Raw genomic sequence first — 57671 nt, forward strand, 5'->3', positions numbered from 1 at the left:
GCGGGACGCGTCGCGTCACCGAACGGGTCGTTGCCACGCCAGCCCACGGTCCAGAGACCGAAGGTGAACCTGTCCGCGGGAGTGGGGGTGAAGCGGTCCGACATTGCACAGCCTCTTGCTCGACGTCAGGCCCGGCGACAGCTCCGCCGACCGGCCAATTTGTTTGCTTGCAGTACTAATACGCCATCCAGCCAGTCGTTTCTAGACCATTTCCGTGACGTGTCGGTTACGTGGCGCCAACATGGCAGATCCGGGGCGCTGTGCCATGGTTCGGTTTCTCGGGCAATACGGGAATTCCCACTGCCTACGGCCCTTCTCGGCCATATTTGTTTTGTGTACGATCAAAATCGAGAGGACCCGCAGCCGCGCTCGCCGCAGGCGCCCTGACGTCCCGCCCAGCACCCCCGGATCGGCGAAGGACCACCCCCATGAAGTTCACCGACGGTTTCTGGCAGATGCGCAGTGGTGTGCACGCCTCGTACGCCACGGAAGTCCGCGATGTCCGCCTCGACGACGACCGTCTCGCCGCCTACGCCGCCGTCAAGCGCGTCGAGCGCCGCGGCGACACTCTGAACGCTCCGCTGATCACCGTGGAGGCCCACGCCCCGGCCGAAGGTGTCATCGCGGTGCGCCTCACCCACCACGCGGGCAAGCGCCGCAAGGGCCCCGACTTCGAACTGCCGGGCGCCGCCCCGCAGTCCGCCGCCACCACCCGTACCGCGGGCGCGAGCGCCGAGCTGACCAGCGGCCCGCTCACCCTGCGGCTGCCCACCGAGGGCACCTTCGGGCTGGAGTTCCTCGACGCGGACGGCCGGGTCCTGACCTCCGCCGGCCGCAAGGGCAGCGCGTTCGCCACCGTCGACGACGGCAGCCACCACATGTTCGCCCAGCTCGCCCTCGGGGTCGGCGAGACCGTCCACGGCCTCGGCGAGCGCTTCACGCCGTACGTGAAGAACGGCCAGACCGTCGACATGTGGCAGGCGGACGGCGGCACCAGCAGCGAGCAGGCGTACAAGAACATCCCGTTCTACCTCTCCTCACGCGGCTACGGCGTCTTCGTCAACCACCCCGGCAAGGTCTCCTTCGAGGTGGGCTCCGAGGCCGTCGGCCAGGTGCAGTTCAGCGTCGAGGACCAGACGCTGGAGTACTTCGTCGTCGCGGGCCCCACCCCGAAGGACGTCCTCTCCCGCTACGCAGCCCTCACCGGCCTCCCCGCCCTGCCTCCCGCGTGGTCGTTCGGCCTCTGGCTGACCACCTCCTTCACCACGTCGTACGACGAGGCCACCGTCACCTCCTTCGTCGACGGCATGGCCGAGCGCGGAATCCCGCTGAGCGTCTTCCACTTCGACTGCTTCTGGATGCGCGAGTACCAGTGGTGCGACTTCGAGTGGGACCCGGCCGTCTTCCCCGACCCGGAGGGCATGATCGCCCGGCTCAAGGACAAGGGCCTGAAGATCTGCGTCTGGATCAACCCGTACATCGGGCAGAAGAGCGCCCTGTACGAGGAAGGCGCGCGCGAGGGCTACTTCGTCCTCACCCCCGACGGTGACGTCTGGCAGTGGGACAAGTGGCAGGCCGGCATGGCGCTGGTCGACTTCACCAACCCCGAGGCCACCGCCTGGTTCCAGAGCAAGCTCAAGGGCCTCCTCGACCAGGGCGTCGACGGTTTCAAGACCGACTTCGGCGAGCGCATCCCCACGGACGTCGTCTGGCACGACGGCTCCGACCAGGAGCGCATGCACAACTACTACACGCACCTCTACAACAAGGCCGTCTTCGAGCTCCTGGAGAAGGAGCGCGGCCAGGGCGAGGCCGTCCTCTTCGCCCGCTCGGCCGCCGCCGGAGGCCAGCAGTACCCGGTCCACTGGGGCGGCGACTGCTGGTCCTCCTTCGAGGCCATGGCGGAGTCCCTGCGCGGCGGTCTCTCCCTGTCGCTGTCGGGCTTCGGCTTCTGGAGCCACGACATCGGCGGCTTCGAGGGCACCCCCGACCCGGCGGTCTTCAAGCGCTGGCTCGCCTTCGGCCTCCTCTCCTCGCACAGCCGGCTGCACGGCTCGTCGTCGTACCGCGTGCCGTGGGAGTTCGGTGACGAAGCGGTGGACGTGGCCCGGCAGTTCACCCGTCTCAAGCACCGCCTCATGCCGTACCTCTACGGCGTGGCCGTCGAGGCCCACCGCACGGGCGTCCCGACGATGCGCCCCCTGCTGCTGGAGTTCCCGGACGACCCGACGGCCCGCACGGCGGACCGCGAGTACCTCCTGGGCCCCGACGTCCTGGTCGCCCCGGTCTTCACCGACGGTGGGGAGGTCGAGTACTACGTGCCCGAGGGCACCTGGACCCACCTGCTGACGGGTGACACGGTCACCGGCCCCGCCTGGCGGCGCGAGACCCATGGCTTCGACAGCCTGCCCCTGCTGGTCCGCCAGGGCGCGGTCCTGGCGCTCGGCGCCGACGAGACCCGCCCGGACGGTGAGTGGCTCGACGGCCTCGAACTCCGCGTCTTCGCCCCCGCCGGGACGGGCGACTTCACCCGCACGGTGACCGTCCCCGACCGCACGGGCGCGGTGGCGGCGACCTACGAGGTGGTCCGCGAGGGCGGCGAGGTCCGCGTCACGACGGACACGGACCGGCCGTACACGGTCACGGTCGTGGGCGAGAAGGCCTGACACCCGCCCGCCGTCGCGTCCTCACGCCCGACCGCCCGCCCCCTGGCAGCAGGGGCGCGGGCGGTCCGCCGTGAGGCGGGTGGGCGCCGCGGCCTGCTCACAGCGCCACGAGGGCGTCCGCGTGGGAGAGGCCGCTCTCCTCGACGACTTCGCGCACACTCTGGGCGTCGCGGACCGTGGCGAGGCGGACCTGCCCGGCGGAATCCGTTCGATATCCGTAGACAGCGGGTCTGGGCAGCGAGTTGTACGAGAAGTGGGACGAGAAGTAGTACGCCCCGGTGTCGTACAGCGCCACCACGTCCCCGGGCTCGATCGCCGGGAGTTCGCGGGCCGTCGCGGTCAGGTCCCCTGCGAAGCAGCACGGTCCCGCGATGTCCACGACCTGGAGCGGCCCCTCCTTGGGGCGGCCCGCGGCGTCGAACACGCCGACGCGCAGGGGCCAGGCGTCCGGCATGAACACCGTGCGGGTGGCCACCTGGGCTCCGGCGTGGGTGACCGCGATCCGCCGGCCGCCGGCCGACTTGGTGTACTCGACGACCGAGCCGATGGTGCCGCTCTTCGCCAGCAGCGAGCGGCCGAACTCGGTGACGAGGACGTAGCGGCCGTCGAAGATTCCCGGGGCCGCGTCGCGCAGTTCGGCGACGTAGTCGGCGTAGGTGGGGCGGTCGTCCTCGCTGTCGAAATTGACGGGCAGGCCGCCGCCGATGTCCAGGCCGGTGATCCGGGCGTGGCCCAGCTGCTTGTTGATCCGCTCCGCGAGCTCGTACGCGGCGCCGACCCCCTGGGCGATGAGCGGGAGGGGGCAGCCCTGGGAACCGACATGCGCGTGCAGGCGGTTGAGCCAGGGGCGCCGGGTGAAGGCGTCCATCACCGCGTCCACGGCCCCCGGGTCGCGCAGCGCGACGCCGAACTTGGACGTCGCGGTCGCGGTGCTCATCGCCCCGATGGCGCCGGCGCCGACCTGGGGGTTCACGCGCAGTCCGACAGGGCCGGCGGGCTCGCGGCCGGCCAGCAGACGGTCGACGCGCTCCAGCTCCTGGAAGTTGTCCAGGTTGATCGCGATGCCGCGCTCCAGCGCGAACTCCAGCTCCTCGACCGTCTTCGCGGGGCTGTCGAAGACCAGCCGGCCGGGGCTGAAGCCGGCCGCCAGCGCCTGTTCCACCTCGCCGGGCGAGGCCACCTCGCACCCCATCCCGGCCTCGGCGAGCAGCCGCAGCACCGGCACCAGCCCGCACGCCTTGGCCGCGAACGTGTGATGGACCGTGGCCGGACCCTCGAACGCCTCGTTCAGCGCCTCCACCGCGGCCAGCACCCCGTCCACGTCGAGCAGGCCGACCAGGGGGGAGCCGGGGCCGAGCAGGCCCTTCTCGACGGCACGGGCGAGCGCCGCCTCGCGGGCTCGCTCGCGCTGGGAGGCCGAAGCGGATGTCACCTGAATCACACTCCTACGTGGTGAGTCGCCCGTGCGCCGCGCTCGTCCGGCCGCGGACCGTTGCGACCAGCTTCGGTGCGCGGGGCCCGGCACGTCTTCGTCAGCCACCACCAGACCTGACGGATACACCTGTCCGGCCCCACAACTGAATGATCACGAGGTCGGTCGTCCTCCCGTCACGGCTCACCCGGTACGCCGGCCCAGACGCAGTCCGACGTCCGCCAGGAGCCGCACGGCCGGGTCGGCCAGGTCCACGCCGAACAGCTCCCGGGCCCGGCGCAGCCGGTACCGCAGAGTGTTGGGGTGCACATTGAGGCGCCGTGCGGCAGCGGCCGTGTCACCGAAGGCGTCGAGGTGTGCGGCGACCGAATCGCCGTACCGCGAGCCGTGCGCCCGGTCGTGCTCCGTCATCGCGTGCACGGGGCCCGGCATCGCCCCCCACAGCGGCTCCACCCGGTCGAGCAGGCGCAGTACCGCCGCATCGGCCGCCACCTCCTCGTACGAGGCCACCGCCGACCCGGCCACCGCAGCCGGCAGACGCGTGGCCCGCTCTCTCAGCACGCGCACCACCAGCTCCGCGGCGTCACGGGAGGCGGGCAGCTCCGACAGGTCCGCCACCACGGGCCCGGCACCCGCGAAGACCACGCCTCGCGGCACCGAACGGACCGTCGCCAGCAGCGTGCGCGCAGGGTCCGTCTCACCGTCCACGGCCGGCACCACGGCGTACAGCCGCCGCCCCGACCGCGCGGTCACACACCCCGGACGGTAGGCGGCGGCCCGCAACGCGAGTACGTCGAGCACCCGTTGCCCGGCGTCCCCCGGTGCGGTCTCCCGGCCGTCGTACGCCTCCGCCACCATCACGGCGTGCGGCCGGTCCCGCGCGATCCCGACGTCGTGCGCCGCCTGCGTGCTGCCCGCCAGAAGCGCGTGCACCGCGCCCTCGCGCGCCCGGGAGGCGGCCCGGCCCCACGTCAGGTGGTGCGACAGATGCGGGACCGCGGCGCGGCCCGCCGTCCGGAGCGCGGCCACCGCGTCCTCCGACAGCGGCCGCCCGTCGGCCGCGGCCCATATGGAGCCCAGCACCTCGGATCCGTGCCGCACCGCGACCGCCAGCCGCTCGGCGTACCGCGCGTCGGCGGGGAGCCGCACCACGTCGTCGGTGTTCCACAGGGCCTGGAAGAAGCCGCTCTCCCGCAGCTCGACGACCCGCCAGCGGGGCACCTCCTGGCCGAGGATCGTGAGCCTGCGCATCGGATCGGGCTCGTGGTCCATGCGCGAGTACGCCAGCACCCGCGACTGCGGGTCCTCGATCGTGATCGCGCCTCCGACGAGGTCCGCCACGGTGTTGGCCAGCCCCGGCAGGTCACCCAGCCGCAGTCCGCCCACCCCGGCCGCACCCGCGGACCGGTCCGGCCCGCTGTGCACCAGCGCCGTCCGCAACCGGCCGAGCACCTCGGTCCAGCCCTGCCCGGGCCGTCGGGTCAGCAACGCCGTACGCCCCCGCTCCGCCGCCTCCAGCAGAGCCGCCCGGGGCCCCCGGGTGCCGCGCCGCATCACCACGGCCGCCGCCCCGGCACGGTCCGCGGCACGCAGCACGTCGACAGCCTCGGGCGAGGCGACGTCGACGCCGACCGCGAGCAGGACCAGCCCGGTGGCCGCCCACGCCTCCTCGTCCCGCTCCTCACCCGGATCGTGCAGGACCACGTCGGACACCGGCACGCCGGTGCCGCACGGTGCCACGACGACGTCGAGCGTCCCGGCGGCGATCAGCGCGAGGAGCTGGGCCAGCGTGGGGCCGGGGCTGTCCGTCTCGGAGATGCGCATCGGGCCATAATCGCCGCTCGCCGTCCCGGACAGCCATGCCCCTGGTCACCACGCCGGGGCGAGCCGCCCCTCGCCGGGCCCGATGGAATGCGATCGTTGGCCCGCAGGTTGGCACCACCGGTACATACGCACGAGTACGGCACAGAGAGCGGAAGCATCCATGGGCGAGTTGATCCTGATCAGGCACGGCGAGACCGAGTGGTCCCGGTCCGGGCAGCACACGAGCTGGACCGACCTGCCCCTCACCGAGCTCGGTGAACGCCAGGCCCGCGCCCTCGTCCCGCTCCTCGCCGAACGCGAGATCGGGCTCACCCTGGTCAGCCCCTACCTCCGCGCCCGCCGCACCGCCGAACTGGCGGGCCTGCCCGCACCCCGCGAGACACCGGACCTGCGGGAGTGGGACTACGGGGCGTACGAGGGCATCACCACGGTCGAGATCCGGCGCACCCGCCCCGACTGGAACCTCTGGACCGACGGCGTCGCGCCCGGCCCCGAGGAGCACCCGGGGGAGAGCCCGCAGGAGGTCGGCGACCGGGCGGACCGGATCCTGGCCGAGGTCCGCGCGGCGGCGTCCCGTCTCGGCGAGGCGGACATCGCGCTGGTCGCCCACTCGCACTTCCTGCGCGTACTCACCGCGCGCTACCTGCGGCTGACCTCCGCGAGCGGGGAGCTCTTCCAGCTCGCCACGGGCGCGGTCTCCCGCCTCGGCACGGAACACGGCAAGCCGGTCGTGAAGGCGCTGAACATGGCGCTGCCGGAGAGGCTGTTCAACGCCATCGGATGACAGGCCTCAGAGCGAGCCGACCCTGAGGGCCTCCACGAACTGCGCCCAGCGGGCGGCCCCGAACGCGAGCACGGGGCCGTCGGGGGCCTTGCTGTCGCGGACGGGGACGAGGCCGGGGAAGCCGTCGGCGATCTCGACGCAGTTCCCCCCGTCCCCGTTGCTGTACGACGACTTGCGCCACGCTACCGAGGACAGGTCACGAGAGGTGAGCATCTGACGCATGGCCTTTCGCAGCCGACTTGATGAGGGACAGTGATGCTTCCGGAGACAGCGCGGAAGCCCTGGCCAGATCGTATGCGGAAGAGATTTGCTCCACCAGCCCTGCTTCCTCGACGAGTTGGCCGCTGTACGCAGTCTCCGTATAGGCGACGGCAGGGGCGTCGGAGAAGTGCATCAAGGTCACGGCTCCGTCCAGCAAGGGGCTTGCCCCTGCCTCGAACGGCAGTACTTGGACGACGACACGGGGGCGTCCGCCGCCTTGGGTGTGAAGGTGATCGAGCTGCTCGGCGATGACGGCGGCCCCACCGATCGGCACGCGGAGTGCCGCCTCGTGGACGATGACCCAGAGGACCGGAGAAGTGGGGGAGTCGAGCAGCAGCCCCCGTTCCATCCGGGTCCGGACATGGCCGTCGATCACGGCGCTCGAAGCGTAGGGATGAGCAGCACGGGTCAGCGCCCGCGCGTACGACTCGGTCTGCAGCAGCCCCGGGACGACCATGGAGGAGTACTCCGCGATGGAGACAGCGCGTTGCTGGAGCTCGGCCGCGTCCGCGAAATACCCCGCCACCTTCGACGTACGCGCCAGCCGGCACAGCCGCTGGAGGTGCTCGCCGCTGCGCAGCACCTCGTCCAGCGCGCGCGAGATCTCCTCCTGCGGGCGCCGCTCGCCCGCCTCGAAGAGCCCGATGTAGGTGCCCGAGCAGAACACCCGCTCACCCAGCTCGTTCTGCGACAGTCCCGCCGCCTCGCGCAGGCGGCGCAGCTCAGCGCCGTAGAAGGCGCGGGGATTGGCGTACGGGTCCAGGTCCTTCGGCAGCGGCATGCTGCGGAAGGTATCGGCTACCCCACCCCGGTATGCCAGGTTTCTGTGGACGTCACCCGGACGGGTGGCCGGCGCTTCCGCCGCGCGGCGATCCCCGACACGAGTGCGGTGGCGAGCAGTAGCAGACCGAGCAGCATCGCCAGCCCCAGCCTCACGGGGCCCGAGCGGTCGTCAAGGGCCCTGGCCACAACGGTCGTCGACGGTACGGTTCCCGACCGGTCGTCCAGGAAGGAGCGGGAATCCCTGGCGTTGGCGCGGAAGTCGCCGAGCACGAAGAGGCGTCCCTCGGGGACCACCACGTCGTAACCGGTCGCCATTCCGGACGGATCGCCGTCCTTGACGTACGGCTCGGTGAGCGTGGTGCCGTTCAAGGTCACGGCTCCGCCGGGCTGTTGTGTGACACGGTCCCCACCGACGCCGATCACCCGTCCGAGCGTGGCCAGGCCCTGATAGCGCTCCGGCATGCGGTACAGGACCACGTCCCCGCGCCGTACCTCATCCGCGTCGATCCGCTGGAGGAGTACGCGCTCGCCGATGGAGTACGTCGGCTCCATGGAACCGCCTGACACCTCCGCCGAGGTGTAGCCCGTCGCGAACAGCGCCAGGGGCCCCACCAGCAGCAGTGCTCCGATGACGCCCGAGGCCCAGGCGGCCCGTCGCAGCCCTCGTCCCGCCCGGCTCATAGTTCCCCCCTTCGCACGCCTGTACGTGCGTGCGGGGAGATTAGCGCAACGGCGGACGGCCGGTACCTCGCCCCCGAGGTACCGGCCGGTTCCGTTCGGCGTGCCCGCTCTCAGGCCGCCTTCTTCTTCAGAGAGGTGAGGTGGGCGAAGACGACGACGTTGGCGGAGTAGCCGTTCTTCTTGTCGAAGCGCCCGCCGCACGTCAGGAGCCTGAGCTCCGGACGGCCGGTGGCGCCGTACACCTTGTCGTCGGGGAACTCGTCCTTCGTGTAGGTCTTCACCTTGTCGACGGTGAAGACCGCGGTCCGCTTGTCCGCCCGGGTGACCTTCACCGTGTCCCCGCGGCGAAGGGCGTTGAGGTTGAGGAAGATCGCCGGTCCCGTCGCGGTGTCCCGGTGACCGACGAGCAGCGAGGTTCCCGCCTCTCCGGGGGACGGGCCCTTGCTGTACCACCCGACCAGCTTGGGCTTGCTCAGCGGCGGGGCGCCGAGCCTGCCCTTCTTGTCGAGGGCGAGGCCGGTGACCGGGGCCTCGATGAAGATCGCGGGGACGGCGACCTTCAAAGGCCGGGAGTGCACCAGCGGGGCATGCGATGCGGGCACCGCCTTCTGCGGCTTGTGCGGTGCCCTCCTGAACGGCGGTGCCCCGCCGCCCGCGGCGTCGCTGCCGCGGGCGGCGGTGACCGACGAGGCGTCCTCGGGCGAGTCGGAACTCGCCCACACGACGCCGGTCACCAGCGAGAAGGTCACGCACAGGGTGATCGTGAGCCGGCATGCACGGCTCGGCCCCCGTCGTCGCCGTCGGCCGCGCGGGTTATGCCTCGTTGCGGGCACGACGGCGCGCGGATCGACGGACCATGATCAGCCCCGCGATACCGGCGGCACCGGCGACCAGCGCGGCCGAGGTGCCGACGTTCGACTCGCCCTCGGAGCTGACGCTCTCCATCTCCGGGACGCCGCCGCCACCTGCCGGCACCGCGCCGGACGGCTTCTCGTAGATCTCGGAGGCGCCCTTCTCACCGCTCTCCTCCGCACCCTTGTCCGCCTGGGCGCCCGTCTCGGACGAGCCCCGGCCGCCCTCGTCCTGGCGGTTGCCGTTCTGGTTGCCACCCTGGGCGGGACGCGAGCAGTCGACCTCGAAGCTCCTCTGCTTCGGGCCCGCCGGGACGGTCCACACCAGCTGGTACGTGCCCTCCGGGAGCAGGTACTGCTGGCTGCGGGCCTGGCCGTTCACGAGCGGAAGGGTGCCCAGGAGCGTGTCGCCCGGGGGGACGGTGGGCGGCTGCTCGGTGATCGTCCAGGGGACGGAGGGGAAGGACTCGAAGTTGCTCGCCTTGAGCACGAACTTGCAGACCTCGACGCCGTCGCGGTCACCACGTGAGTGCCAGCCGACCGAGGTGACCTCGATGTCGCCGCTGTCCCCGGGCAGGGCGTAGGCGGCGGGGGCTCCGGCGAGGGTGGCACCGGCGACGGCGACCGCAGCGGCCATCGTGACGCCCGTACGGGCGCCGCGGGAGCGGACGGAAGTGGAAATGCGCATGCTGGGCTCCTTCAAGCCGAGATGATTGTCGTACTGATCACCTGATCGCCTAAGAGATGACATGGATCGTCAAAAGAGTCTGTCGGGACACCGTAAAAACGCCCAAAAGTACCCTGACTAGCCGATAGCAGTCAGTGGATCCCCGGGCGGAAACCGCCCGAGTGCCCGGAAAAGGGAGGCCGGATCAGGCGGACCGACGCCGACGGCGCAGGTGCGCGGCTGTCAGAGCAAGGGCCACGACAACACCCGCGGTGATCGAGCCCCAGACGACGGGGCGCAGGAAGGCCCGGTAGGCCGGGGCGGGCGAGGCGTCGAGCGGGATGACCGCGGTGTCGTTGCCGGGGGTGCGGTCGTAGGGGTTGTACGCCCGGATCCTGCCCCGGGCACCCGCGACCTGACGGTCGATGCGGACGTGGAACACGATGGACGTCGTGCCGTCGTCCTCCGCCCAGGCGAACGCCTCACCGCCGAGGTCGCAGACGAACGCCCCGCCGGGCTTCTTCGGCTGCTCGCACCCCCACTTCAGGTCGCTGTCCTCGAAGGAGTACGGAACCGAGGTGACCGTGGTGCCCTCCGGCGGGACCACCTCGAAGCGGCCCTTCACCTCGTCGACCTGCAGCTTGCCGGGGCCCAGGTCCCGCACCCCGAGCCGCACCTCCACCGTGTCGCCGACGCGTCCACGGACGGTCCCGGTGACCGGCCGGTAGTCGGCCTGGACCGTGGTCACGACCCGGACGGTGCCGTTGACGCCGTCGAACCGGCCGTCCGCGGCGCGGACCAGGGTGATGGGGGCGCCCGTACCGCGCACGGTGTGGCCGGCGGGCCTCTTAGGGGCCGACGACCAGGTGTAGGAGAGCGTGCCGGCCAGTTCCTTCTCCGCCGCGACGTAGGCGAGCGGGGCGCCGGTGCGGTACGCGGTGCCCGGTGCGGCCTTCGTGGGGAACACGCACCACGCCGAAGTGGGGGAGGCGCCCTCGTAACGGCAGTTGCTGTGACGGGTCTTGAGGGTGAGGCCGTCGGCCGTGGTGATGTGCAGGGCGACACCCCGGTCCGCGGCGAACCGGGTGTTGTTGGCGAACTCCGGTGTCAGCGGGGCGGGCCGGCCCGGCTCGACACCGCTGACCTTCAGCTCCTCGTCGGGCGCGTCCAGTGTGGGGCCGCCGACGACCATGCGCGTGGTGCCGGTGACGGGCGCCGCGTTCTCGGCGCTCGCGGTGTAGGTGACCGTGCCGCTGTCACCCGGCTTCACGCCGTCCAGCCCCAGGATGTCGAAGGGCGCGTTGCTCTCACCGTCGTTTTGGAGTGTGCCGTACTCGCAGGTGTAGACCCAGCCACTGCCGGTGCAGTTCCCGTAACCGCCTTCGACCACGCGGGCGATGCCCTTGAGTCCCGACGCATCCACCACGACCTTGATGCCGCGGGCCGGTTCCTTGTTGCCGGGGACGACGGCCACCGGCACCTGGAAGTCCCCGTTCGTGGCCCCGGCGCCCTCGTCCGCGTTGTAGACGACCATGGTGCGCGGCGCGTCCTCCAGGCTCAGCGCCACAGCCTCCGACGCGGTCGCGGGGGTCGGGGCGAAGGCCGTCGCGAGGAGCGCGGCCAGAGCCGCGCGTCCGGTGATCCGCGCCCATATCCGTGGAGCCATGCGGAGCACTATGCCACCGGGGGCCGGCCACCCGCTCGTGCGGACGGCCGGCCCCCGGCTCCGTAACTACCCTCAGGCGGTCAGGAGATCAGCTCGATCTCCGCCAGCGTCGCAGCGGCCGAGCTCACCAGCCGGTACTTCGCGTACGCCTGCGGCGCCTGCACCGAGAACACCCGGGTCTGCTTGTCCCAGGCGAACGTCTGGCCGGACCTCTTGTCGATGTCCTTCCAGGACGTGCCGTCCGCCGATCCCTGCAGCACCCAGCCCGTCGGGGCCTTCGCCGCCGTGGCCGAGGTCAGCGTGTACTGCACCGCCTTCGTGCCCTCGGCGGCCGGCAGGTCCACCGACTCGACCGAGGCCGAGGTGGCGGAGGTGTTGTCGTACAGCGCGCCGTCGCCCTTGAGCACATCGCCCTTCGGCGTCGGCACCTTGTCGTCCTTGGTGACGGACACCGGGGCCGCGTTCTTGCCCGTGCCCCACGCCGACGGCTCGGAGCCCATGTCGAACTCCAGGACGCCGCCCTTGGCGAGCAGGTCGTGCGGCAGCGAAGTGGAGGTCCACTTCTTGCCGTTGACCTTCAGGCCCTGCACGTAGATGTTCGTCGCGCTGTTCTTCGGAGCCTTGACGACCAGGTCGCGGCCGTTCTCCAGGTGCACGGTCGTCTTCGTGAAGAGCGGCGAGCCGATCGCGTACTCACCGCTGCCCATGACCAGCGGGTAGAAGCCGAGCGAGGAGAAGAGGAACCAGGCCGACTGCTCGCCGTTGTCCTCGTCGCCGTGGTAGCCCTGGCCGATCTCGCTGCCGGTGTACAGACGGCCGAGGACCTCGCGGACCTTCTCCTGCGTCTTCCAGGGCTGCGAGGCCGCGTCGTACATGTACGTGGCGTGGTGCGCGACCTGGTTGCTGTGGCCGTACTGGCCCATCCGCACGTCGCGTGCCTCGGTCATCTCGTGGATCACGCCGCCGTAGGAGCCGGTGAACTCGGGTCCGGCCGTCTCCGGGGTCGAGAAGTACGTGTCCAGCTTCTTCGCCAGACCGTCACGGCCGCCGTAGAGATTGGCCAGGCCCCGGCTGTCCTGCGGGGCGGTGAAGGCGTAACCCCAGCCGTTGGTCTCCGTGTAGTCGTAGCCCCAGACGCGGGGGTCGTACTGGTCGGAGGGGAGGCGCCAGTCGCCGTTCGGCTTCTTGCCCTGGAAGAAGCCGGCCTTGTCGTCGAAGAGCTTGACGTAGTTCTGCGCGCGGTTGAGGAAGTACTCGGACTCCTCCTTGTAGCGCTGCTTCTTCGTCTTCTTGTAGAGGGCCTGGCCCATCTGCGCGATGCCGTAGTCGTTGAGGTAGCCCTCCAGCGACCACGAAAGGCCCTCGTGCGTCTCCGTGTCGGCGTAACCGGTGAAGACCGAGGTCTCCATGCCCTTGCGGCCGACGCCCGAGGACGGCGGGGTGACCGTGGCGTTCTTGACCGCCGCGTCGTACGCCGCCTCGGCGTCGAAGTCGACGCCCTTGACGTACGCGTCGGCGAAGGCCACGTCGGAGCTGGTCCCGGTCATCAGGTCGGAGTAGCCGGGGGAGGACCAGCGGGAGATCCAGCCGCCGTCCTTGTACTGCTGGACGAAGCCGTCGACCATCTTGCCGGCCTGCTTCGGCGTGAGGAAGGAGTACGCCGGCCAGGTCGTCCGGTAGGTGTCCCAGAAGCCGTTGTTGACGTACACCTCACCCTTGACGATCTTCGCGCCGGTGTGGGTGGGGGTGTTGGTTCCGGTCGGCGCCGAGAACGGGCTCGCGTAGGTGCTCCTGCCGTCGACCTGCTCGAAGCCCGAGTTCGGGTAGAGGTAGAGCCGGTAGAGGCTGGAGTAGAGCGTGGTCAGCTGGTCGGCGTTCGCACCCTCGACCTCGACCTTGCCGAGGATCTTGTCCCAGGCCTTCTGCGCGTTCTTCCGGACCTTGGAGAAGGAGTCCTTCGCCGGCAGCTCCATGGCGAGGTTCTTCTTCGCCTGGTCGACGCTGATGAGCGAGGTGGCCAGCCGCAGGCCGACCTTGCGGTCCTTGCCCGCGTCGAAGCGGAAGAAGCCGGTGACGTCGTCACCGCCGCCGCCCTTCAGCTTCCCGCTGTCGGTGACCGGGGCGTCGAAGGAGCCGTATACGAAGAGGCGGGTGGCCCCGGTGGAGCCGCCGCTCTTCACGTCGGAGTAGCCGGTGAAGGAACCGGTCTTCGCGTCGAGGGTGAGGCCGCCGTCGTTGGAGACGTTGTCGAAGACGAGGCTCGCGTCGTCAGCGGGGTAGGTGAACTGCATGCGGGCCGCGTGGTCGGTGGGCGTCATCTCGGCCTTGAGGCCGTTCTCGAACGTCACCCCGTAGTAGTGCGGGGTCGCCGTCTCGTTCTCGTGGCGGAACGGCAGCTCGCGGGCCTCGCGGGAGGCGTCCGGGGTGCCGGAGGCCGCCGAGGGCATCATCTGGAAGGTCTGGCGGTCGCCCATCCAGGGGCTCGGCTCATGACTGGCGCTGAACGCCTGAAGCGTGGGCAGGTTGTCCTCGTTGTTGCCACGCGCGTAGTCGTACAGCCAGCTCGTGGAGCCCGCGTTGGTCACCGGGGTCCAGAAGTTGAAGCCGTGCGGGACCGCGGTCGCCGGGAAGTTGTTGCCGCGCGAGAAGCCGCCGCTGGAGTTGGTGCCGCGCACGGTCGACGCGTAGTCCGAGAGGTGCGCCTTGCGCTTCTCCGGGGCCTTCGGGGCGATCGAGATGTCGTCGACCCAGCCCTGGAACTTCGACGGGCCCTTGGGGGAGTCGTACGCCACCAGGATCCGGTCGACGGTCTTGCCCGCCGCGACCGTGCCGATCCGCGAGGCGACCTTGTTCCACTGGTTCACGTACAGCCGCTTGGCGTCGGCCTGGCCCTGCGGGGTGAGCAGCCCGCCGTGGCTGTCGGTGGCCTTGAGCTCGCTCAGGTAGGTGCCGTCGGTGAAGGCCAGGTCCACCGCGACGTGCGTCGCGGGGTAGTCGAGGTCCGTCTCGGCCATCTGCGGGTAGACCAGGTAGGACAGCTGGGTGTCCTTGGTGACCGCCGTATTGACGTCGAAGACCTTGTTGTACGAGTAGGCGTGTCCGTCAGGCTTGTGCGTGCCCGCGTAGCGCAGCGCCTTCTTTCCTGTGAACCCGGCGCCCTGCTTGGCCGTGGGGGAGCCCGAGGGGCCGCGGTCGGCCTGCGTGCGCATGTCGTCGGGGGCGGGGGTGGAGGTGTCCCCGTCCGAGAACTGCACGTCGGCGAGCTGGAGGGCGTCGGAGGCGCCGTTGTTCTTCGTGACCTCCAGCCGGAAGTGCTGGTAGGCGGTGTCCGCCTTGAAGTCGTACGACTTGGTCTGGAGGCGCTCGGAGAACGTCTGGCCGGTCCGGGTGTCCAGATCCGTCCAGGTCTTGCCGTCCGCGGAGCCCTTCAGGGTCCAGTCCTTGGGGTCCCGCTCGTCGTGGTCGTTGGCCGAGGTGAGGGCGTACGTCACGACCTTGGTGGGCTCGACGAGGTCGAACTCGACCCAGCCCGTGGGCTGGAAGGCCAGCCACTTGGTGCCGGGCTCGACATCGACCAGGTTCTCCTTGACCTCACCGCCGTCGGTGTTCTCGCCACTGGCGCGGAGATCCGTGACCTGATCGGTGATATTGCCCGGTATTCCGGCGGAGAATCCGCCGTCGACACCCGATGCCCTCTTCTTTCCGTCAGCACCTTCTTCGACGGTATTACGCCAGTCCGGCTGCTTTTCGTCCGCCTCGAACGATGAGCTGAACGACGTGTCGCCGGAAGGCTTCTTGGTGGCGCCGGAGGGCTGCGCGAGCGCCGCGGTGGGGGCCGCCAGGGCGAGGACGAGAGAGGCCGCGAGGACCGCGGCGGAGCGGTTGTGTCTGTGGCGAGAGCCGTGCTGAGGACCGCGTAGGGGCTGCATACGGAGCCGTTCCTCCCGGGGGCATGCTTTGGACAACGTTGTCATTGCAGGATGCGGGTTCCAGTAGGGAGCCAAGTGACGGGATGTGTCAAGGGTGTTGCACGGTGTCGACGCCGGTGATTCGACCGTAATGCGGAAAACGGCGATTCCGCGCGAAGGTGCGCGGTGCCTAAGGGCTGTCCCGTAATCCCTGGTGGATCAGCGCACGGCGTCAGATGCGGTGCATCGCAAGGCGGAGGGGCGTTCGCATACTGGATGTATTCGGGCGTTCCGACAACGCAGCGAGGTGCCGTAGCTGTCGTCGTGCGCCCGCCAGGGATTACGGGACAGCCCTTAGGTGTCCGTGAGGTCTCAACTCGGGAAAGACTGCCGCTCAACCATGCATTCGATCTTGCTCAGTTGACGGGAAGTGGACTATACCTGTCGGCGTCTGCACAGCCGCTTCACAACGGCACGCGGGCACGGGGGAGGGTGGGACAGCTGTGGGCGCCGCGAGGCGGTCTGCCGTACGTTCCCCCGAAACTCCCCCACTGCATCTGGTAATCCGGCAATCTGCACGACCCAAGCGCAACTGACCGCGGTGGCGGGGCCCTTCGCCTGAGGCGAATTCTCTACGGGTGACCGGTACACCGCCTGAGTCCTGGAGAAGGCGAGGACTTGAGCATGGGATCCACCTCCGGCCGCACGAATGAGGGCCTTGGCCGTCGCGATGTGATCAAGCGTTCTGCCGCACTCGGCCTGATCGCTGTCCCGACGATGAGCTTCCTGTCGGCGTGCGCGAGCAGCGACGGCGGAAGTGACGAGAAGGTCGAGAAGGGCACCAAGAGCGCGAAGAACCCGCTCGGTGTCAATGAGACCGCAGCCCTCGAGGTCGTCATCTTCAACGGTGGCTTCGGCGAGCAGTACGCCATCGACGCCGAGAAGAAGTACAACGAGACCTTCCCCAAGGCGCCCAAGGTCAAGCACTCCTCGACCGAGAAGATCCAGTCGATCCTGCAGCCGCGCTTCAACGGCGGCACCCCGCCGGACCTGATCGACAACTCGGGTGCCGAGCAGATGGACATGGGTGTCCTGGTCGGCAAGAAGCAGCTGGCCGACCTGACGCCGCTGATGGACGCCCCGTCCTACGACGACCCGGCGAAGAAGGTCCGCGACACGCTGCGCCCCGGTGTCCTGGAGATGGGCCAGTTCGACGGCGACCCGGTCTGGATCATGTACTACGCGTACACGGTCTACGGCGTCTGGTACTCCCAGACCAACCTCGAGAAGCTCGACGCGGCGTACCCGGAGACCTGGGACGACATGCTCGCGCTCTGCGCGAAGGCGAAGAAGAAGGGCATCGCCGGCTGGACGTACCCGGGCAAGTACCCGTACTACCTGCCGTTCTCGCTCTATCCCTTCATCGCCAAGATCGGCGGCCGCGAGGTCCTCGACAAGATCGACAACCTGGAGCCCAACGCCTGGAAGGACCCGGCCGTCAAGGCCGCCTTCGAGGCGTACTACGAGCTCTTCCAGAAGGGCTACATCCTCAAGGGCACGCCCGGGCTGACGCACATCCAGTCGCAGACCGAGTGGACCAAGGGCAAGGCGCTCTTCATCCCGAACGGTTCGTGGGTGGAGAACGAGGCCGCGCCCACCACTCCCGAGGACTTCAAGATGATGGTCGGGGCGCCGTCCAGCCTGGACTCCTCCGACAAGATGCCCTTCGGCACCCTCTGGGCGTCCGGCGGCGAGCCGTTCATCGTGCCGGCGAAGTCGAAGAACCCCGAGGGCGGCATGGAGCAGCTGCGCATCATGCTCAGCGAGGACTCCTCGAAGAACTTCACCAAGTCGGTCAAGTCCCTCAGTGCCTTCAACGGCGGCACCGACGGGCTGACGCTCTCCACCGCGCTGCAGTCCGGCGTCGACGTCCTGGCGAAGGCCGGCGACAACGTGGTGAACCCGCGCATGCAGGACTGGTACGTGAAGCTGCAGAAGGAGCAGATCGGTATCGCCGGCATCGGCGAGATGATGGCCGGCCGCGCGACCCCGGCGGAGACCATCAAGAAGATCCAGGCCTTCGCGGACGCGGCGGCCAAGGACGATTCCATCAAGCACTACAAGCACCAGTGAGCAACCGTCACCAGCGGCGGCACCCGCTCGGAAATCGGGGTCGGTAAACGATGCAGCACGGCAAGTACCGGTTCATCGTGGGGTTCCTGGTAGCCCCACTGGCGTTGTACGCCATCTTCGTCATCTGGCCCTTCGCCCAGTCCATCTACTACTCGTTCACGGACTGGACCGGACTGAGCTCCGACTTCAAGATGGTCGGCTTCGACAACTACAGCCAGATGCTCGACGACGACATCTTCTGGAAGTCGCTGCAGCACAGTGTGCTGCTGGCGCTGCTGCTGCCGCTGGTGACGCTGGGCCTCGCGCTCTTCTTCGCCTTCATGCTCAATGTCGGCGGCCGGCGGCGTAAGAACGCCGCGGTCGCCGGCGTGCGGGGTTCCGCTTTCTACAAGGTCGCCTATTTCTTCCCGCAGGTCCTGTCGATCGTGATCGTGGCTCTGCTCTTCCAGTTCGCGTTCAACCCGACGTCCGGAATGCTGAACGCGACGCTGAAGGCCGTCGGCCTCAAGAGCCTGCAGCCGGACTGGCTGGGCGATCCCGACCTGGCGCTGTACTGCGTGATGGTCGTGCTGATCTGGTCGACGGTCGGATTCTTCGTCGTCCTCTTCTCCGCGGGAATGGCGTCCATTCCGAAGGACTTCTACGAGGCCGCGCTGCTCGACGGCGCCGACCGCGTCACGACGTTCTTCAAGATCACGCTGCCGCTGCTCTGGGACACCGTGCAGTCCGGATGGGTCTACATGGGCATCCTGGCGCTCGGTGTGGAGGCCTTCACCGCCGTACAGGTCATGACGGTCGGCCCCGGCGGACCCGACTACTCCACCACCGTCCTGCCGCTGTACGTCTACCAGACGGCCTTCCGGGACGCCCAGGCCGGCTACGCCACCACGATCGGTGTCGGCCTGCTCATCGTCACCATGCTCTTCGCGGCCATCGTGATGCGGCTGGGCCGGCGTGAACGGCTGGAGTTCTGATGCCGTTCGTTGCGGGGTACGGCGACCGGATGACCGGCAGCGCGCAGAACAGTTCGGTCCCGGCGGCCGGCTCGACAGTTGTACGAGGTGAGCACCCATGAAGGTCACTGAGACTCCTCCCGCCGTCCCGGCCCCGCGCTCGCCGGTGACGAAGACGGACCTCCCGACGGGCGAGCCGGCGAAGAGCAGCGAGGGCAAGGTCCTCAACGTCTTCTCGCACGGCGTGCTGGTCATCTGGGCGGTACTCGTCGTCATGCCGCTGCTCTGGGCGGTGATGTCGTCCTTCAAGACCGACGACTCGATCCTGTCGACGCCCTGGTCGCTGCCGGACACGCTCCACTTCGAGAACTGGTCACGGGCCTGGACCCAGGCCAGGATGAGCGACTACTTCCTCAACACCATCATGGTGGTGGGTGGTTCACTCATCGGCACCCTGCTGCTGGGCTCGATGGCGGCGTACGTGCTGGCGCGGTTCGACTTCCCGGGGAACCGCTTCGTCTACTTCCTCTTCATCGGAGGGATGAGCTTCCCGATCATCCTGGCGCTGGTCCCGCTGTTCTTCGTCATGAACAACATGGGCCTGCTGAACTCGATCCACGGGATGATCCTGGTCTACATCGCGTACTCGCTGCCGTTCACCGTCTTCTTCCTCACCTCGTTCTTCCGGACCCTGCCGACATCGATCGCGGAAGCGGCCATGCTCGACGGGGCGTCGCACACCCGGACGTTCTTCCAGGTGATGCTGCCGATGGCGAAGCCCGGTCTGATCAGCGTCGGCATCTTCAACTTCCTCGGACAGTGGAACCAGTACATGCTGCCGACGGTGCTGAACACCGACCCGAAGTACAAGGTGCTCTCCCAGGGCCTGGTCGAACTGGCCACCAGCCAGGGGTACAAGGGGGACTGGTCGGGCCTCTTCGCCGGTCTGGTCATGGCGATGCTGCCGGTCCTCGCGGCGTACATCGTCTTCCAGCGCCAGGTCGTCGCGGGGCTGACCGCGGGGGCGCTCAAGTAGCGGCGCGCGCGTTCAGCTGTCAGGTCTTGTCGTCACTCGGGTAACAGGAGTCACCGGAAACGAACAGGCTCCCCGGGCAGGGAACCACCCTTCGGCCATCGGCCGGGGGGTGGTTTTCGTGCCCTTTCCGATGCTTTCGCGCCCGTCGGAATGTGGAGGCACCATGCTCATCGGAGGCAGCGACTGCTCAAGGTCTTGACGGGGGGTACCCCAAAACGTTCAGCTTAGGGTTCACATGTTAGAGAAAACGGCAGGAGTGAGTGAGTCGATGGAGACTCCGGGGTCGCAGACATCTCTGCATCGGGCCAACCTTGAGCGGGTCGTACGTGCCGTAAGGATGGCAGGGTCGCTGACCCAGGCCGAGATCGCCAGGAGCACCGGCCTCTCCGCAGCCACCGTCTCCAACATCGTTCGTGAGCTCAAGGACGGCGGCACGGTCGAGGTGACCCCCACCTCGGCGGGCGGGCGCCGTGCCAGGAGTGTCTCCCTGAGCGGGGACGCGGGCATCGTCATAGGGGTAGATTTCGGGCATACCCACCTTCGTGTGGCCATCGGCAACCTGGCCCACCAGGTGCTGGCCGAGGAGTCCGAGCCGCTCGATGTGGACGCCTCGTCGGCGCAGGGCTTCGGGCGGGCGGAACAGCTGGTCAACCGCCTCGTCGAGACCACCGGGATCAGTCCCGGGAAGGTGATCGGCGTGGGTCTCGGGGTGCCGGGCCCGATCGACGTCGAGTCCGGCACGCTGGGCTCCACCTCGATCCTGCCGGGCTGGACGGGCATCAATCCCAGCCAGGAGCTCGCCGGGCGCCTCGGTGTCCCGGTGTACGTGGACAACGATGCCAACCTGGGGGCCCTCGGCGAGCTCGTCTGGGGCAGCGGCAGGGGCGTCAGGGATCTCGCGTACATCAAGGTCGCCAGCGGCGTGGGCGCCGGTCTGGTGATCGACGGGACCATCTACCGGGGCCCCGGCGGCACGGCCGGCGAGATCGGCCACATCACCCTCGACGAGTCGGGCCCTGTCTGCCGCTGCGGCAACCGCGGCTGCCTGGAGACCTTCACCGCCGCCCGGTACGTCCTGCCCCTGCTCAAGCCCAGTCACGGGCCCGATCTCACCATGGAGCGGATGGTCCAGCTGGCCCGCGAGGGCGATCCGGGCTGCCGCCGGGTCATCGGGGACGTCGGACGGCATATCGGCAGCGGGGTGGCGAACCTGTGCAACCTCCTCAACCCGAGCCGGGTGGTGCTCGGCGGATCCCTCGCGGAGGCGGGAGAGTTGGTGCTGGCGCCCATCCGTGACTCGGTCTCGCGCTATGCCATTCCCAGTGCCGCGCGACAGCTCTCGGTGCTCCCCGGGGCGCTCGGCGGACGGGCCGAGGTGCTGGGGGCGCTGGCCCTCGTGCTGAGCGAGATGGGGGATTCAACCCTTTTGGAGAGCACCCTCCCCGCGGCGACTCCTGCCTTCACTTAGATAACGAATGGCACCGTTGTCATCTCGTTAAGTATTTACTCCTTGACGCTGACGTCGCGGCCGAGTTGACTTCCAGCCACCTCGGCCGCAACGTCGCGGCCTCGTCAGGGAGGTTCGAAATGAACACGCGTATGCGTCGTGCCGCCGTTGCCGTTGCCGCCACCACCATGGCCGTCTCTCTCGCCGCGTGCGGGAGCGCCAAGGAGTCCGGCGACAAGACCAGCTCCGAGTCGGCGAAGAAGGGCGACGATCTCAAGATCGGTCTGCTCCTTCCCGAGAACGCCACGGCCCGTTACGAGAAGTTCGACAAGCCGATCATCGAGAAGAAGGTCAGCGAGCTGACCGGTGGCAAGGCGGAGGTCGTCTACTCCAACGCCCGCCAGGACGCCACGCTGCAGGCGCAGCAGGTCGACACCATGATCACGAACAAGGTCGACGCGCTCATCATCGGTGCCGTCGACGCCAAGGGCATCCAGAACAGCGTCAAGAAGGCCAAGGACGCGGGCATCCCCGTCGTCGCCTTCGACCGCCTCGCCGAGGGCCCGGTGGACGCCTACACCTCGTTCGACAACGAAGAGGTCGGCCGCGCGCAGGGCAAGGCCCTGCTCGGGGCGCTGGAGGGCAAGACCAAGCCCACCGTCGTGATGATGCACGGCGCGATCACCGACCCCAACGCCGCCCAGTTCAAGAAGGGCGCCAAGTCGGTGCTCGACGGCAAGGTGACGTACGGCAAGGAGTACGACACCAAGGAGTGGAAGGCCGAGAACGCCAACTCCAACATGGAGGGTGCGATCACAGCCCTCGGCAAGGACAAGATCGACGGCGTCTACTCCGCCAACGACGGTCTTGCGGGCGGCATCATCCAGGCGCTCAAGTCCGCCGGTGTCTCCAAGCTCCCGCCGATCACCGGCCAGGACGCCGAACTGGCCGGCGTGCAGCACATCGTCAGCGGTGAGCAGTTCATGAGCGTCTACAAGTCCTACCCGCAGGAGGACGCCGTCGCCGCGGAGATGGCCGTGGCCCTCGCCAAGGGCGAGGACCTCGACACGATTGCCACGTCCAAGATCGACAACGCCGCCACCAAGGGCATTCCCACGGTCATCGTTCCGGTCATCTCGCTGACCAAGGACAACATCCAGGAAACCATCATCAAGGACGGCATCTGGACGGTCGACGAGATCTGCTCGGCCAAGTACAAGGCCGCCTGCGACTCGATCGGCCTGAAGTAGGCCGTGCCGCGTGACCGTCCGACGGCTGGTCACGCGGGCCCCGAAGCCTGTCCGGCACCCCGCCGCCAACTGTCCCGCTACCTGGCGGGGTGCCGGACGGAACGCTTCAGCAGTTTCTAATTCTTCTGCTCGACCACCGCGTCTTCCCCCAAGGCGCGGCATCCCCGCCGGGTCAGGCGGCGAAGGAGATGGTTCACGTGTCCGCTACGCCCGTGTTGGCGTTGCGAGGGGTCTCCAAGCGATTCGGTGCCGTCCAGGCGCTCACCGATGTAGAGCTTGAGGTCCACGCCGGTGAAGTGGTCGCCCTGGTGGGCGACAACGGCGCCGGTAAATCAACGCTGGTCAAGACGATCGCCGGGGTGCACCCCATCGATGACGGGGTCATCGAGTGGGACGGCAGGCCGGTCAAGATCGACAAGCCGAACGACGCCCAGAGCCTGGGTATCGCGACCGTCTACCAGGACCTCGCGCTCTGCGACAACATCGACGTCGTCGGCAACCTCTACCTCGGCCGGGAGATCCGAAAGTTCGGAATCCTCGACGAGGTCGAGATGGAGCGCCGCTCCCGCGAGCTGCTCAGCACGCTGTCGATCCGCATCCCCAGTGTCCGCATACCGATCGCGTCGCTGTCCGGCGGTCAGCGCCAGACCGTCGCGATCGCCCGCTCCATGCTCGGTGAGCCCAAGCTCGTCATCCTCGACGAGCCCACCGCCGCCCTCGGCGTCGAGCAGACCGCGCAGGTCCTCGACCTGGTCGAGCGGCTGCGTGAGCGCGGTCACGCGGTCATCCTCATCAGCCACAACATGGCCGATGTGAAGGCTGTCGCGGACAAGGTCGCCGTGCTCCGCCTGGGCCGGAACAACGGGGTCTTCGATGTGAAGACCACCTCGCAGGAAGAGATCATCTCCGCCATCACGGGCGCCACGGAGAACGCCGTGACCCGTCGTGCGGCTCGTAACGCGGAGGTCAAGAAGTGACGACCGACAAGACGTCCACGGCTGTGGTCAACCCGGAGGCCGCCAAGGGCGCGGACACAGCGGTCGACCCCCGGCTGCTCGTGCGCGAGCAGGGCTTCGGCGGATACCTCACCGAGTTCAGGCGCAAGATGCGCGGTGGCGACCTCGGCTCGATCCCGGTGGTCATCGGCCTGATCATCATCTGCGTGGTCTTCCAGAGCCTGAACTCCGAGTTCCTCTCCGCGAAGAACATCAGCGACATCGCCGTGACGATGGTGGCCACCGGCATGATGGCCGTCGGCATCATCTTCGTGCTGCTGCTCGGCGAGATCGACCTCTCGGTCGGCTCCGTCAGCGGTGTCTCCGGCGCCGTCGTCGCCGTGCTCAGTGTGTCCAACGGCCTGAACGAGTGGCTCGCCGTCCTCGTGGCGATCGTGAGCGGCGCGGTCATCGGTGCCGTCCATGGCTTCTTCTTCGCCAGGATCGGTGCCCCCGCCTTCGCCGTCACCCTCGCCGGCCTGCTGTTCTGGCTGGGGCTCATGCTCCAGCTGCTCGGTGACACGGGCACGATCAACCTCGACAGTGACGGTGTGGTCGGCAAGCTGACCACGTACTACTTCACGGACGTCGCCGCCGCCTACGGTCTGGCCGCTGTCGCGGTGATCGCCTTCTTCCTCTCGGCCTTCCTGGACGCCCGCCGCCGTGAGGCAGCGGGTATCCCCTCCCGGCCGGTCACCGACATCGTGGTGCGCACCGTCGTCCTCGCGGTGTTCGCCTTCGCCGCGGCGTACATGTTCAACCAGTACCGCGGTCTGCCGCTGGCGCTGGTCCTCTTCCTCGTCGTCCTCGTCGGCACGGACTTCATGCTGCGCCGTACGACCTACGGCCGGAAGATCTTCGCGCTCGGCGGCAGCGTCGAGGCGTCCCGCCGCGCGGGCATCAACGTCACCGCGATCCGTGTCTCGGTCTTCGCGATCGCCGGCACCTTCGCGGCGATCGGCGGCCTCTTCTGGGCCTCCAAGATCGCGGCCGTGAACCAGGGCTCCGGCACCGGCGACCTCCTGATGAACGTCATCGCCGCGGCCGTCATCGGCGGCACCAGCCTCTTCGGAGGCCGGGGCCGCACCTGGAACGCCCTGCTCGGCGTGATGGTGATCGTCTCGATCCAGTACGGCCTGTCGCTGGAGGGCATCAAGACTCCGGTCCAGTACATGATCACCGGTGGTGTGCTTCTGGCCACGGTCGTCATCGACTCCGTCACCCGCAAGACGCAGAAGACCGCGGGCCGCGCCTGACCGCACCTCAACGCAGCCGTGCCCGGCATCCACCTCGGATGCCGGGCACGGCTGTGTTCACCGGGGGAGTGGTCACTCCGACGTGTCCACGGCGGTGTGCGCGCCTCGGACGAGGGCCTGGGCGGCACTCCGTATGTCGTCCTCACCGGTGTACCTGCCCAGGCCCAGCCGCACCGTGCGGGCGGCCTGCGCTGCTGACAGTCCGATCGCGGTCAGCACCGGGGACGGCAGACCGGCGCCGGTGTGACAGGCCGCTCCCGCCGAGAAGGCCACCTCGGGAACCGCGGCCGCGAGTGCGGTGGCGCCGGTGGCGGGCAGGGTGAGACTCAGATTCCCGGCGAGGCGGTGGTCCCGTGATCCGTTCAGACGCAGCCCGGGGATCGCTTCGGTCAGCAGGGAGAGCAGGAGGTCTCGCAGTCGCCGGATCCGGGCGGCGTCGTTCTCCCGCTCCTTCAGTGCCAGTTCCGCGGCGGCACCCAGGGCGACGATGCCGGCCACGTTCTCCGTCCCGGCACGCAACCCGTTCTCCTGGCCGCCGCCCGAGAACAGGGGGACCGGTCCGGGGAGCCCCGCCCGCACGTAGAGCGCGCCCACTCCCTTCGGCGCGTACATCTTGTGTCCCACGACGCTCAGCAGATCCACTCCGAGTTCCGTCACGTCGGTGACGACCGTGGCCAGGCTCTGCGCCGCGTCGGTGTGCAGAGCGATGCCGCGGCCCCGGAGGGCCCGCGCGATGGCCGCCGCGGCTGCACGGTCCCGATCTCGTTGTTCGCGTGCATGACCGATACCAGGACCGTGCCGGGGCCCGCGGCGCGCGCTACCTCCTCCGGGTCCACCAGTCCCTCCGGGCCGACCGGGACCCGGGTGACGCGGAAGCCCTCCTGTTCGAGCCGCGCGCAGGCTGCCAAGGTCGCGGGGTGGTCGAGGACAGACGTGACGATGTGGTCGCCGCCGGTGGCCGTCCGGCACCCGAGAGCCGTGCCGACCAGGGCCAGTTGGTTGCTCTCGGTGCCGGAGGAGGTGAACACGATCTCCTCGGGCGCGGCCCCGATCAGCGCTGCGACCTGCGCGCGCGCCCGGGCCACCGCCTCGGCTGCCGCCCGTCCGTAGGCGTGGGAGCTGGAGGGATTGCCGAACTCGGTGGTGAGGTAGGGCAGCATCGCCTCGACCACGCGGGGGTCCACGGGGGTCGTCGCCTGATGGTCCAGGTACACGGGCCGAAACGGCGGAGCGGGCCGAGTGGCTCCGCCCCTACCGTCGGATGCTTTCCGTTCCGCCGACATGTTCTCCCTTTTCCGTTCATGTGGCGCATGGTCTTCTGACGGCATGCACCGATGATGCGAGCGTTGATCCCGGTGCGGTGAGTTTCAAGATCTAATCCGGAATTTGTTTGGGCAGTCCTCGTGTGGAAGCGGTTATTTCGCTTCCGTTTTGCAGTCGCGATCTATCCATCTCCCGTCATCCGGCGAGTGGTTGATACCTCTTGACGCTGCTGTTGGCTGCGGGCAAGATGATCCGCGGTAAACGTTGTACACACCAGGTGCCTGTCGGTTCGGCGACGGAATTCTGTAATTCCCCGCCGTTTGGCCATGGGGTAGAAACGGGGGGTTTCTTTGTTGACTTCTGGGTCGGTCATGCTCCTGGTGAATGCCGGGGTGGCCGCCGTCTTTCTCCGGTCCGCCGCGGCGAAGGCGGTCAGTCCCGGTGTCGCCGCTGCGGCGGTGCACGAACTTCTGGGTGGCCGGCTACGGCCTGCCGACAACGTTGTCCGCCTGGTCGCGCTGATCGAAGTCGTGACGGTCGTCCTGCTGGTCGCCCCTGGTGCTCGTGCCGTAGCTCACGTGATCACCGGAGTGCTCGGCCTCCTCTTCATTGTCATGGGCACGGCAGGTAAGGTCCGGGGCAGCGACCGCCCCTGTGGCTGCTTCGGCATTGCCGACAGCAAGCCGCTCGGCACGGCCAACATCGTCAGCGGCCTGGTCTTCGCCGCCGTGGCGGTCATCGGCCTTGCCTGGCCGGCCTCCGACGGCCACGGCGGCGCCGCCGAGACGGCCGTGCTCGCCTCCGCCGTCTCCAGCGGCTGGCTCCTGTTCACGCACCGGCACGCCACGCGGACGGCGTACCGAAACTTCCTACGGCGATGGGGATCGGCCTGATGACGATCGTTCTGGCATGTGCACTCCTCCTTCTGACGGCGGCAGTCGTCGTCCTGTTCGCGATGATGGGCGAACTCGCTTCGCGGACGACCGCTGCGCCTCCCGCCTCCCCTACCGTCTCGCCGCTGGAGGAGTACCGGCTCGGAGCGGTGGTCAAGGAGTGGCCGGAGCCCCTGGTGTCGCTCGGCACCGGCTCCCGTGGCGTGCTGCTGGTCCTCAGCACCGTCTGCGCGAGCTGCGCCAAGGTGGCCGCCCAGCTGAGCCAGGGGGGACTGAACGGCGCCACCGGCCCGGTCGGCATCGTGATCTCCTGTGCGGAGAAGGAGGACGGTGACGACTTCGTCCAGCGGCACGGCCTGACGGATCTTCCGCACTACGTCGACGAACGCGGCGCCTGGGTCGCCGGAAGCTTCTCCGTCTCCCAGAGCCCCACCGCCCTCGTCTTCGACGACAGCGTCCTGAGTCAGGGTTACCTCTTCAGCTCCGTCGAGGACCTCCTGCGGGAGGCCGACCTGACCAAGAGTGCCCCCGCCATCGTCTGAACCGAGACGGTGCCCTCCTCCGTGGTCCGCGACACCCGTCACGGATCCGTACACGCGAACTGATGAAGAAGGAGTACAACAATGCGCTTCCCGCTTCTCGCCAAGAAGGACTCGGACGGACCTCAGGTCCGTCTCGGTCGCCGGAAGGTACTCGGAGGCATCGGGGCGAGCGGACTGGTGGCCGCCGCCGGTGTCTTCGCCGGAGCCACACCCGCCGCGGCCGACAGCGACAACTGCTGCAACCTCGCCAACAAGCCCGGCAGTGCGAACTTCACGACCATGACCTACTGCCGTGCACACATGTCCTACCTGTGGGGCTGCGCGATGAGCGGGACCCTGCACTGCAGCTGCTGCGAGACGGCGGGCAACGCCAAGTCGTCCTTCGAGTGCCAGTACAACTGACCGAAATAGCCTGAGGGCGGCCGACGCCCCCAGGTCGTGACACAAGGAGTCGACACCGGATGGTGACATGGCTGGTGATCGCCGGCATCGCGGCGGTCCTGCAAGTCTTCAGCCCTTGAGGCCAGTCGATGGCCGGGGTCGCCGGCCCGATGCTGAAGCGCAACAGACCTCGCGGTACCCGGTTCCTCGTCGGCCTGCTGGCCGGAGAGGTGGCCGCCGCCGGTCTGATGTCGTTGGCCGTGTACGTGCTGGGGGAGGGCATCGCCCTGGTCCTCGGCGCGCCGTGGCGCGAATCCCTGACCGGAGTCGCCCTCGTGGTGTTCGGCGTCGCCGACCTGGCGAACCGTACGCCGCACATCTGGCGACAGGTGCCGCAGGAGCACATTCGGACCATGCCTCCCGGCATGCTCGGTCTGGCCTGGGGCTTTGATCTGGCCCTGCTGTTCACCACGCAGAAATCCACTTCCCTGACCTGGGGTGTGCTCACGGCGGCACTGCTGCTGCACCCCGCGTCCTCGCCTCTGCTGCTGGTCGGCATGGCGTTGGTGGCGGTGGCGACTGTGGCGGTGCGCAGTGTCACCTGGTTCATTCTTCCGATCACCCGCTTCGGGGACCGCGTTCAGCCCTGGTTCCCGTGGATGCGACGCGCGGCCGGGCTCGGCCTCGTGCTCCTGGGTGCCTACACCGTCTGGACGGCCTGGCGATGAACCCGTACACCAAGGCCCGGGACCCGCGGGGACACATCGCCCTCACCCGGTTCGAGTGCCGCTCGGCGCTGAACATGGCTGTCGTGCTCTTTCTGCACGCGCGCATCAAGAGAGAGGTCCGGCGCATCGCCCCGGAATTCGTCGGGGCCGCACCGGTCGTGCTGTGGCGACACCGCACGATCCTGAGCGTCACCCTCTGGCGGACGCTGGAGAGCATGTACGCGATGGGCGAGGCACAGAGCCACATCCTCGCTGCCCGTGTACCGCACAAGCTCGGGATCCGTACCACCAGTGGCCTCTTCCCGTACGGGGGCGACTGGAAGAACCTGCTGTTCGAAGCGACGGTCACCGATGTCGACCCGCTCCATGAACGGGCGGACGACCCGGAGACCGATTCACCCACACCGGCCCGGAAGGGGCAGAAATCATGACCCGTACTCCCACCGACAGGGGGGTGGCGTTCGTCAAGGACCAGACGGACGGATCCCACCTCGTCTACGTGGCACTTGGCGTCACGCCGGACGGAGCCCCGCAGGAGGTCTTCGCCGTCCACCGCACCACCCCGGGTGTCAGCCTGACGATCGACCCGGCCGTGCAGATGATCCCGGCAGGGGGACTGCGCCGCACCAGTGAGCCTGTCAGCGTCTTCGGCGCGGACGACTCGGTGCAGGTCGCGCCCGTGGCCTCGGGCCTGGGCCGCCTGCTGGCCTGACACCCGCCGCGGCGGGATACGCGGCACCACGTGTCGCGTATCCCGCCCCGGCATTCGGCGGAGGCGGACGGGAATCGAACCCGCCGGACGGAGATACTCCGCCCCACCCGCTTTGAAGGCGGGGAGGCCCACCAGGAACCCTGACGCCTCCACCACCTACTCTATGCCAACTGCCGCGTGCCGCAGAGCCCTTGACGCTCGCTGTGGGCGCGGCGCGCAACGCAAGGACGGAAACACGCATTGGACGCCATCGCCACCGCCACGGTCCGCCTCACCCAGTACGCGCGGGGCGGCGGCTGCGCCTGCAAGATCCCGCCGGGCGAACTGGAGGCGGTCATGGCGGCGGTGGGCTTCCCGGCTCCAGGCCCCCGGCCCGACGGGGAACTGCTGGTGGGCACGGAGAACGGCGACGACGCCGCGGTGGTCCTCACTCCCGGCGGTACCGCCCTCGTCATGACCACGGACTTCTTCGGCCCCGTCGTCGACGACCCGTACGACTGGGGCCGCATCGCCGCGGCCAACGCGCTGTCCGACGTGTACGCCATGGGCGGCACCCCTCTGGTCGCCGTCAACCTGCTGGCCTGGCCGCGCGAGAGCCTGCCGATGGAGTTGGCCGCAGAAGTCCTGCGCGGGGGAGCCCAGATCGCCGCCGAGGCCGGCTGCCACCTCGCGGGCGGGCACAGCATCGACGACGCCGAACCGAAGTACGGTCTCGCCGTCACCGGCCAGGCGGACCCGCGGCACCTCCTGCGCAACGACGCCGGCCGTCCCGGCATGCCACTGTCCCTGACCAAGCCGCTCGGCCTCGGTGTGCTCAGCACACGGCACAAGGCGACCGGTGAGCGCCATCCCGAAGCCGTCGCGGCGATGACCACCCTGAACGCCGCCGCCTCACGGGCTGCCCTGGAAGGCGGCGCGGTGTGCGCCACCGACGTCACCGGCTTCGGACTCCTCGGCCACCTCTACAAACTCGCCAGGGCCAGCGGCGTGACCGCGGTCATCGATCCGGCTGCCGTCCCCTACCTCGACGGGGCACGCGAGGCCGTCCGTGACGGCTTCGTCAGCGGTGGCACCCGCCGGAACCTGGACTGGGCCGGACCGCACACCCGTTTCGGATCCGGCGTGTCCGAGGACGAGCGGCTGCTGCTCGCCGACGCCCAGACGTCCGGCGGTCTCCTCGTCGCCGGCGAGATCCCCGGTGCACCCGTCATCGGCCACCTCGCTCCGCGGGGCGACGACTTCGTTGTAGCGGGCTGAACCCATGGCGACCGAGATCCCCGCTCCGGCCCCGCCGCACCGGCGGCCGCCCAGCACCGACACCCTCCTGTCCGACCCCCGGCTGGCCGAGGCCGCCGCCCGGCTCGGGCCCGCGCTCGTCAAGCAAGCCGTGCACAGGGCCCAGGACATGGTGAGGGCTGGGGAGGAGCCGCCCGAGCGCATCGGCGAGGTGGTCCTCCGTCTCCTGCCCGACCGTGCCACCAGCCTCCGTCCGGTGCTGAACGCGACCGGGATCGTCGTCCACACCAACCTCGGCCGCGCTCCGCTCTCCGCGCAGGCACGGGAGGCGGTGGACATCGCCGCGGGACATGTGGACGTCGAGTACGACACGGTCACCGGCCGCCGGGGCCGGCGCGGCCGTGGGGCCCTGGACGCCCTGCGCGCCGCTGTGCCCGACGCAGGCGACGCCCACCTCGTCAACAACGGGGCGGCCGCGCTCGTTCTGGCAGCCACCGCTCTCGCCCGGGGCCGCGAGATCGTGGTCAGCCGGGGCGAACTGGTCGAGATCGGTGACGGTTTCCGACTGCCCGACCTGCTGATCAGCACCGGTGCGCGGCTGCGTGAGGTGGGCACGACCAACAGGACCCACCTCGCCGACTACCGGGCCGCCATCGGACCCGATACCGCGTTCATCCTCAAGATCCACCCCTCCAACTTCCTCATCGAAGGCTTCACTTCGGCCGTCCCGGTCACCGAACTGACCACGCTCGGAGTCCCTGTGGTCGGCGACATAGGCTCGGGTCTGCTGAGCCCGGAGCCCCTGCTGCCCGGGGAACCGGATGCGGCTACCTGGCTCCGGCAGGGTGCCGCTCTCGTCACCGCCAGCGGGGACAAACTCCTCGGCGGTCCTCAGGCGGGCCTCCTGCTGGGCACCGCTCCGCTGATCGACAGTCTCCGCCGTCATCCGCTCGCTCGTGCCCTGCGTGTCGACAAGCTCACCCTCGCGGCCGTGGAGGCCACCCTCCGCGGCCCCGAGCCTCCTGTGCGCCGAGCTCTGCGGCTCGACCCCGAACAGCTGCGGAGGCGCAGCGCGGCCCTGGCCTCCGCGCTCACCTGCCGTGGCCTGGAAGCCACGGTCCTCCCGCACACGGGCGCGGTCGGAGGCGGCGGAGCACCCGGAGTCGCGCTGCCCGGTGCCGCCGTACAGGTGCCCGAAGCACTCACCGTGCCGCTGCGGCGCGGGGATCCCCCCGTGGTCGGCCGCACCGCGCGCGGTGCGCTCCTGCTCGACCTGCGGTGCGTTCCCGAGGAGTGCGACGGCGACGTCCTCACGGCCGTCCTCGCCGCCGCCCGGAACGCGGGGCTTCTCACCGTACCCGCGGGCGGGTGAGGCGCCGTGCACGTCGTGGCCACCGCAGGACACGTCGATCACGGCAAGTCCACCCTCGTGCGGGCGCTGACGGGCATGGAGCCCGACCGCTGGGCCGAGGAGAAGCGGCGCGGTATGACGATCGACCTCGGATACGCCTGGACCACGCTGTCCACCGGGGAGACGATCGCGTTCGTGGACGTGCCCGGCCACCAGCGGTTCGTGCCCAACATGCTGGCCGGCGTGGGGCCCGTGCCGGCAGTGCTGCTCGTCGTCGCCGCGGACGAGGGATGGAGCCGCCAGACGGAGGAGCATGTGGACGCCCTGCGCGCCTTCGGCGTCCGCGACGGGCTCCTCGTCATCACCCGGGCGGACCTCGGCGACGGGGCGCTGGCGGTCGAGGAGGCCAGGGACCGGCTGGCAGGGACTCCGCTGGCCGGGCTGGAGGCAGTCGTCACCAGCGCGCCCACAGGCATGGGCCTGCCCGCGCTGCGCCAGGCGCTGGGCAGGCTTGTCGCACGGTTGCCTCCGCCGAGCCCGACCCCGCGCACCCGGCTGTGGATCGACCGGGTCTTCACCGTGCGTGGCGCGGGCACCGTGGTCACGGGCACGCTGGGCGCCGGCGCCCTGGCCCACGACGACGAACTGTTGCTGTGGTCCAGCCGCCGGCCGGTCAGAGTGAGGCAGTTGCAGAGCCTCGGCGAAAGGGTCGAACGGGCTGAAGCGGTCGCCCGCGTCGCCGTCAATCTCCGCGGCCTGGACCGCGACCAGGTGCGGCGTGGTGACGCGCTGGTCGCGCCCGGGTGGTACGCGGGGGTGCGGGAGTTCGACGCACGGGTCGACTGGCTCGCCGACTGCGGGAGCGCCGAAGTGATCCTGCACGCCGGATCGGCCGCCGTACCCGCACGCGTACGGCGCCTCGGCGACGGCACCGCCCGGATAAGGGCGGAACGCGCCCTGCCCCTCGACATCGGGGAGAGGGCGCTGCTGCGCGACCCCGGCCGGTGCAGGGTCGTTGCCGGAATCGTCGTCCTCGACGCGGATCCGCCGCCGTTCACCCGCCGGGGCGCCGCGGCCCGGCGGCACAGCGACCTCGTGAAGAGGCCCGATACCCCCGACTTGGCCGAAGAGATCGCCCGGCGCGGCGCCGTCCGGCGTACCGGTCTGACCTCGTCGGGCCGGCTGGCCCCAGGAGGCAGCACGCCGGAGGGCACCACGGAGGTCGCCGGCTGGATCGTCCACGACCCTTGGTGGCGCGAGTGCCGGGACCGGCTGGCGGCAGCCGTACGGGAGCGGGCGGCCGCCCACCCGCTCAGTCCTGCCCTGCCCCGGAAGACCGCTCTGCGACTCTCCGAGCTGCCGGATCCGGCTCTGCTGGACGCCGTGGTCGACGGACTGGGCATGGTGCGGGACGGCCCGGGCATTCGGGAGGCGGACACACGGCCCGAGCTGTCAGACCGGGCGGAGGCCGCGCTGGACGCCCTCTGCGCCCGGCTCGCCGCCGACCCGTTCGACGCCCCCGGCCGGCCGGAACTGGACCAGCTCGGCCTCACCACCGCGCATCTGCGCGCGGCGGTGGGCAGGGGGCGGTTGTTCAGGGTCCAGCAGGGTGTGTACGTACATGCGGACGCGGTGAGTCTGGCGCTCGGCAGGCTTGCCCCGCTGCCCCAGCCGTTCACCCTGAGCGACGGACGTAAGGCACTCGGCACCTCGCGGCGTGTCGCCGTACCCCTGTTCGAGCTGCTCGACCGTCTCGGGCGCACCCGCTCGACCCCCGAGGGCCTGCGGCGTCTGGTCACGAGCGGCCCGGCGGTCCACTGACCCCCGACTCCACCGGGCGTGTACTTCGGGACACGTACCGGGAGGCGAATCGTGATTTCGCCACCCAAGATGCGACACAGGACGGCGCCCCCTGAGAACCCGAGCCCTCTGCGGAACATTAGACTCTGCGGATCGGTAAGAAGTTCGACCGGCTCACACGCAAGGAGGCACGGGTGGACCTGCTGACCCGCATCAGGGGACCGCGCGACCTGGACCGGCTCGGCCTCGAGCAGCTCGACCAGCTCGCCGGGGAGATCCGTACCTTCCTAGTCGAAGCGGTCTCCAAGACCGGCGGCCACCTCGGCCCGAACCTGGGCGTGGTCGAGCTGACCATCGCCCTGCACCGGGTCTTCGAGTCCCCGCAGGACAAGGTCCTCTTCGACACCGGCCACCAGAGCTATGTGCACAAGCTGCTCACCGGCCGGCAGGACTTCTCGAAGCTCAAGAGCAAGGGCGGCCTCTCCGGATACCCGTCCCGTGCCGAGTCCGAGCACGACGTCATCGAGAACTCGCACGCCTCGACGGTGCTCGGCTGGGCCGACGGCCTCGCCAAGGCCAACGAGGTCCTGGGCAAGGACGACCACGTCGTCGCCGTCATCGGTGACGGCGCGCTCACGGGCGGTATGGCCTGGGAGGCGCTGAACAACATCGCCGCCGCCAAGGACCGCCCCCTCGTCATCGTCGTCAACGACAACGAGCGCTCCTACGCCCCGACCATCGGCGGCCTCGCGAACCACCTCGCCACCCTGCGCACCACCGACGGGTACGAGCGGTTCCTGGCCCGTGGCAAGGACATCCTGGAGCGCACGCCCGTCGTCGGCAGGCCGCTGTACGAGACCCTGCACGGCGCCAAGAAGGGCCTCAAGGACTTCATCGCCCCGCAGGGCATGTTCGAGGACCTCGGCCTGAAGTACGTCGGCCCCATCGACGGCCACGACATCGAGGCCCTGGAGTCCGCGCTCCAGCGCGCCAAGCGCTTCGGCGGGCCGGTCATCGTGCACTGCCTCACCGAGAAGGGCCGCGGCTACACCCCCGCCCTTGAGGACGAGGCGGACCGCTTCCACGCGGTCGGCAAGATCCACCCGGACACCGGCCTGCCGATCTCCACCTCCGGCCTCGACTGGACCTCGGTCTTCGGCGAGGAGATGGTCAAGCTGGGCCACGAGCGCGAGGACGTCGTCGCCATCACGGCGGCCATGCTCCAGCCCGTCGGCCTCGGCAAGTTCGAGGAGGCCTTCCCGGACCGGATCTACGACGTCGGGATCGCCGAGCAGCACGGCGCGGTCTCCGCGGCCGGCCTGGCCACGGGCGGGCTGCACCCCGTCTTCGCGGTCTACGCGACCTTCCTGAACCGCGCCTTCGACCAGGTCCTCATGGACGTCGCCCTGCACAAGTGCGGCGTGACCTTCGTCCTGGACCGGGCCGGCGTCACGGGCACCGACGGCGCCTCGCACAACGGCATGTGGGACATGTCGATCCTCCAGTGCGTGCCGACCCTGCGCATCGCCGCCCCGCGCGACGCCGACCAGGTCCGCGCCCAGCTGCGCGAGGCCGTCGACGTGGACGACGCACCCACCGTCGTCCGCTTCTCCAAGGGGGCGGTCGGCCCCGCGGTCGACGCCGTGGGCAAGGCCGGAGGCATGGACATCCTCCGGGCGGCCGGCACGGACACCCCGGACGTCCTCCTGGTCTCCGTCGGCGCCCTCGCCCCGATGTGCCTGGAGATCGCCGCTCTGCTCGACGCCCAGGGCATCTCCACGACCGTGGTCGACCCGCGCTGGGTCAAGCCGGTCGACGAGGCGCTCGCCCCGCTCGCGGCGGAGCACCGGGTCGTCGTCACCGTCGAGGACAACAGCAGGGCCGGCGGTGTCGGCTCCGCCGTCGCCCAGGCCCTGCGCGACGCGGACGTCGACGTGCCGCTGCGCGACTTCGGCATCCCGCCGGTCTTCCTCGACCACGCCTCGCGCGGCGAGGTCATGGCCGAGATCGGGCTGACGGCACCGGACATCGCCCGCCAGGTCACCGGCCTGGTCGCCAAGCTCGACGGCCGTTACGAGAGCCGCGCCGTGGAACCCGTACGCGACTGATCTCCCAGCACCGATCCGGGCCGGCCGGCCACCCCACTCGGGTGGTCCGACCGGCCCATTCGCGTGAAATCGGGGCGTACCGCACATTCGGGGGCGGCCTGTTCCGAATCATGGCGTGCACGACGAGTGCGTGGAGGTACGCCGGTGAGCACGCAGCAGGACACGCCCCCCAGCGGAAAGGGACTGTTCCGGACCAAGACGGTCGAACAGTCCATCCGCGATACCGAGGAACCGGAGCACGCTCTCAAGAAGTCCCTCTCCGCACTGGACCTCACGGTCTTCGGAGTGGGTGTCATCATCGGCACCGGCATCTTCGTCCTCACGGGCAAGGTCGCCAAGGAGACGGCGGGCCCCGCCACGGCGCTCGCCTTCGTCGCGGCGGGCATCGTCTGTGCGCTCGCCGCCCTCTGCTACGCCGAATTCGCCTCCACCGTCCCGGTGGCCGGATCGGCGTACACCTTCTCCTACGCCTCACTGGGCGAGCTGGTCGCCTGGATCATCGGCTGGGACCTGGTGCTGGAATTCGCACTGGGCACCGCGGTGGTGGCGGTCGGCTGGTCCGGCTACGTCCGCTCGCTCATGGACAACATCGGGTGGACGATGCCGGAGGTGCTCTCCGGCCCGGACGTGGCGAGCGGCTTCGGCTTCGACATCCTGGCCTTCGCCCTGGTGCTGATCCTGACGGTGATCCTGGTCCTCGGGATGAAGCTCTCCGCCCGGGTGACCACGGTCGTCGTCGCCATCAAGCTGGCGGTCGTCGCCATCGTGATCATCGCCGGTGCGTTCTTCATCAAGTCGGCCAACTACTCACCCTTCATCCCCGAGGCCGAGAAGCAGACCGGCGGATCCGGCCTGGACGCCCCGCTGGTCCAGCTGATCTTCGGCTACCAGCCGACGAACTTCGGCATCATGGGCATCTTCACCGCGGCCTCCATCGTCTTCTTCGCCTTCATCGGCTTCGACGTCGTGGCCACCGCGGCCGAGGAGACCAAGCTCCCGCAGCGGGACATGCCGCGCGGGATCCTCGCCTCGCTCGTCATCTGCACGCTGCTCTACGTCGCCGTGTCGATCGTGGTCACCGGCATGCAGCACTACTCCGAACTCTCCGTCAGCGCTCCGCTCGCCGACGCGTTCAAGGCCGTCGGACACCCCTTCTACGCGGGCGTCATCAGCTTCGGCGCCGCGGTCGGACTCACCACGGTCTGCATGATCCTGCTGCTCGGCCAGACCCGGGTGTTCTTCGCGATGAGCCGTGACGGACTGCTTCCGAGGTTCTTCTCGGTGACGCACCCGCGCTTCGGGACCCCCTACCGTCCCACCATCCTGCTCGGGGTGATCATCGCGATCGTGGCAGGCTTCACGAGCATCAACGAGCTGGCGACCCTGGTGAACATCGGCACGCTCTTCGCGTTCGTGGTCGTGGCCCTCGGCGTCATCGTCCTGCGCCGCACCCGCCCCGATCTCCACCGCGCCTTCCGGACCCCGTGGGTGCCGCTGCTCCCGATCGTGTCGGTGGCGGCCTCGGTCTGGCTGATGCTGAACCTGCCGGCCGAGACGTGGCTGCGGTTCGGGATCTGGATGGCGCTCGGCGTGATCATCTACTTCGTGTACGGGCGCCGCAACAGCCGTATGGCGAAGGCCTCCTGATCCGGTCAGGCACCTCGCGAGGGCGGCAGCGGCCGTACCGTACGCGGGCCCGTGCACCGGGCCCCGTGCGCCTCGACCCGCTGCCGCAGCCCGCGGTCGGCGGTGACCACGACGCAGGGCCGTACACCGTGGGCGGCGGCGGCCAGCGGCGATCAGATCGTCCCCGCTGCCGGACGCCGCCTCCACCCGCACGCCCGGCACGGACATGACCTGCCGCGCGGCGCCCTCCACGACGAGCACGAGCTCGACGGGACCGGCGTGGCCGGGCAGCCCCTCGGTGGCGTACGGGACCAGGGAGACCCGCAGCCGCTCGGCGGCGCCGTGCCGGTCGCGCCACCAGCCTCCCCCACAGCCTTCGGCGTGGGAGGTGCCCCCGGTACGGACCCCACCACATTGGCGGCGTCGACGATCACCAGAGTGCTCTCACCGGTCATCCCGGAAGGATGCCAGGTCAGCCGCCGGTGGCCGGAGACTTCTTGGCGGACTCCGGAATCGTGCCGTCCGTGCGGATCGCCTTCCAGAGGGTGTCGGCCTGCGGCTGCACGGCCACGACGCGGTTCGGGTCCTGCGTGTCGTAGGCGACCGGCAGCATGATCGTCTCCATCGTGGAGGGGTCGACGCCGTTCATCGAGCGGGCGAACTCGCTGAGGGAGGTCAGGGAGGCGAGCCCCTCGTCGGTCGTCAGCGACTTGGTCGCGGAATTGGCGATCTTGTACGTGGTCGTCGGACTGCCCAGCAGGTCCTGCGACTTGACCTCCTTCAGCAACGCCATCAGGAACTGCTGCTGCAGCCCGATGCGGCCGAGGTCGCTGCCGTCGCCCACGCTCTTCCGGGTCCGCACGTAGGCGAGGGACTCGGTGCCGTTCAGCTTGTGCTCACCGGCCGTCAGGTCGAGCCCGGAGGCCTTGTCGTGGATGGGCTCCTCGACGTCGACGGTGACGCCGCCGATCGCGTCGACCAGATCCTTGAACCCGGCGAAGTTGATCTCCATGTAGTGGTCGATACGGACCCCGGACATCTTCTCCACCGTCTTGACCACGCAGGCCGGGCCCGCGAGGGAGTAGACGGCGTTGAACATCTCGCGCTTCTTCTCGGGCAGCTCCGAGCCGTCGGCCGTCGTGCACTTCGGCCGGGTCACCAGGGTGTCGCGCGGAATGGACACGGCGACGGCCTCGGACCGGCCCTCGGGTATGTGCACCACCATCGTGGTGTCGGACCGCCCCCCGCTGACGTTGCCGCCTCCGCCCAGCTCCTTGTTCTCCGCCCCGGCGCGTGAGTCGGAGCCGAGGACGAGCAGGTTCTGACCGGTGGTGGGGAGCTTCTCGGGACGGTCCTCGCCGAGCGCCTTGTTGATGTCGACGCCCTTGATGTTGCCGTCGAGGTCCTGGTACATCCAGTAGGCCGTGCCGCCGCCCGCGAGCAGGAGAACGAGCAGGACCCCGAGCGTGATCTTGAGGCCGCGGCGGCGCTTGCGTTCCTTCTTGCGGCCACGCTTCGGTGCTTCCGCCCGTCGTGAGGCACGTCCGCCCGCAGGCACCACGTCGTTGCTCATCCTGTTCGAGTCCCTTGATCTCGCGGCCCGGTAGGGCTGTGGCGGGTTGGACTCGGGTGGGGGGAGGAGCCGGTCCGACTTCAGTGGTGCGTAGCACTATAGACAGCCTATCGAGCATGCGTGCGAGCACTGTGCGGCTTCATGCGCGCCACGGGTCCCCCCGCGAGGCCGCCCACCAGCACCGGACCGTCACCGTTCGGGCACTGAAAATTCTCTCATGTGAGGGACTAGTATGTGCCAGATTCGAAATCATGCGCGATGCGCCGGACGCCTGGAAAGGTGACTGCGGAAATGCTCGGACAGGATGCCCGCGCGACCCCGAGGGTTGCTCCCGGGGCAGACGCATTGCAGGGCATCTGGCTCACCCGGGGCAAGGAGGGCCGCCTCACGGCGTACGCGTCGGCCGAGGGCGGACTCCGGCGCTGGACCGAGAGCCGGCCCGGGAGCCTGGAGTGGGGGCAGCCCCTGCTCGTCCCGGTGGCCGGCCTCACGCATCTGTCCGTCACTCAGGACGAGAACTCCTACGTGCACTTCGTCGGGCGCCGGGAGCGCGTGACCGCGAACCGCCGGACCGTCGTGGACATCGTGTACGCCATCCAGTACCAGTCGGGGCGCCCGGTCACCGAGTGGCGTTCGCTGGGGAATCCGCACAAGGACGCGCAGGAGGCCGCCGGGCTCGGCCGGCCTGCCGCCGTGGTGACCGCTGCGGGAATGGTGCACATCTTCGTCCGGAAGGCAGACGGCGGTCTCAGCCTCCGGCGGGAGCAGAGCGACGGCAAGTGGCGGGGCTGGGAGGACCGCAAGGGAGTTGCGGGCATCGAGGGAGGCCTTGCCGCCATCGCCCTTTCCTCGGGCCGTATCGAGTTGTTCGCGACCACCGCCGACGGGACGCTGCACTGGTTCCAGAAGGAGGCCGGCGGAGGGCTGGGTGACGGGTATCCGTCACGTCTCGCGGTGACCCGGGACACCTTGGCGGTCCTGGAGACCGGGCCCGACCGGCCAACCTTCTACTGGACCGATCCCGGCGGCCGAGGAGTTGTCGCCTACCGGGCGGGAGGGTGGCCGATCGCTCTGGGCGGCGCACCGGGAGAGGGTCCCCATGTGGCGACCCGCACCTTCCTGGACGGCTACGACTGCACGGTGCTGGCCCATCGCGGCGCGGAGGGCACCGCCGTGGTGGGGGTGGGTGTCACCGAGGGGGAGGACAACGGTGTGTGGTGGTCGGACACGGGGGTGCGGTGTCTGGCCGCACCGGCACTCGCACAGGACGCGTTCGGCAGGCTCGTGGTGACGGTCATCGACGAGCAGGGAATCCCGAAGGTGGCCAGGCAGACGGACGAACCGGGGCTGACGCTCTCGGAATGGCGCGCTCTCTGATATCCCACGGGGCCGAACTTCCGGCCTCGCGTCCGCGTCGCGGCGCTTGAGACCTTCTCCGTCAGATCGGTCGGCGAGACCAATGGTTGTGCGCCGGGCAGTATGGCGTGTGTCACGCGCTTCTGTCGAGCGCAACGCATGATCTTGCACCGAATCTGCACGTTGACATCCTTTAATGTTCACTTAAGATTTGCGTCTGAAGCGACAGTTCGAGAGCTGAGCCGCGAGCGCTCGACGGGGGTGCCCGATTCCGGGTCGACGACGACTCGACCGGGCAGTGCGCGGAAGCTGGGAAGTCGAAGTGGTGCAGGTGGTTTCTCCTGCCTCGAACTGGAGTGTGAATGATGGTCGCTGAGCAGCCCCGCTTGAGTGTGATCGTCCCGTTCCAGGACGTTGAGACCTACCTCGCGGAGTGCCTTGAATCCATCGCGAGGCAGACGTTCCGCGACTTCGAAGTGATCATGGTCGACGACGGATCGACGGATTCGTCCACGGCGATAGCTGAGGGGTTCTGCGCCGACGACCCCCGCTTCCGGCTGATACGCCAGGAGGCGAACGGCCCCGGGCACGCGCGCAACACCGGGCTGCGCGCGATGCACCCGGCCGGCGAGTTCCTGGTGTTCGCCGACGGCGACGACGTCATTCCCGAGTACGCCTATGAACTGCTCATCCGCACGCTCTCCGAGTCCGGATCGGATTTCGTTTCCGGAAACGTGCAGATGATGAATTCCACGACGAAGTGGCAATCCCCCCTGCACAAGGGACCGATGCAGCGGGATCGCAAGGGCACCCACATCACCCGCTTCGAGGCGCTCATCTATGACCGCACCGTCTGGAACAAGGTGTTCCGGCGGAGCTTCTGGGACTATCACTTCATCCAGTTCCCCGAAGGGGTTCTCTACGAGGACTCCTGGGTCAACATGTTCGCTCACTTCAAGGCCGCCAAGGTCGATGTCATCACCGACATCGTCTACTTCTGGCGAAGACGGGACGGCGGAGCCGCCCCGTCGATCACCCAGAGACACACCGAGCTCAGCAACCTTCAGGACCGCGTCGCGGCGGTCCAGTCCGTGAGCCGCTTCCTCGGGCAGCACCGCTCACGCTCGTTCCGGGACCACAAGCGGAAGTACGACCTCGCCTGCCTGAAGTCGGACCTGATGCTGCACCTGAAGGTTCTTCCCGACGCGGACGAGGAGTACCGGGACGCCTTCATGTACGCGGCCCAGGACTTTCTCGGTGAGGCCGACGACGACATCATCGAGGAACTCCCCGCGGACGCCCGAGTGAAGTGGCTCCTCGTCCACCAGGGCCGGCTCGGCGAGCTCCTGGACGTCCTCGAGTTCGAGCGGAAGGGCGGCCCGCTGCCTGTCCGCAGGCGGTTCCGCCGTTATCTGAACTACCCGCATCTGGGAAACCGGGAGACGGGCCTCTACAAGCGCGACTACCGGCTCGACAAGGAGTTGTCGCCCTTCAGTTCGCTCACGGGCGCCCGGTGGACCGGTGAGTGGCTCACCCTGTCCGGGTCCGCCTATGTGCGCTTCATCAACGTGCACAAGCGGCACATGTCCACGAAGATGCTGGCCCTGCGGAACAAGAAGACGGGCAGCACGCTCGTCAACCTGGCAAGGACCACCTACTACCCGCAGGCCACCGAGTACTCTAACCAGAACCGCTACTGCTACGACTGGGCAGGCTTCGAAAGTCGCTTCGACACCACGCGTCTCAAGAAGAAGGGCGAGTGGGTCGAGGGCACCTGGGACGTCGCGGCGGGTGTCTTCAGCCGCGGGCTGTTCCGCTACAAGAGCATCGGACGCGGTGGGGCGGGCTTCGCCGCCAACCCGCCGATCCGCTATGTGGACAAGAACACGCGCATCGTGCCGCTCTTCGTCCAGGGCGGTCTCAAGATCCGCGTCGAGAGAGTGCGCTGCCGCATAACCAGGCACCGCGTGGTGGGCCAGTATCTCGAGCTGGGAGGCGTCTACCTCGGACCCAAGATCCCGGAGTGGGGGAAGCTCCGCGTCACCAGTATGAACGGCGCGGGGCGGCACGACGCCTGGATGTCCTTCCAGCCCGGCGGCGAGGGGTGGTGCACCTTCGTCGCACGGATCCCCCTGAACAGCCTGGTGCCCGGTTCGCGGGGATCGGGCGACGGATCCGTACCGCAGGCATGGACCATGGGAAGCAACGGCTGGAAGACGACCGTCCATCTGGAGGGGCGTAAGTCACCGCTGTACCCCGTGATGGCCGAAGACACGGACGACGGCCACTACCGGATGCCCGAAGGACTGCAGACCGACGACGGCGACCGCGAGATCGTCGCCCACCGCAACGGTTCGGGTTACGTGGTCCTCTTCGAGCGCTCCGCCCTGCCCCTGGTCACCGACTACTGCTGGCGCGAGGACGGTTCGCTCGAGATCATCGGCCGGTACTTCTGCGCGGACCGGATGGCCCCACGCGAGAGGAGCGCCGCCCACGTGGTCGTGCGGTCACGTGCCCATGGCGCCGAGCGCGCGGTGGCCATCGAATGGGACGGTCATCGCTTCCGCTGCGTGGTCACCCCCGCGGCGATGCGGACGCTCGCAGGGGCCATCCCGCTCGCCGCGGGCCGCTGGGACTTCTTCCTGCGCCGTCAGGACCCCTCCGAGGTGGCGCCGGACGAGCGCCTGCCCGACCTCATGCTCAAGATCGAGCAGAGCCTTATCAGCACCTTTCCGCAGGAGATCGAGACGCACGGCAGGGGATACGACCTCCAGGCCGAGGCCTACGACCGGCTGTCGCTGCTCGTCCGCTCCGCGATGGCCGAGGACGCCCGGGGGCCGTACCGGCAGAAGCTGCTGCGCACCAGGAGCTACCCCCAGGCCCGCCGCCAGCCGATCAGGCCCGCCGTGCTGTTCGACGCCTTCAAGGGCACGCAGTACTCGGACAGTCCACGGGCGGTCCACGAGGAGATGGTCCGCCGCGGAGTCGCGCTGGAGCACCTCTGGGTGGTCCGCGACGACCAGGTCCAGGTGCCGCCGACGGCGAGACCCATCCGCATGTGGTCGCTGGAGTGGTACGAGGCGCTGGCCACCTCCCGCTACGTCGTCGCCAACAACCACCTCCCCGACTGGTTCGAGAAGCGCGCCGAGCAGGTGGTCGTGCAGACCTGGCACGGCACCCCGCTCAAGAAGATCGGCCACGACATCGAGGCCGTCCACTTCGCCGACCAGCGCTATCTGGAGCGGGTCGCGAAGGAGGTGCAGAACTGGGACATGCTGGTCTCCCCGAACAGCTTCTCCACGCCCATCCTCAAGCGGGCCTTCCAGTTCCCCGGAGAGATGGTCGAGTGCGGCTACCCCCGCAACGACATCCTGCGTCGCCCTGGCATGGAACGGCGGGCGGAGGAGATCAGGCAGCGCATCGGACTGCCTCCGGGGAAGCGCATCATCATGTACGCCCCCACCTGGCGCGACGACCAGTTCTACGCACCCGGCAAGTACAAGTTCGACTTCCGGATCGACCTCGACGACGCCCGTGAACGGCTCGGTGACGATCACGTGCTGATGGTCCGCCGGCACCCCAACGTCGTGGACCCGGTCCCGGGCGCCGGGGACGGATTCGTCTTCGACGTGTCCGACTACCCGGACATGGCGGATCTCTCCCTCATCGCCGACGTGATGATCACGGACTACTCGTCCCTGATGTTCGACTTCGTCAACACCGGACGTCCCATCCTGTTCTTCACGTACGACCTGGACCACTACCGGGACACGCTCCGGGGCTTCTACTTCGACTTCGAACAGAGTGCTCCTGGGCCGCTGCTGTTCGAATCCGCGGAACTCATCTCCGCGATCGAGGACATCGACCGCATCCAGGAGGGCTACGCCGACCGCTACCAGTGGTTCCAGGAGGAGTTCTGCGACCTGGACGACGGGTACGCCTCGGCTCGCCTGGCGGATCACATCCTCGTCGCCGGAGGCGATCTCGACCCGTCCCGGCCCCAGGCCCCGGCGACGGAAGCGCACAGGCCGGCCGACAACCGCGGGATCCTGTCGCGGGCCGGTAACGACGCGGTGAGGGCAGTCCTGCATCCGGAGGGCGGCGTACAGCAAGCCCCGTACCCCCCGGCCGGATCGCAGTACCAGGTGAGAATGGATTCCGCTCATGTCTAACGCAGCTCCGGCCGGCCGCGAGATCTTCACCGGTGTGGAAGCGTCGGGGAAGTTCCCCATCGACTACAAGTTCACGCATGCGAGGAACGGCAACCGGCGCCTGATGGTCGTCTTCGCCAACCTCAACGCGCCCGACGAGTACGGGTGGGGCAACGGAGTACTCGACAAGACGCGGTCCAACATCCTCTGGATACGCGACAAGTTCGACGGTGTGAACAGTTACTACCTCTGCAAGGACATGGACTTCTCGCTCGAGGAGTCCGTCATCGGTCTCATCTCCCGCGTCATGCACGCGCTGGAACTGACTCCGGACGACTGCATCATGTTCGGCAGCTCGAAGGGCGGCACCGCCGCCCTGTACTACGGCCTGAAGTACGGTTTCCGCGACATCGTGGCCAGCGTGCCCCAGTTCGCGATCGGCTCCTTCGTGAGGGAGCACATGAAGCCCACCGCCCGCTTCATGATGGGCGAAGGAGTGCCGGAGCACAACGTCGGGATCATCGATTCGCTGCTCCCCGACACGGTGTGGCAGAGCACCAACCGCGACGCCAACATCTACCTGATCTCCTCACCGCAGGACGAGCAGTACAAGCAGCATGTCGAGCCGTACATCGGGCACTTCCGCGATTACAGCAACTTCAACTTCATCTACAACGACTCCCCCCTCATCGCCGGGCACGGCAAGGTGACCCTGCGGAACCTCCCCGTCATGCTGGGGCTGGCCAACCTCCTCGTCGACGGCGTCACACCGCGCATCGGGACCATCCGCAACGGCTACGAGCAGCCGGGCCGCAGCACCGCGGGCATCGACGACTACCTCAAGTCGACCTCCCGGCTCAAGGACACGTTCACCGCGCCCACCGTCCACGCGCCGGTATCGGGCGGGACCACGCCCGGGCGGATGGTTCCGTTCACCGGATCGGCACCCGGCGCGGTGCGGGTGAGCCTCTGGGAGAACGGGAAGTTCTTGTCGTCCCCCCAGGTGGGGCCCGACGGCAACTGGAGCTGGGACCCGGGCCGCGAGTGGCCGGTGGGCAAGCATGTCATCCGCCTGTTCGCGGTGGACGCCGCCGGCTACCACTCCCCGCGGACCGAGATCGTCTTCAGCGTCCCGCAGATGAGTGCCACTCCGGTGCCGGCGGCACCGGATCCGGTTCCGGTGCGGGGCGGCGCAGAGGACCTGATGGGCACGGGCCGTCTGTTCTCCGCCCAGGCGCCGATGACGCCTCCCCTCGCACCGGTCGTCGCGGTACCGGCGCCCGGCCAGCAACTGCCGGGAACCGCCGTCGCCTTCAGCGGCTACGCCCCAGGCGCGGTCCGGGTCGAGTTCGGCGAAGCCGGCGCAGCTCTGGGTACCGGCCACGTCACGCCGGAGGGCACCTGGGTCTGGGAATCCGGCTGGCCCTGGGCCGAGGGCCCGCACACGGTCGAGTGCTTCTGTGTGGACGCGGCCGGCAACCCGTCCCGCCCGGTCTCGATCGCCTTCACCGTGGTGAACGTCTACGCCGTGCCGGCGAACGGCGCCTACCTCGACGGGCGTTACTGACGCGACTACGCGGCCCCCACCAGATCGGAGACCTCCCGAACCATGTCCCAACCAGCTTCCGGCGGCGCCCCGCTCAGCGGCATCGAGACCTCCGGGACGTACCCGGTCCAGTATCGCTTCTCCCACGCGAAGAAGGGCAACCAGCACCTGGTGGTGGTCTTCGCCAACTTCGCCGCTCCCGACGACTACGGTTGGTCGAACGGGGTCTTCAGCAGCCTCCGGTCCAACATCCTCTGGATCCGGGACCAGTTCGACGGCCACAACAGTTACTACCTCTGCAAGGGGATGGACTTCGACCTGGAGCGGTCCGTCGTCACCCTGATATCGAACGTGATGACGTCGCTGGGCCTCACACCGGACCAGTGCACCATGTGGGGCGGATCCAAGGGCGGCAGCGCGGCCCTCTACTTCGGGCTGAAGTACGGGTTCCGCAACATCGTGTCGATCGTCCCGCAGTTCCGGATCGGCACCTACCTGGAAAAGCACCCGAAGGTCGCCGAGTACATGATGGGACAGGTCACGGAGACCAACGTCCACATTCTCGACAACGTGATCCCCGACCTGGCACGCGCCGGGGCGAACCGTGGTGCCAACATCTATGTGCTTTCCTCACCGCAGGACGAGCAGTGGCCGGTGCAGGTGGAGCCCTATCTCGGGCTTTTCAACGGCTACGAGAACTTCAACTTCATCTTCAGCGACTCCCCTCACATCCCCGGTCACACTCAGGTGACCCGGCGGAACGTCCCCATGCTCATGGGGTTGATCAACTTCCTCATCGACGGCATGGCTCCGCGCCTCGGCTTCGCCGTGAACGGCAGGGAACAGCCGGATGCCGACAGGTCCGGCATCGACCGCTACCTCAACGAGACGTCGCAGGTGCGCTCGTCCTTCCCCGCGCCGGTGGTCTTCACGCCTTCGCCAGGCCAGGCCCAGGCACAGACCGTGCAGTTCACGGGCGCGGCGCCCGGCGCGGTGCGCGTGAGTTTCTGGGAACACGGAAAGTTCCTGGGATCTCCCAACGTCGCGCCCGACGGCACCTGGTCCTGGGATCTGGGCAAGCCCTGGTCCCAGGGCGACCACACCGTTCGGGTCTTCGGTGTGGACGCCACGGGTTTCGCCTCCCCAGCAGCCGAAATCCTGTTCACCGTCCCGGCACCAGGGTCCGCGTCGGCCAGCATGCTCCCTGAGCCCGGGCTCCCCGTACCGGCACAGCATGGGGCCGGTGCGGCCGCCCCGGGGCCGGTGATCTCGGTGCCGGCCGTCGGCCAGCAGATGCCCGGCCCGGTCATCGGACTCATGGGGTACGCGGAGGGCGCGGCACACGTGGAGTTCGTCGAGGACGGAATGCGGCTGGGGGCGGCCCCGGTCGCACGCGACAGCAGATGGTCATGGGAATCCGGTTGGTCCTGGGCCGAGGGGCAGCACACCGTGGAGTGCTACGCGGTGGACATGCACGGCAACATGTCCCAGCGGTCCGTGGTCACGTTCAGCGTGGTGTACGCCTACGCCTCACCGGCGTCGGATCCGCACCTCATGCGGGGTTACCGACCTGCATGATCAGAGCCAGGTGGTCCGACGCCCCCGTGCCGCGGACGGAGCAGCGGGTCCGCGGCAGCGCGGTGAACAGGTAATCGACCTTGTGGCCGGTGCTGTGCGTGGACCTGCCGCTCCGCGAGGCGGCTGACGTCTGGTCGCATTCCCGGTAGGTCCGGTAGGTGCCGTACGGCCAGATCCAGCTGTCCTTGTCGCCGCTCCTCGGCGGTGCGCTGTTCAGGTCGCCGCCGAACACCGTGCGCTCGTCCGCCGCATCCGCCAGCGACTTCAGCTGGTCGTCGCGGAACTCCCGGTCGGCGTGCGCCCGGTCGCCATTCGGCAGACTGAGGTGCGCGTTGCACACCCGTACGGCGAGGGTGGCTGCCGTGGCGCAGATGATTCCCCGGTGCAGCCCGACCGCCGGCTGCCGGGTGGGCACCGCCGAGACACGGGTGAGCGAGGAGAGGGCGAGAATCGCGAGGCCCGCCGCCCCCTGACGGGCTTGTGCGCACAGGACGTCCGCGCGCCGCCCCTCGGTGTCCTGGACGGCATAGGGGAGGAAGGTGCTGTTCCAGCCGTCCCCCAGCTCCTTCCGCGCGTCTGCCAGGTCTCCGGCGCAGACCTCCTGCAGCATCACGACGCGCGCGCCGTCGGTGACGGCCAGCCGTTTCAGCGCCCGGATCTTCTTCGCGCGGGTCCCGGTCTCATCGCAGTTCCACTGCCGGACCCCGCACATGTTCCAGGTCGCGATACGCAGTTGTCCCGGCGCGGCGTCCGGGTCCGCCGCCCGGGTGGCGTGCAGTGGATGCGACAGCCCGAGGAGGAGAGCGCACACCGTCAGCACCGGCCACCTGCGGTGGGACGGCGCTGCGGGGCCCTTCGGTAGCTTTCCGGCGCGACGCCGCATGACCTGTTCTTCCCGCCTGCCCGAGCCCGAACGAGGACGGGCCGTACGGAAATGATCCCGTACGGCCCGTCCATGGGGAAATCGCGGTTACGCCGGGACGCTGGCCACGCCCTGAGCCAGGAACGGCTTGCCGTTCACCCGCTCCGAGACGCCCTCGCGGTCCAGGTACGGCGTGATGCCGCCCAGGTGGAAGGGCCAGCCCGCGCCGGTGATCAGGCAGAGGTCGATGTCCTGGGGCTCGGCGACGACGCCCTCGGCCAGCATCAGGCCGATCTCCTGGGCCACCGCGTCCAGGACGCGGTCACGGACCTGGTCCTCCGTCAGGACGGTGTCGCCCTGCTTGAGGAGCGCCGCGACCTCCGGGTCGAGCTCCGGCTTGCCGGAGTCGTAGACGTAGAAGCCGCGCTTGCCCGCCTTGACGACCGCCGCGAGGTTCTCGGAGACCGTGAAGCGGTCCGGGAACGCGCGGTTCAGGGTCTCGGAGACGTGCAGGCCGATGGCCGGGCCTACCAGCTCCAGCAGCACCAGCGGGGACATCGGCAGGCCGAGGGGCTCGATGGCCTTCTCCGCCGTCTCGACCGGGGTGCCCTCGTCGATGATGTTCTGGATCTCGCCCATGAAGCGGGTGAGGATGCGGTTGACGACGAACGCCGGGGCGTCCTTCACCAGCACCGCGGTCTTCTTCAGCTTGCGGGCGACACCGAAGGCCGTGGCCAGCGAGGCGTCATCGGTCTGCTCACCGCGGACGATCTCCAGGAGCGGCAGGATCGCGACCGGGTTGAAGAAGTGGAAGCCGACGACCCGCTCGGGGTTCTTCAGCTTCGACGCCATCTCGGTGACCGAGAGGGACGAGGTGTTGGTCGCCAGGATCGCGTGCGCCGGGGCGACCGCCTCGACCTCCGCGAACACCTGCTGCTTGACGCCGATCTCCTCGAAGACGGCCTCGATGATGAAGTCGGCGTCGGAGAAGCCCTCCGCCTTGTCCAGCACACCGGAGACCAGGGCCTTGAGGCGGTTGGCCTTGTCCTGGTTGATGCGGCCCTTGCCGAGCAGCTTGTCGATCTCGGCCTGGACGTAACCCACGCCCTTGTCGACGCGCTCCTGGTCGATGTCCGTGAGGACGACCGGGACCTCGAGGCGGCGGAGGAAGAGCAGGGCGAGCTGGCTGGCCATCAGGCCCGCGCCCACGACGCCGACCTTGGTGACCGGGCGGGCCAGGGACTTGTCCGGGGCACCGGCCGGGCGCTTGGCGCGCTTCTGGACCAGGTTGAAGGAGTAGATCCCGGAGCGGAGCTCGCCGCCCATGATCAGGTCCGCGAGGGCCTGGTCCTCGGCGTCGAAGCCGGCGCCCAGGTCGCCGCTCTTCGCCGCGGCGATGATCTCCAGCGCGCGGTACGCGGCCGGGGCCGCCCCGTGCACCTTGGAGTCGGCGATCGCCTTGCCGCGGGCGACGGCCTGGTCCCAGGCGTCACCACGGTCGACCTCGGGACGCTCCACCGCGATCTCGCCCTTGAGGACGGAAGCGGTCCAGATCAGCGACTGCTCCAGGAAGTCCGCGCCCTCGAAGATCGCGTCGGCGATCCCGAGCTCGAAGACCTGCTTGCCCTTGAGCTGACGGTTCTGGTTCAGCGAGTTCTCGATGATCACCGAGACGGCGCGGTCGGCGCCGATCAGGTTGGGAAGCAGCGCGCAGCCGCCCCAGCCGGGGACCAGACCGAGGAAGACCTCGGGCAGCGAGAACGCGGGCAGCGCGCTGGAGACGGTGCGGTACGAGCAGTGCAGACCGATCTCGACACCGCCGCCCATGGCCGCGCCGTTGTAGTACGCGAACGTCGGGACGGCGAGGCCGGACAGCCGGCGGAAGACGTCGTGGCCGCCCTTGCCGATGGCCAGCGCGTCCTTGTGGTCCTTGAGGAGCTCGACGCCCTTGAGGTCGGCGCCCACCGCGAAGATGAACGGCTTGCCGGTGACGCCGACGCCGACGATCGCGCCGTCGGCGGCCTCCTTCTCGACCTGGTCGACGGCGGCGTTCAGGTTCGCCAGCGACTGCGGGCCGATGGTGGTCGGCTTGGTGTGGTCGAAGCCGTTGTCCAGCGTGATGAGGGCGAAACGGCCCGCACCGCCGGGAAGGTCGAGGTGGCGCACGTGCGCCTGCGTGACGACCTCGCCGGGGAACAGCTCGGCCGCGCCCTTCAGAAGCTCAGTGGTGGAGCTCACTTGTTGCCTCCGTTGAAGTTCGGGTTCTCCCAGACGACCGTCGCGCCCATGCCGAAGCCGACGCACATGGTCGTCAGGCCGTAGCGGACCTCCGGCTGCTCCTCGAACTGGCGGGCCAGCTGAGTCATCAGGCGGACGCCGGAGGAGGCGAGCGGGTGGCCGTAGGCGATCGCGCCGCCGTACTGGTTGACGCGCTGGTCGTCGTCCGCGATGCCGTAGTGCTCCAGGAAGGCGAGCACCTGCACGGCGAAGGCCTCGTTGATCTCGAAGAGACCGATGTCGTCGATGGAGAGACCGGCCTTGGCGAGGGCCTTCTCCGTCGCCGGGATCGGGCCGTAGCCCATGACCTCCGGCTCGACACCCGCGAAGGCGTACGACACGAGGCGCATCTTGACCGGGAGGCCCAGCTCGCGGGCGGTCTCCTCGGAGGCGAGCAGCGAGGCGGTGGCGCCGTCGTTGAGACCCGCGGCGTTACCGGCCGTGACGCGGCCGTGGGCGCGGAACGGGGTCTTCAGGCCGGCCAGCGACTCCAGGGTCGTGCCCGGGCGCATCGGCTCGTCGGCGGTGACCAGGCCCCAGCCCGTCTCCCCGGCTTCGGCGTTGGTGCGGCGCACGGAGACCGGCACCAGGTCCTGCTGGATCTTGCCGTTGGCGTACGCCTTGGCGGCCTTCTCCTGCGAACGGACCGCGTACTCGTCGGCGCGCTGCTTGGTGATCGAGGGGTACCTGTCGTGCAGGTTCTCCGCGGTCATGCCCATGAAGAGGGCGGACTCGTCGACCAGCTTCTCCGACACGAGGCGCGGGTTCGGGTCCACGCTCTCGCCCATCGGATGGCGGCCCATGTGCTCGACACCGCCGGCGATGACGACGTCGTACGCGCCGAAGGCGATGGAACCGGCCGTCGAGGTGACGGCGGTCAGGGCGCCCGCACACATGCGGTCGATGGAGTAACCGGGTACCGACTGCGGCAGACCGGCCAGGATTCCGGCGGTGCGGCCGAGCGTGAGGCCCTGGTCGCCGATCTGCGTGGTCGCGGCGATGGCGACCTCGTCGATCTTCGCGGGGTCCAGGTCCGGGTTGCGGCGCAGCAGCTCCCGGATGGCCTTCACGACGAGATCGTCGGCGCGGGTCTCGTGGTAGATGCCCTTCGGGCCCGCTTTGCCGAACGGGGTGCGGACGCCGTCGACGAAGACGACGTCCCGGATGGTACGAGGCACGGTGGCTCTCCTCCAGGGTGCGGGATGGCACTGCTGCGGGCGCACGCATCGGCGCGCCACGACCCTCATGCTACTTGCGGGTAACCGGACTGCCCACCCCCCACCACCGGAGCGGTGAACGTCACATGCGGAGGGGGGCCGGGAAGACCGGGTAACTGGCGTGAATTCGATCCTCCTCGACGGACCGGCCCGGGGTGCGGCCCCGACACGCGTACGCCCCCTGCCGGATCCGGCAGGGGGCGTACGCGAGTGGCGCGGTGTCAGGCGCTGGTGTCCAGGGCGCGCAGCAGCAGCGGGCCGACCTGTCCGATCTGCCAGTGGCGCGCGCCGTGCCCGGCCAGCGCGGTCTCGACCGCGTCCGGGGTCAGGACCTTGGGCGGCTCCCAGCAGATCCGGCGCACGGTGTCGGGGGTGATCAGATTCTCCTGCGGCATGTGCAGCCGTTCGGCGAGCTCCGACACGGCGGTCCGGGCCGCCGACAGCCGGGCCGCGGCGGCCGGGTCCTTGTCCGCCCACGAGCGGGGCGGCGGCGGACCGGCGGGCTGCTGGCCGGGCTGGGGAAGCTCCGACTCGGGCAGCTCCTTGGCCCGGTCGACGGCCGCCTGCCACTGCTCCAGCTGACGGCGCCCCATGCGGTGCCCGAAGCCGGGCAGCGCGGTGAGGGCCTGCACATTCGCCGGGAGCGCCAGGGCCGCCTCGATGATCGCGGCGTCGCCGAGCACCTTGCCGGGGGAGATGTCACGGCGCTGCGCCACCTGGTCACGGGCGGTCCACAGCTCCCGGACGACCGCGATCTGACGGCGGCGCCGCACCTTGTGCATGCCGGAGGTCCGGCGCCACGGGTCCTTGCGCGGGGGAGCGGGCGGTGCCGAGGCGATCGCGGCGAACTCCTCCAGCGCCCACTCCAGCTTGCCCTGCCGGTCCAGCTCCTCCTCCAGGGCGTCGCGCAGGTCCACCAGCAGCTCGACATCGAGCGCGGCGTAGCGCAGCCAGGGGTCGGGAAGGGGGCGGGTGGACCAGTCGACCGCGGAGTGGCCCTTCTCCAGGGCGTAGCCGAGGACGTTCTCCACTATGGCGCCGAGGCCGACGCGCGGGAATCCCGCCAGGCGTCCGGCGAGCTCCGTGTCGAAGAGCGAGGTCGGGGTCATGCCTATGTCGCGCAGGCAGGGCAGGTCCTGGGTGGCGGCGTGCAGGATCCACTCGGAGCCGGTGAGGGCCTCACCGAGCGTGGACAGGTCGGGGCAGCCGACCGGGTCGATCAGTGCGCTTCCCGCGCCCTCGCGGCGCAGCTGCACGAGGTAGGCGCGCTGGCCGTAGCGGTAGCCCGAGGCGCGCTCGGCGTCGACGGCGACGGGGCCGGTGCCCGCGGCGAAGTCCGCGACCACCCGGGCGAGCGCGTCGTCGGTCGCCACCACCGGGGGGATGCCCTCGCGCGGTTCGAGCAAGGGGATCGGCGCCGGGGCGACGTCGTCCGGGGGAGCGCCCCCGGTGGTTCGCAGTGAAGTGTCTGCTGCGGTCTCTTGGGCGTCGGTCACATGCCAAGGGTATCTGTGTATGTGCGTCGCCCGTCGACGGAACGTTCCGTCGACGGGCGGCCATGCACGTAAACCGGCCGGTTACGCATCCGCGCAGGTGCCGGCAGGTGGGGTCTCTCGTTTGGATCATGCTGGCCTCGTGGGGTCCTGCCCAGCCTGATCCGGACGAGAGGCCCCGGGGTCAGTGGATGATGCCCGTACGCAGGGCCACGGCGACCATTCCGGCGCGGTCTCCGGTGCCGAGCTTGCGGGCGATGCGGGCGAGGTGGCTCTTGACCGTGAGGGCGGAGAGGCCCATCGAGACGCCGATGGCCTTGTTGGACTGGCCTTCGGCGACCAGGCGGAGCACCTCCACCTCACGGCCGGAGAGTTCGCGGTAGCCGCCCGGGTGGCTCGGGGAACCGGGAGGCCTGCGGTGCATACGGGCGGCATTGGCGCCGATCGGGGCGACGCCGGGACGGGTGGGGTGGCCGATGTTGGTACGGGTGCCGGTGACGACATAGCCCTTCACGCCGCCCGCGAGGGCGTTGCGAACCGCGCCGATGTCATCGGCGGCGGAGAGGGCGAGGCCGTTCGGCCAGCCGGCGGCTCGGGTCTCGGACAGCAGGGTCAGCCCGGAACCATCGGGCAGGTGGACGTCGGCAACGCAGATGTCGCGCGGGTTGCCGACGCGGGGGCGGGCCTCCGCGATGGACGACGCCTCGATGACGTCACGAACTCCGAGGGCCCACAGATGGCGGGTGACGGTGGAACGGACGCGCGGGTCGGCCACGACGACCATGGCCGTCGGCTTGTTCGGGCGGTAGGCGACCAGGCTTGCGGGCTGCTCGAGGAGAACGGACACCAGGCCTCCTGGGGAGTGGAGTGGCGGGACGGGCCGGCTCGGGGATGAAGCCGGGGCGAACCGTGCTTGAAGGGTCATTGACCTCTTCGGCAGCAGGTGCGTCCTCCTTTAGGGGAAGATCACGATTTAGTGAGTAACAATTCGGGCAAATAGGACGCGCGATCGATTGTACGAAAAGAGAGCCGGTCCACGTGCGACCGGCTCCCCACGAAAATGACGCAGCGTTATGAGACCTGCGGCCCGCGCCTCTGGGGCAGCGTCACCACCGCCGCGTCGGAGGTGTCCGACGGCGGCAGTCCGGCGAGCTGGCAGAGCAGATCGCCCCAGGCGGCCAGGTGTGCCGCCGTGTCCGGCACCCCGCCCCGCCCCTCGCGCGGCGTCCAGGAGGCCCGGATCTCGATCTGCGTCGCCGGGCGGCGCGCGGACAGCGCGCCGAAGTAGTGCGAACCGGCGCGCGTCACCGTCCCGCCGGCCTCCCCGTACGAGAGGCCCCGGGCGTCCAGAGCGCCCGTGAGCCAGGACCAGCAGACCTCGGGCAGCAGGGGGTCGGCCGCCATCTCCGGTTCGAGTTCGGCGCGTACGAGCGTCACCAAGCGGAACGTGCCCTGCCAGGTGTCGTGTCCGGCCGGGTCGTGCAGGAGGACCAGGCGGCCGTCGGCGAGATCGTCCTCGCCCTCCACGACGGCGGCCTCCAGGGCATACGCGTGCGGGGCGAGCCGCTGCGGCGGCCGTGTCGGCTCGACCTCCAGTTCGGGGCGCAGGCAGGCGGAACGCAGCGCGTCGACCGCCGACCGGAACGCGGGCGGGACGCCGTCGCCGTCCGCGCCCTCCTCGCTGTCAGTGCCATCGGAATGATCGGAAAATTGTCCCTGAGCCGGAGCCATGCGGGGAAGAGTAGGCGGAACCGGAGCGCGGTGCAGGGAGGGACACCCATGCGGCGTCCGGCTCGTTGTCACTCCGTGCGAAGATTCTGTGCGTGAGTGCCAACGACCTTCCCCAAGAGCTCAGCTCCGTCCGATCAGGGGAGGGCCCGTCCTCGGGCCTGCGGACGACCCCCGCCACCCATGACTCGGCGTTCCTCAAGGCGTGCCGCCGGGAGCCGGTGCCCCACACCCCGGTCTGGTTCATGCGTCAGGCGGGCCGCTCGCTGCCCGAGTACCTGAAGGTGCGCGAAGGCATCCCGATGCTTGAGTCCTGCACGATGCCGGAGCTCGTCGCCGAGATCACGATGCAGCCCGTCCGCCGCCACAAGGTCGACGCCGCGGTCTATTACAGCGACATCGTCGTCCCGCTCAAGGCGATCGGCATCGACCTCGACATCAAGCCCGGCGTCGGACCGGTGATCGCCGAGCCGATCCGCACCCGCGCCGACCTGGCCCGGCTGCGCGACCTCACCCCCGAGGACGTCTCGTACGTCACCGAGGCCATCGGCCTGCTCACCGCCGAGCTGGGGTCCACCCCGCTGATCGGTTTCGCGGGCGCACCGTTCACCCTCGCCAGCTACCTCGTGGAGGGCGGCCCCTCCCGCAACCACGAGCGCACCAAGGCCCTGATGTACGGCGACCCGGAGCTCTGGGCCGATCTGCTCGACCGGCTCGCGGAGATCACCGGTGCCTTCCTGAAGGTCCAGATCGAGGCCGGCGCCTCCGCGGTGCAGCTCTTCGACTCCTGGGTCGGCGCACTGGCCCCGGCCGACTACCGCCGCTCCGTGATGCCGGCCTCCGCGAAGGTCCTTGACGCCGTCGCGTCGTACGGCGTCCCGCGCATCCACTTCGGCATCGGCACCGGCGAGCTGCTCGGCCTCATGGGCGAGGCGGGCGCGGACGTCGTCGGCGTCGACTGGCGCGTCCCGATGGACGAGGGCGCCCGCCGGGTCGGCCCCGGCAAGGCACTCCAGGGCAACCTCGACCCGGCCGTGCTGTTCGCGCCGACCGAGGTGGTGGAGGCGAAGACCCGCGAGGTGCTCGACGCCGCCGCCGGTCTCGAGGGCCACATCTTCAACCTCGGGCACGGCGTCATGCCGGCCACCGACCCGAACGCACTGACGCGGCTGGTGGAGTATGTCCACCAGCAGACCGCCCGCTAGTCAGCCGCCCGCCGCCCGCACCGCCGACACGGCCTTGCGGGCGGCCACCAGGACCGGGTCCCAGACCGGGGAGAACGGCGGGGCGTAGCCGAGGTCGAGGGCCGTCATCGCCTCCACCGTCATCCCGGCGGTGAGCGCCACGGCCGCGACGTCCACGCGCTTCGCCGCCCCCTCGCGGCCGACGATCTGCACGCCCAGCAGCCGGCCGGTCCGGTACTCCGCGAGCATCTTCACCGTCATCGGCTTCGCCCCCGGGTAGTAGCCGGCGCGGCCCGTCGACTCGATCGTCGCCGTGACGTAGCGGAGGCCGACCGCGCGGGCGTCCTTCTCGCGCAGCCCGGTCCTGGCGATCTCCAGATCGCAGACCTTGCTCACCGCCGTACCCACCACCCCGGGGAACGTGCCGTAGCCGCCGCCCACGTTGGACCCGATGATCTGGCCGTGCTTGTTGGCGTGGGTGCCGAGCGCGATGTGCCGGGTGCGGCCGGCGACGAGGTCCAGGACCTCGACGCAGTCCCCGCCCGCCCAGATGTCGTCCTGCCCCACGACCCGCATCGACAGGTCCGTCAGGAGGCCGCCGTGCGGCCCCAGCGGCAGTCCGGCCTCGCGGGCCAGGGCGGTCTCCGGCTCGACACCGATACCGAGCACCACGACGTCCGCCGGGTAGCTCCCCCCGTCCGTGACGACCTCCGTGACCCGGCCGTCCGGGCCGGTGCCGATACGGGTGACCCGGGCGCCGTTGACCGTGGTGATGCCCAGCCCGTCCATCGCGTCGTGGACCAGTTTCCCCATGTCCGGGTCGAGCGTCGCCATCGGCTGCGCACCGCGGTTGAGCACCGTCACCTCGAAGCCGCGCTTGAGCATCGCCTCGGCCATCTCGACGCCGATGTAGCCCGCGCCGACGACGACCGCCCGGCGCCCCGGAGCCCGTTCCAGCGATTCCAGGAGCGCCTGGCCGTCGCCCAGGGTCTGCACGCCGTGGACGCCCGGGGCGTCGATCCCGGGCAGCTCGGGGCGCACCGGCCGGGCGCCCGTGGCGATCACCAGCTTGTCGTAGCCCGTCCAGTACGTCTCGCCGCTGTCGCGGTCCAGCGCCCGTACCCGGTGCCCGGCGACGTCGATCTCCGTCACCTCGGTGCGGGTGCGCAGATCGATCGAACGGGCCCGGTGCTCCTCGGGGGTACGGGCGATGAGGTCGTCCGGCCCCTCGACGTCGCCGCTCACCCAGTACGGGATGCCGCAGGCGGAGTACGACGTGAAGTCACCGCGTTCGAAGGCGACGATGCTCATCGCGTCCGGCCCCTTGAGCCTGCGGGCCTGCGACGCGGCGGACATGCCCGCCGCGTCGCCTCCGACGACCACCAGTCGCTCCGCCGTCATGTGCCGGGTCCCTTCGCCGCCGTGTGCAGGGTCAGGGGCCCACGCTACGACGCCTACGGGGCCGGCGGGGCC

The 57671-nt window shown here is 69.4% G+C and carries 45 protein-coding genes, 1 tRNA gene and 1 pseudogene (1 of these 47 running past the window's edge); 25 read left to right on the forward strand and 22 right to left on the reverse strand.

Annotation, left to right across the window (positions count from 1 at the left end; translation table 11 throughout):
* Positions 1 to 428: 428 nt before the first annotated feature.
* On the forward strand, positions 429 to 2666 hold the full coding sequence (gene yicI / locus ACIQM3_RS27060; protein WP_401628419.1) for an alpha-xylosidase: 2238 nt from the start codon (positions 429 to 431) through the stop codon (positions 2664 to 2666).
* Positions 2667 to 2763: 97 nt separating this feature from the next.
* On the opposite strand, the gene ACIQM3_RS27065 is transcribed toward yicI, so the two are convergent.
* Both ACIQM3_RS27065 and ACIQM3_RS27070 read right to left on the reverse strand, forming a co-directional pair.
* Positions 2764 to 4098 (reverse strand): diaminopimelate decarboxylase, encoded by a 1335-nt coding sequence (locus ACIQM3_RS27065; RefSeq protein ID WP_401628421.1) that lies wholly within the window; start codon positions 4096 to 4098, stop codon positions 2764 to 2766.
* 183 nt (positions 4099 to 4281) lie between these two features.
* Positions 4282 to 5922: a PucR family transcriptional regulator gene (locus tag ACIQM3_RS27070; RefSeq protein ID WP_401628424.1), complete on the reverse strand. Its 1641-nt coding sequence runs from the start codon at positions 5920 to 5922 to the stop codon at positions 4282 to 4284.
* A 160-nt stretch (positions 5923 to 6082) separates the two neighbouring features.
* Here ACIQM3_RS27070 and ACIQM3_RS27075 point away from each other — a divergent pair, with 160 nt between their 5' ends.
* Complete coding sequence (locus tag ACIQM3_RS27075; RefSeq protein ID WP_401628427.1) at positions 6083 to 6706, forward strand: histidine phosphatase family protein; 624 nt, start codon at positions 6083 to 6085, stop codon at positions 6704 to 6706.
* A 6-nt stretch (positions 6707 to 6712) separates the two neighbouring features.
* Here the strand turns inward: ACIQM3_RS27075 and ACIQM3_RS27080 are convergent, their stop codons facing one another.
* The 7 genes from ACIQM3_RS27080 to ACIQM3_RS27110 form a co-directional block, all read right to left on the reverse strand.
* Positions 6713 to 6919, reverse strand: coding sequence for a DUF397 domain-containing protein (locus ACIQM3_RS27080; RefSeq protein ID WP_401628430.1), 207 nt, complete (start codon positions 6917 to 6919; stop codon positions 6713 to 6715).
* A complete protein-coding gene (locus ACIQM3_RS27085) occupies positions 6903 to 7748 on the reverse strand; it encodes a Scr1 family TA system antitoxin-like transcriptional regulator (protein ID WP_401628432.1) in 846 nt (281 codons plus the stop codon). Before ACIQM3_RS27085 ends, ACIQM3_RS27080 begins: the two co-directional genes overlap by 17 nt.
* A gap of 17 nt (positions 7749 to 7765) precedes the next feature.
* The gene (lepB, locus tag ACIQM3_RS27090; protein ID WP_401628435.1) at positions 7766 to 8431 is read right to left on the reverse strand and encodes a signal peptidase I; all 666 of its coding nucleotides are present in this window, start codon (positions 8429 to 8431) and stop codon (positions 7766 to 7768) included.
* A gap of 110 nt (positions 8432 to 8541) precedes the next feature.
* Entirely contained in the window at positions 8542 to 9180 is a 639-nt protein-coding gene (locus ACIQM3_RS27095; protein WP_401628437.1) for a class F sortase, read from the reverse strand.
* 64 nt (positions 9181 to 9244) lie between these two features.
* The gene (locus ACIQM3_RS27100; protein ID WP_401628439.1) at positions 9245 to 9970 is read right to left on the reverse strand and encodes a hypothetical protein; all 726 of its coding nucleotides are present in this window, start codon (positions 9968 to 9970) and stop codon (positions 9245 to 9247) included.
* A 184-nt stretch (positions 9971 to 10154) separates the two neighbouring features.
* Positions 10155 to 11615 carry a hypothetical protein gene (locus tag ACIQM3_RS27105; protein ID WP_401628442.1) on the reverse strand — a complete coding sequence of 487 codons (1461 nt, stop codon included), beginning with the start codon at positions 11613 to 11615 and terminating at the stop codon, positions 10155 to 10157.
* Between the two features lie 80 nt (positions 11616 to 11695).
* Positions 11696 to 15544, reverse strand: coding sequence for a GH92 family glycosyl hydrolase (locus tag ACIQM3_RS27110; protein ID WP_401628445.1), 3849 nt, complete (start codon positions 15542 to 15544; stop codon positions 11696 to 11698).
* A gap of 663 nt (positions 15545 to 16207) precedes the next feature.
* On the opposite strand from ACIQM3_RS27110, the gene ngcE reads away from it, so the two are divergent.
* The 7 genes from ngcE (at position 16208) to ACIQM3_RS27145 (ending at position 24593) form a co-directional block, all read left to right on the forward strand.
* Positions 16208 to 17656 carry an N-acetylglucosamine/diacetylchitobiose ABC transporter substrate-binding protein gene (gene ngcE / locus ACIQM3_RS27115; RefSeq protein WP_401628448.1) on the forward strand — a complete coding sequence of 483 codons (1449 nt, stop codon included), beginning with the start codon at positions 16208 to 16210 and terminating at the stop codon, positions 17654 to 17656.
* Between the two features lie 50 nt (positions 17657 to 17706).
* Complete coding sequence (locus ACIQM3_RS27120) at positions 17707 to 18630, forward strand: carbohydrate ABC transporter permease (protein WP_401628451.1); 924 nt, start codon at positions 17707 to 17709, stop codon at positions 18628 to 18630.
* 97 nt (positions 18631 to 18727) lie between these two features.
* On the forward strand, positions 18728 to 19645 hold the full coding sequence (locus tag ACIQM3_RS27125; protein WP_401628454.1) for a carbohydrate ABC transporter permease: 918 nt from the start codon (positions 18728 to 18730) through the stop codon (positions 19643 to 19645).
* A gap of 268 nt (positions 19646 to 19913) precedes the next feature.
* The gene (locus ACIQM3_RS27130; RefSeq protein ID WP_104784772.1) at positions 19914 to 21113 is read left to right on the forward strand and encodes an ROK family transcriptional regulator; all 1200 of its coding nucleotides are present in this window, start codon (positions 19914 to 19916) and stop codon (positions 21111 to 21113) included.
* A gap of 119 nt (positions 21114 to 21232) precedes the next feature.
* The gene (locus tag ACIQM3_RS27135; protein WP_401628457.1) at positions 21233 to 22342 is read left to right on the forward strand and encodes a sugar ABC transporter substrate-binding protein; all 1110 of its coding nucleotides are present in this window, start codon (positions 21233 to 21235) and stop codon (positions 22340 to 22342) included.
* 188 nt (positions 22343 to 22530) lie between these two features.
* Entirely contained in the window at positions 22531 to 23319 is a 789-nt protein-coding gene (locus tag ACIQM3_RS27140) for an ATP-binding cassette domain-containing protein (protein WP_401628459.1), read from the forward strand.
* Positions 23316 to 24593 (forward strand): sugar ABC transporter permease, encoded by a 1278-nt coding sequence (locus ACIQM3_RS27145; protein WP_401628462.1) that lies wholly within the window; start codon positions 23316 to 23318, stop codon positions 24591 to 24593. Before ACIQM3_RS27140 ends, ACIQM3_RS27145 begins: the two co-directional genes overlap by 4 nt.
* 72 nt (positions 24594 to 24665) lie before the next feature.
* Here the strand turns inward: ACIQM3_RS27145 and ACIQM3_RS27150 are convergent, their stop codons facing one another.
* Together ACIQM3_RS27150 and ACIQM3_RS27155 are read right to left on the reverse strand one after the other, a co-directional pair.
* Entirely contained in the window at positions 24666 to 25328 is a 663-nt protein-coding gene (locus ACIQM3_RS27150) for an aminotransferase class V-fold PLP-dependent enzyme (protein ID WP_401629757.1), read from the reverse strand.
* Positions 25247 to 25777, reverse strand: a complete 531-nt coding sequence (locus ACIQM3_RS27155; protein WP_401629760.1) for an aminotransferase class V-fold PLP-dependent enzyme — start codon at positions 25775 to 25777, stop codon at positions 25247 to 25249. The genes ACIQM3_RS27150 and ACIQM3_RS27155 overlap by 82 nt, the downstream gene beginning before the upstream one ends.
* 450 nt (positions 25778 to 26227) lie before the next feature.
* Between ACIQM3_RS27155 and ACIQM3_RS27160 the strand changes: the two genes are divergently transcribed.
* The 6 genes from ACIQM3_RS27160 (at position 26228) to ACIQM3_RS27185 (ending at position 29112) form a co-directional block, all read left to right on the forward strand.
* Positions 26228 to 26749: a MauE/DoxX family redox-associated membrane protein gene (locus tag ACIQM3_RS27160; protein ID WP_401628465.1), complete on the forward strand. Its 522-nt coding sequence runs from the start codon at positions 26228 to 26230 to the stop codon at positions 26747 to 26749.
* Entirely contained in the window at positions 26749 to 27291 is a 543-nt protein-coding gene (locus tag ACIQM3_RS27165) for a hypothetical protein (RefSeq protein ID WP_401628468.1), read from the forward strand. Before ACIQM3_RS27160 ends, ACIQM3_RS27165 begins: the two co-directional genes overlap by 1 nt.
* 81 nt (positions 27292 to 27372) lie before the next feature.
* Positions 27373 to 27693, forward strand: a complete 321-nt coding sequence (locus tag ACIQM3_RS27170) for a hypothetical protein (RefSeq protein ID WP_401628471.1) — start codon at positions 27373 to 27375, stop codon at positions 27691 to 27693.
* Between the two features lie 128 nt (positions 27694 to 27821).
* Complete coding sequence (locus ACIQM3_RS27175) at positions 27822 to 28400, forward strand: hypothetical protein (protein WP_401628474.1); 579 nt, start codon at positions 27822 to 27824, stop codon at positions 28398 to 28400.
* Positions 28397 to 28831, forward strand: coding sequence for a hypothetical protein (locus ACIQM3_RS27180; RefSeq protein ID WP_401628477.1), 435 nt, complete (start codon positions 28397 to 28399; stop codon positions 28829 to 28831). Before ACIQM3_RS27175 ends, ACIQM3_RS27180 begins: the two co-directional genes overlap by 4 nt.
* Entirely contained in the window at positions 28828 to 29112 is a 285-nt protein-coding gene (locus ACIQM3_RS27185; RefSeq protein ID WP_401628479.1) for a hypothetical protein, read from the forward strand. The genes ACIQM3_RS27180 and ACIQM3_RS27185 overlap by 4 nt, the downstream gene beginning before the upstream one ends.
* A 58-nt stretch (positions 29113 to 29170) precedes the next feature.
* Here ACIQM3_RS27185 and ACIQM3_RS27190 read toward each other — a convergent pair.
* Positions 29171 to 29263, reverse strand: a tRNA-Sec gene (locus ACIQM3_RS27190).
* A gap of 89 nt (positions 29264 to 29352) precedes the next feature.
* Here ACIQM3_RS27190 and selD point away from each other — a divergent pair.
* The 5 genes from selD to ACIQM3_RS27215 all read left to right on the forward strand — a co-directional run bounded on the left by selD (position 29353) and on the right by ACIQM3_RS27215 (position 37254).
* Positions 29353 to 30369, forward strand: coding sequence for a selenide, water dikinase SelD (selD, locus tag ACIQM3_RS27195; RefSeq protein WP_401628481.1), 1017 nt, complete (start codon positions 29353 to 29355; stop codon positions 30367 to 30369).
* A 4-nt stretch (positions 30370 to 30373) separates the two neighbouring features.
* Complete coding sequence (gene selA / locus ACIQM3_RS27200; RefSeq protein WP_401628483.1) at positions 30374 to 31720, forward strand: L-seryl-tRNA(Sec) selenium transferase; 1347 nt, start codon at positions 30374 to 30376, stop codon at positions 31718 to 31720.
* Positions 31721 to 31735: 15 nt separating this feature from the next.
* On the forward strand, positions 31736 to 33520 hold the full coding sequence (selB, locus tag ACIQM3_RS27205) for a selenocysteine-specific translation elongation factor (RefSeq protein WP_401628486.1): 1785 nt from the start codon (positions 31736 to 31738) through the stop codon (positions 33518 to 33520).
* Between the two features lie 173 nt (positions 33521 to 33693).
* Positions 33694 to 35607, forward strand: a complete 1914-nt coding sequence (gene dxs / locus ACIQM3_RS27210) for a 1-deoxy-D-xylulose-5-phosphate synthase (protein WP_401628488.1) — start codon at positions 33694 to 33696, stop codon at positions 35605 to 35607.
* A gap of 144 nt (positions 35608 to 35751) precedes the next feature.
* On the forward strand, positions 35752 to 37254 hold the full coding sequence (locus ACIQM3_RS27215; protein WP_401628490.1) for an amino acid permease: 1503 nt from the start codon (positions 35752 to 35754) through the stop codon (positions 37252 to 37254).
* 5 nt (positions 37255 to 37259) lie between these two features.
* Here the strand turns inward: ACIQM3_RS27215 and ACIQM3_RS27220 are convergent.
* Together ACIQM3_RS27220 and ACIQM3_RS27225 are read right to left on the reverse strand one after the other, a co-directional pair.
* Positions 37260 to 37688 (reverse strand): annotated as a pseudogene (locus tag ACIQM3_RS27220) (NTP pyrophosphohydrolase).
* Between the two features lie 17 nt (positions 37689 to 37705).
* Positions 37706 to 38806, reverse strand: coding sequence for an LCP family protein (locus ACIQM3_RS27225; RefSeq protein ID WP_401628493.1), 1101 nt, complete (start codon positions 38804 to 38806; stop codon positions 37706 to 37708).
* Positions 38807 to 39097: 291 nt separating this feature from the next.
* Between ACIQM3_RS27225 and ACIQM3_RS27230 the strand changes: the two genes are divergently transcribed.
* From ACIQM3_RS27230 to ACIQM3_RS27245, 4 genes are all read left to right on the forward strand, one after another.
* A complete protein-coding gene (locus ACIQM3_RS27230; RefSeq protein WP_401628496.1) occupies positions 39098 to 40183 on the forward strand; it encodes a hypothetical protein in 1086 nt (361 codons plus the stop codon).
* Between the two features lie 371 nt (positions 40184 to 40554).
* Positions 40555 to 44334: a CDP-glycerol glycerophosphotransferase family protein gene (locus ACIQM3_RS27235; RefSeq protein ID WP_401629763.1), complete on the forward strand. Its 3780-nt coding sequence runs from the start codon at positions 40555 to 40557 to the stop codon at positions 44332 to 44334.
* A complete protein-coding gene (locus ACIQM3_RS27240) occupies positions 44327 to 45880 on the forward strand; it encodes a hypothetical protein (RefSeq protein ID WP_401628498.1) in 1554 nt (517 codons plus the stop codon). Before ACIQM3_RS27235 ends, ACIQM3_RS27240 begins: the two co-directional genes overlap by 8 nt.
* Positions 45881 to 45922: 42 nt before the next feature.
* Entirely contained in the window at positions 45923 to 47437 is a 1515-nt protein-coding gene (locus ACIQM3_RS27245) for a hypothetical protein (RefSeq protein ID WP_401628501.1), read from the forward strand.
* Here ACIQM3_RS27245 and ACIQM3_RS27250 read toward each other — a convergent pair.
* The 6 genes from ACIQM3_RS27250 to ACIQM3_RS27275 all read right to left on the reverse strand — a co-directional run bounded on the left by ACIQM3_RS27250 (position 47412) and on the right by ACIQM3_RS27275 (position 55017).
* Positions 47412 to 48257: an endonuclease/exonuclease/phosphatase family protein gene (locus tag ACIQM3_RS27250; RefSeq protein ID WP_401628504.1), complete on the reverse strand. Its 846-nt coding sequence runs from the start codon at positions 48255 to 48257 to the stop codon at positions 47412 to 47414. The genes ACIQM3_RS27245 and ACIQM3_RS27250 overlap by 26 nt on opposite strands.
* Before the next feature lie 150 nt (positions 48258 to 48407).
* Positions 48408 to 50537: a 3-hydroxyacyl-CoA dehydrogenase NAD-binding domain-containing protein gene (locus tag ACIQM3_RS27255; RefSeq protein ID WP_401628507.1), complete on the reverse strand. Its 2130-nt coding sequence runs from the start codon at positions 50535 to 50537 to the stop codon at positions 48408 to 48410.
* A complete protein-coding gene (locus ACIQM3_RS27260; RefSeq protein WP_362938973.1) occupies positions 50534 to 51754 on the reverse strand; it encodes an acetyl-CoA C-acyltransferase in 1221 nt (406 codons plus the stop codon). The genes ACIQM3_RS27255 and ACIQM3_RS27260 overlap by 4 nt, the downstream gene beginning before the upstream one ends.
* A 260-nt stretch (positions 51755 to 52014) precedes the next feature.
* Complete coding sequence (locus ACIQM3_RS27265; RefSeq protein ID WP_401628509.1) at positions 52015 to 53289, reverse strand: HRDC domain-containing protein; 1275 nt, start codon at positions 53287 to 53289, stop codon at positions 52015 to 52017.
* 181 nt (positions 53290 to 53470) lie between these two features.
* Complete coding sequence (locus tag ACIQM3_RS27270; protein ID WP_033300087.1) at positions 53471 to 54133, reverse strand: response regulator transcription factor; 663 nt, start codon at positions 54131 to 54133, stop codon at positions 53471 to 53473.
* 224 nt (positions 54134 to 54357) lie between these two features.
* Positions 54358 to 55017, reverse strand: a complete 660-nt coding sequence (locus ACIQM3_RS27275) for a DUF3000 domain-containing protein (RefSeq protein ID WP_401628512.1) — start codon at positions 55015 to 55017, stop codon at positions 54358 to 54360.
* A 92-nt stretch (positions 55018 to 55109) separates the two neighbouring features.
* Here ACIQM3_RS27275 and hemE point away from each other — a divergent pair, with 92 nt between their 5' ends.
* Positions 55110 to 56219 carry a uroporphyrinogen decarboxylase gene (gene hemE / locus ACIQM3_RS27280; protein ID WP_401628515.1) on the forward strand — a complete coding sequence of 370 codons (1110 nt, stop codon included), beginning with the start codon at positions 55110 to 55112 and terminating at the stop codon, positions 56217 to 56219.
* On the opposite strand, the gene ACIQM3_RS27285 is transcribed toward hemE, so the two are convergent.
* On the reverse strand, positions 56220 to 57599 hold the full coding sequence (locus ACIQM3_RS27285) for an FAD-dependent oxidoreductase (RefSeq protein ID WP_401628517.1): 1380 nt from the start codon (positions 57597 to 57599) through the stop codon (positions 56220 to 56222).
* A 53-nt stretch (positions 57600 to 57652) separates the two neighbouring features.
* Positions 57653 to 57671: the end of a DUF4349 domain-containing protein gene (locus tag ACIQM3_RS27290; protein WP_401628518.1), read on the reverse strand. The gene runs 962 nt beyond the window's last position; only the last 19 of its 981 coding nucleotides appear in the window; the start codon falls outside the window, past its right edge — the gene reads right to left on this strand; the stop codon is at positions 57653 to 57655.

The organism is Streptomyces sp. NPDC091271, assembly GCF_044757505.1.
In the GTDB taxonomy this organism is placed as follows: Bacteria; Actinomycetota; Actinomycetes; order Streptomycetales; family Streptomycetaceae; genus Streptomyces.

Excerpts from the sequence above, each read along its gene's own strand:
- yicI (WP_401628419.1), top strand. The coding sequence starts at position 429 with ATGAAGTTCACCGACGGTTTCTGGCAGATGCGCAGTGGTGTGCACGCC.
- ACIQM3_RS27070 (WP_401628424.1), bottom strand. The coding sequence starts at position 5,922 with ATGCGCATCTCCGAGACGGACAGCCCCGGCCCCACGCTGGCCCAGCTC.
- ACIQM3_RS27075 (WP_401628427.1), top strand. The coding sequence starts at position 6,083 with ATGGGCGAGTTGATCCTGATCAGGCACGGCGAGACCGAGTGGTCCCGG.
- ACIQM3_RS27080 (WP_401628430.1), bottom strand. The coding sequence starts at position 6,919 with ATGCTCACCTCTCGTGACCTGTCCTCGGTAGCGTGGCGCAAGTCGTCG.
- ACIQM3_RS27085 (WP_401628432.1), bottom strand. The coding sequence starts at position 7,748 with ATGCCGCTGCCGAAGGACCTGGACCCGTACGCCAATCCCCGCGCCTTC.
- lepB (WP_401628435.1), bottom strand. The coding sequence starts at position 8,431 with ATGAGCCGGGCGGGACGAGGGCTGCGACGGGCCGCCTGGGCCTCGGGC.
- ACIQM3_RS27100 (WP_401628439.1), bottom strand. The coding sequence starts at position 9,970 with ATGCGCATTTCCACTTCCGTCCGCTCCCGCGGCGCCCGTACGGGCGTC.
- ACIQM3_RS27105 (WP_401628442.1), bottom strand. The coding sequence starts at position 11,615 with ATGGCTCCACGGATATGGGCGCGGATCACCGGACGCGCGGCTCTGGCC.
- ACIQM3_RS27110 (WP_401628445.1), bottom strand. The coding sequence starts at position 15,544 with ATGCAGCCCCTACGCGGTCCTCAGCACGGCTCTCGCCACAGACACAAC.
- ngcE (WP_401628448.1), top strand. The coding sequence starts at position 16,208 with ATGGGATCCACCTCCGGCCGCACGAATGAGGGCCTTGGCCGTCGCGAT.
- ACIQM3_RS27120 (WP_401628451.1), top strand. The coding sequence starts at position 17,707 with ATGCAGCACGGCAAGTACCGGTTCATCGTGGGGTTCCTGGTAGCCCCA.
- ACIQM3_RS27125 (WP_401628454.1), top strand. The coding sequence starts at position 18,728 with ATGAAGGTCACTGAGACTCCTCCCGCCGTCCCGGCCCCGCGCTCGCCG.
- ACIQM3_RS27130 (WP_104784772.1), top strand. The coding sequence starts at position 19,914 with ATGGAGACTCCGGGGTCGCAGACATCTCTGCATCGGGCCAACCTTGAG.
- ACIQM3_RS27135 (WP_401628457.1), top strand. The coding sequence starts at position 21,233 with ATGAACACGCGTATGCGTCGTGCCGCCGTTGCCGTTGCCGCCACCACC.
- ACIQM3_RS27140 (WP_401628459.1), top strand. The coding sequence starts at position 22,531 with ATGGTTCACGTGTCCGCTACGCCCGTGTTGGCGTTGCGAGGGGTCTCC.
- ACIQM3_RS27160 (WP_401628465.1), top strand. The coding sequence starts at position 26,228 with ATGCTCCTGGTGAATGCCGGGGTGGCCGCCGTCTTTCTCCGGTCCGCC.
- ACIQM3_RS27165 (WP_401628468.1), top strand. The coding sequence starts at position 26,749 with ATGACGATCGTTCTGGCATGTGCACTCCTCCTTCTGACGGCGGCAGTC.
- ACIQM3_RS27170 (WP_401628471.1), top strand. The coding sequence starts at position 27,373 with ATGCGCTTCCCGCTTCTCGCCAAGAAGGACTCGGACGGACCTCAGGTC.
- ACIQM3_RS27175 (WP_401628474.1), top strand. The coding sequence starts at position 27,822 with ATGGCCGGGGTCGCCGGCCCGATGCTGAAGCGCAACAGACCTCGCGGT.
- ACIQM3_RS27180 (WP_401628477.1), top strand. The coding sequence starts at position 28,397 with ATGAACCCGTACACCAAGGCCCGGGACCCGCGGGGACACATCGCCCTC.
- ACIQM3_RS27185 (WP_401628479.1), top strand. The coding sequence starts at position 28,828 with ATGACCCGTACTCCCACCGACAGGGGGGTGGCGTTCGTCAAGGACCAG.
- selA (WP_401628483.1), top strand. The coding sequence starts at position 30,374 with ATGGCGACCGAGATCCCCGCTCCGGCCCCGCCGCACCGGCGGCCGCCC.
- ACIQM3_RS27225 (WP_401628493.1), bottom strand. The coding sequence starts at position 38,806 with ATGAGCAACGACGTGGTGCCTGCGGGCGGACGTGCCTCACGACGGGCG.
- ACIQM3_RS27230 (WP_401628496.1), top strand. The coding sequence starts at position 39,098 with ATGCTCGGACAGGATGCCCGCGCGACCCCGAGGGTTGCTCCCGGGGCA.
- ACIQM3_RS27240 (WP_401628498.1), top strand. The coding sequence starts at position 44,327 with ATGTCTAACGCAGCTCCGGCCGGCCGCGAGATCTTCACCGGTGTGGAA.
- ACIQM3_RS27245 (WP_401628501.1), top strand. The coding sequence starts at position 45,923 with ATGTCCCAACCAGCTTCCGGCGGCGCCCCGCTCAGCGGCATCGAGACC.
- ACIQM3_RS27275 (WP_401628512.1), bottom strand. The coding sequence starts at position 55,017 with ATGGCTCCGGCTCAGGGACAATTTTCCGATCATTCCGATGGCACTGAC.
- ACIQM3_RS27285 (WP_401628517.1), bottom strand. The coding sequence starts at position 57,599 with ATGACGGCGGAGCGACTGGTGGTCGTCGGAGGCGACGCGGCGGGCATG.